The organism is Rhodoferax sp., from assembly GCF_028688795.1.
Taxonomy (GTDB): domain Bacteria; phylum Pseudomonadota; class Gammaproteobacteria; order Burkholderiales; family Burkholderiaceae_C; genus Rhodoferax.
The window spans coordinates 173,015-227,797 of sequence record NZ_JAQTXM010000003.1 but is presented as its reverse complement, the minus strand read 5'-3'; the positions used below and the strand labels follow the sequence as shown (position 1 = coordinate 227,797).

Below are 54,783 nucleotides of genomic sequence, written 5' to 3'. Positions count from 1 at the left end.
CTGTGGAATGAAGGTCAGGTTAAAACCAACAATGGTCACCCAAAAGTGCCACTTGCCAATAGACTCGTTGAGCATGTGGCCAGTCCATTTGGGTAGCCAATAGTAAACCGCGGCCATGGCACCCATCACTGCTGTGGGATAGAACGCGTAGTGAAAATGCGCCACCATGAAATAGGCATTGTGGTACTGAGGGTCAGCTGCCGCATCGGACAGTGCCAGACCAGTCACACCGCCCCAGCCAAACAACACCAACGAGCCCAAGGCAAACAACATTGGGGTTTCAAAACTCATCGAGCCCTTCCAGATGGTAGCAATCCAGCAGAAGAACAGCACCGCCAGCGGGAACGAAATGGCCATGGTGATGTACATGAAGTAAATCTGGCTTCCCAGCGACATGCCGCTGGTAAACATGTGGTGCGCCCACACCACCAGGCCCAAACCAGCAATCGCCCAGAACGAATACACCTGTGCTTTGTAGCCGTAGATGGGCTTGCGTGCAAAGGCCGAGAACACATGAGGCAGAGCACCAGCAATCGGCAACAGCAGCACATACACCTCAGGGTGACCCATAAACCAGAAAATGTGTTGCCACAACACGGGGTCGCCACCACCCGCGGCGTTAAAGAAATGGGTACCAAAGTGACGGTCCATCAGCACCATGGTCACGCCACCTGCGAACACCGGCATGATGGTGATGAGCAACACAGCCGTCATCAGAAAGCCATGGGCAAACAACGGCATCTTCATGATCGTCATGCCAGGCGCGCGCATGTTGACAATGGTCACGATCACATTGATAGAGCCCAAAATGGACGACACCCCAAGCATGTGAATGGCAAAAATGGCAAAGTCCATGCCCCAACCGCTTTGAATCGAAAGCGGCGCGTAAAGCGTCCAGCCGGTGTCAACCGCGCCCGGGCCAATACCCATCAAACCCAGGAAAAACGGCAGCGTCAGCATGATGGCAGCTGGCGGCAAAATCCAAAAGCCCCAGTTGTTCAGGCGCGGCAAGGCCATGTCGGGGGCGCCAATCATCATCGGCAACATGTAGTTGGCCAGACCGGTGGCAACCGGCATGGCAAAACCAAACACCATCACCAGACCGTGCAAGGTGATCAGCTGGTTAAACAGCTCTGGCTGGACAAACTGCAGACCCGGCTGAAACAGCTCCAGCCGTACCGTCAAGATCATGGCTCCACCCAAAAACAGCATGAGAAAGCCGAAGATCAGGTACATGATGCCAATGTCTTTGTGGTTGGTGGTTTCCAACCAGCGAACCCAACCGCCCTTGTAGTGCCCGTCATGCGAATCCGCTACCGGCAAGCCATGTGCCATATCGTGTGCCATTACCAACTCCTTCTGCTGAATTTCTGAATATCTATGCTGATTTACTGGGCAGCCTGAGCGACCACAGCCTTGGCCGGCGGCGCCGTCGCGGCCACGGGTGCCACCACCGCTGCTGCAGGCGCGGCCGCTGGCTTCTTGCTGGCCAGCCACTTGGCGAACTCTTCCTGCGTCACCACATTGACCACCACCGGCATGAAGCCATGCTCTTTACCGCAAAGCTCAGAACACTGACCGCGGTACGTGCCAGTTTTTTCAACCGTGGCCCAGAATTCGCGCAAGAAGCCAGGCACGGCATCGCGTTTGACACCAAAAGCAGGCACCCACCAGCTGTGAATCACGTCGTTGGACGTGGTGATGAACCGAACCTTTTTACCCACGGGCAACACCAGCGGGTTGTCCACTTCCAGCAAATAGTGCTCACCCTTGGCAGCACCGTTGTCGATCTGGTCGCGAGGTGTGGTCAGGCGACTGGTGAAACTCACGCCTTCAGCGGGATAGTCGTATTGCCACAACCACTGGCTACCCGTGACCTTGACCACCAACTCGGCATCAGTCTTGGTGTCTTCGTACAACACCACGGCATGGTAGGCAGGAATACCAAACACCACGTAGTCAATGAAAAACAGCAGGGCAAAAGGCGACAACACCCAAAGCCATTGCTTGCGGTTGTTGGGGCCAGTGAATTTACCAGCCTTGTAACCCGCCGCTTTATTGTGGGTAACAAAGGAATAAATCAACAAGCCAAACACCAGGAAGAACATGATCAAGATCACAACCATGACCAGGTTATGCATGTGCAGCGTTTCGCGCGCAATCGGCGTCACGGGTTCTGGAAAATTAAACGCATAACCAGCCAAGGCTGCTGCCGAGCCTAACGCCAGCAAAGCGCCCAAGCAAAACTTGTACATGCTACGCATAAATCGCTGTCCTTCTGATGGGGGAGTGGCCGCGGGAGATCCACTATTTGATATTTATCAATAGATTCTAATGGATCATCACCCAAAAACCAGCGTGAAACTACGCGGGAAAACCCCATGCCACATAGCCCACCCGGGGTGCAACCTGGGCGTCAGGGCGTCCAGAAAATACGGGCGGTAGGCCAAACCAGCAACAACACGATCACAACAGGCGCCACGGTCCAGGCAATTTCAACCGCCAGCGAGCTATGGAAATTAGCCCGCTCGGGCGTCTCGCCACGGTGGTGCCGCCAGGCAGCCCAAAGCAAGGCAGAAAAAGCCAGCACAAAAATCAGCAAGCACACCACCATCAGTGCCCAGCGAAAACCAAACTCAGTCATGCAAGTCCTCCTTCGGCAGGCTGGTTGTGCCCACCATTTTTCCGCGCCGCAAGGTCGCACGCATCTCATCAAGGGAAATTTCACTCTGGGCACTGACTGTCAAGCGTGGCGTGGGCTTGAACGCGTGCCCGTAAACCACTTCAAATGTCAGTTGCAAAGGCTGTTTGGCCGCTGCCGCCAGCAACTCGGCGTGCCAACGCCGGCCACGCATACCTTGGAAGCGCCCCACATGCAAATTGCGCCCCAGGCCCCGCAGCTCTTGAAGCAACCGCTCTGGGCTCTCAAACGTGAGCGTGATGTGTTCCACGTCCATGACCGGTTCGGCAAAACCCACCGTCGCAAGCATGTCACCCCAGTCGTGCATGTCGGTGAATTCATGGCTGGGCGCCGGCCAGCCCAAGGACTGGTACAGCGCCCTCAGTTCCTTGAGCGTGTCTGGCCCCAGACAAGAGAACATCAAGAACCCGTCTACTTTTAATGCACGGTGCCACTGCGCCATCAGTGCCTGCGGGTCAGCGGCCATGTGCAGGCACATGTTGGCCCACAGCATCTGCGCGGGCTGCGTCACCTGTGCACCCACTTGGGCTTGCGGTTGCAGCCAGCGCTGGGTGCTCCACCAGGATGGCTTCAAGGTCTGGGCAACCTGGGCTACGCGCTGCGGCGATGTTTCCAGCACGGTACAGGCGGCGTTCGGGTAGCGCCGCGCCAAACTGCCATGCGCCTGCATGCCGCCACTGAGCGGCGCCCAATGCACCCAGCTGTCGGGCTGCTGTTTGATCCAGTCAAGGCGCTCCTGCATGCGTTGTGCCACTTCTTCGTGCAGCCACGGCGACGCGCTCAGGGGCATGCCCTGCCAACGCTGCGCGGCTGTGGGGTCGATGGTGGGGGGGTGGAGGTCGGCCATGGCTTATTTTGATAAGCCGCGAGTATATTGAGCCATGCTCACCAAATTGTTCTCAGGGCTGATTACCGCGCTGCCCGGCCAATGCCGGGTCTGCCACAGCTGGCCAGCGCAGGCCGTGTGCGAGGACTGCGTCGGGCAATTCGCACAGCCTCACCAGCGCTGCCACACCTGCGCCCTGCCCTTGCCGAACGGCATGCCGCAATGCGGTGCGTGCCTGAAAAGCCCGCCACCCCTGGACCAGTGCCTGGCAGCCGTGGCCTACGCCTACCCGTGGTCGAGCCTGATTGCAGACTTCAAATTTCATGACCAATGTGGCCTGGTGCGCAACTTTGCCACCCTGCTGCAAGCCACGCCGTGGGTTGAACCGACCCTGGACAGTGCCGACCTGCTGCTGCCCATGCCGCTTTCAACTGAGCGTCTGGCAGCGCGCGGTTACAACCAGGCACTCTTGTTGGCGCGTGCGCTGAGCGCGGCCAAAACGCACACCGGCGTGCTGCTGCGCATTCAGGACACGCCGGCACAACACACCCTCAAGCGCACACAGCGGCTGACGGCGCTGGACCACGCCTTTGCCATCGACCCGCTGCTGGCACACCGTGTCAAAGCGGCGCGCATTGTGCTGGTGGATGATGTGATGACCACCGGGGCCTCACTGCATGCCGCCGCTCGCGTGTTGCGGGCGGCAGGCGCGAGCCACATTACCGGCCTGGTCTTTGCCAGGACTGAATGAGCACTGGGCGACAATTCAGCCATGTTTCATATTGTTCTGGTTGAGCCCGAGATTCCCCCCAACACCGGCAACGTCATTCGCCTGGCGGCCAACACCGGCTGCACCTTGCACCTGATCGAGCCCCTGGGTTTTTCCATGGAAGACAAACACATGCGCCGCGCCGGGCTGGATTACCACGAGTACGCCACGCTGACGCGCCACGCCAGTTGGCAAGCGTTTTTGGACACTGAGCAGCCCGCGACAGAACACTTGTTTGCCATGACCACACGGGCCAGTCAAAACGTGTTCGATGCACGTTTTACCCCAGGTGACTACCTTGTGTTTGGCTCGGAAACCAAGGGTTTGAGTGAGCTTGTGCGCCAGTCTTTTGCCCCTGGGCAAGCCATCAAATTACCCATGGTGGCCGGGCAGCGCAGCCTGAATTTGTCCAACGCCGTGGCAGTAACCGTGTTTGAAGCCTGGCGACAAAATGGTTTTGCCAACACCATGCCGCAGAATTTTTAAACACCTGATCACTTGATTTGTTTGAAGAGACTGCAAGGTTCCATTCGAATATTTTTAATGAAATAGCCTGTAGCCCTTTAAATATAAGCGCAAGAAGCTATTTTTTATATAGCAAATATTACACAGCATCCCACAGCAGCTTGATCCCGGTTAGAAACATCCCGGCGTACAAAAACCTGTAAAACAGCACCTGGCTGATGCGCCGCGCCAGCCGCACGCCCACCCACACACCAATCGGTGCAATCGGCAACAACACCAAAGACGTGGCGAAATTGCGCCAGTCCAGAAGCCCCAGCCAGGCGTAAGGCACCCACTTGGCCAGGTTGATCACAAAAAAGAAAAACGCCATGGTGGCGGTGAACCGAATGGGTGACAGCCGCATCGGGATCATGTAGGCGTTCACCGGCGGCCCACCAGCGTGGGCAATGAAGCTGGTAAAGCCGGAAGTGGCCGTCAGAATGGCGCCCAGCCAACGCGGCGGTGGCGGGCTGTCAGCCTTGGGTGGAAACAGCAGGCGCTGCGCCAGAAACAACAAAGTGAAGCCCCCCACAATGCCCGCCACCGTGTGGGCGTTGAGCAATTTAAAAAGCAGCGCACCCACCACGATACCAACCAGACCGCAGGGAATCAAAAATTTCAGCAGCTTCAGGTCAAAGTCTTTGCGAAACGCCGCCATACCCAACACGTCCATCAGCAGCAGCACCGGCATCAAAATAGCCGCGGCCTGCGGCACACTCACCGCCAGTGCCATCATCGGCACGGCCAGCGAGCCAAACCCGGCGCCAAAGCCACTTTTGCTCACCCCCAGCAGCAGCACGGCGGGGATGGTGACCACATAAAAATACGGATCGGTGATGAAGGGATAAGTTTCCGGCAAGGCCATGGCGCGACAATTAAGAGATGGAAAATTCAAGCTTGGACAGCATTCAACATTGGGGACAAACCCTTCGTCTTACCGTCGAACTGGCTGGCACAGCAGCGTTTGCATTGTCGGGGATTTTGGAAGGCGCGCAAAAGCGGCTCGATGCCGTCGGCGTCTGTGTGGTGGGCTTTCTGGCCGCCTTTGGCGGTGGCACGCTGCGCGACTTGTTGCTTGATGAGCGGCCGTTTTTCTGGGTGCGGCATGTGGAAATGTTGTGGGGTGTGCTGGCCCTTTGTTTGCTGGCCATGCTGTTCATGCGCAGTCATCACTTTAATTTGACGCGCAAAGCCATTGAATGGCCTGATGCGCTGGGCTTGGGGCTCTTCACCGCCACCGGCGTCCACCAGGCGCTGCTGAGTCAGTCGCCCGCGCTGGTGGCCGTGCTGATGGGCTTGATCACCGGCGTGTTTGGCGGCGTGCTGCGCGACATTGTCTGCAACGAAATCCCCGCCGCCTTCAGCGACCACCGCCCGTATGCGGTGTGCGCTTTTGCCGGGGGCTGGGTTTACATTGGCTTGTGGCAACTGGGCGCGCCGGGTTGGGTATCGCTGGTGGCGTGTGTGATCGTCACCGCTGGGCTGCGTGGTTTGGCCATGTGGCGTAACTGGCAATTGCCAGCCTGGCAAATCGACTGACCCAGCAGCAGCGACAATCCGCGCCACCATGTTCAACCCTTCACAAGCCGATGTCCGTCGATTTTTCTGCTCTGTTTATGCCAAAGCGCAGGCAGAACAAGCGCTTGAGGCTATTGAAACAATAGCAAGTCTGTGGATTGATGAGCACCCCGAGTACCACGCATTGTTGTCTGACGTCGACGCCGCGCTGGCGGCCATGGGGCAAGTGGAAGAAGGTAAAACCAACGGCTTCTTGCATTTGTCGATGCACTTGTCGATCAGCGAACAGTGCAGCATCGACCAGCCACGCGGCATTCGACAGGCCGTTGAATTACTCACCCACCAACGCGACTCACTGCATGAAGCGCACCACGAGGCCATGGACTGCCTCGGGCAAATGATCTGGGAGAGCCAGCGCGCCAAACGGGCGCCCGACGGCGAGGCCTATGTGGCTTGCGTGCAGCGTCACGCCACACGCGACTGAAACGCGCTTATTTCAGGCGGTCACGCTGCACCGTTTGCATCTCACTGGGCAGGCCGCCCATGTAGTCGGCCAACACCTTTAAATCCGCATTGGAAAACTGCTTGGCAATGCCGCCCATGACGGGGTTACCTCGGCCGATCAGAGGCTTGTCGTTGGTCTTGTAAGAGCGCAAGGCAACGTACAAATAGTCGCTGTGCTGGCCTGCAATCTTGGGGTAGGCCGGGTCAATGGGTTTACTCATATTGGCACCATGACAGGAGGTGCAGCCACCCTTGGTAACCAACTCTGCGGCCTTGGCAGAGCCTTCTGCGGCTGCCGCTGGCAACGTTACCCCGGTGCCGGTGCCAGCATAATAGGCGGCCAGATCGGCAATGTCCTGATCGCTCAGGCTGTTGGCCAGCGTGCGCATGGAGGGGTGCTTGCGATCGCCAGTTTTGTAAGCGTGCAGAGCCGCGCGGATGTACCCAGCGCTCTGACCTGAGATTTTCGGCACCTGATGCACTTCAGGAAAACCAATGTGGTAGCCTTTGATGCCGTGACAGCCGACACACAGCGCATTTTTCTGGGCACCCGCCCCGGCATCTCCCTTGATATCTTGTGCATACGCCGTCACAGTGGTTGCACAGGCGACAAGCAGAGACGACACGGACAACAGAATTTTGTTCATTTTGCTAAGACAATCCGTTAAAGGGCGTTGTTTGATTTGATAAATATCAAACAATTATAGGGAGCCAGCCAGCGCTCGCGTCATGGCGTAAACCCGATATTGACGTGATTGCAACCCAACCAAATGCCACCCCACGGCCCATAGACCTCACTTTCCTGACCCACACCATGAAATTCCAAGGCACCCAAAACTACGTCGCAACCGATGACCTGATGCTCTCGGTGAACGCCGCCATTACCTTGCAGCGCCCGCTGCTGGTTAAAGGCGAACCCGGCACCGGCAAAACCATGCTGGCCGAAGAAGTGGCGACCGCACTGAATTTGCCATTGCTGCAATGGCACATCAAAAGCACCACCAAGGCGCAACAGGGCTTGTATGAGTACGACGCAGTGAGCCGCCTGCGCGACTCGCAGCTGTCGAACCTGGATGGCGGCGAGCGCGTGCGCGACATCAACAACTACATCGTCAAAGGGGTGCTGTGGCAGGCGTTCACGGCCGAGCAGCCGGTGGCCCTGCTGATTGACGAGATTGACAAGGCCGACATTGAGTTTCCGAACGACTTGCTGCGTGAAATCGACCGCATGGAGTTTTATTGTTATGAGACCCGCGAATTGATTCGTGCCAAGCACCGCCCACTGGTGTTCATCACCTCCAACAACGAAAAAGAACTGCCTGACGCGTTTTTGCGCCGCTGCTTTTTTCACTACATCAAGTTTCCTGATGCAGTGACCATGAAACAGATTGTCGATGTGCACTTTCCGGGCCTGAAAGCTGAATTGCTCAGCGCTGCCATGAAGACGTTTTTTGACGTGCGCAACCTGCCCGGCCTGAAGAAGAAGCCCTCCACCAGCGAGCTGCTGGACTGGTTGAAACTGTTGATGGCGCAGGACATTCCCTTGTCCGCCTTGCAAACGCAGGACGACAAAGTGGCTGTGCCGCCGCTGGTCGGTGCCTTGCTGAAAAACGAGCAGGATGTGACACTGTTTGAAAAACTGGTGTTCATGCAGAGCCGAAATCGGTGATTCTTGTGAACATTTTGGAGAAATTGAATGGCTTTTGTTGAACCGGTCACCTTGAATACACGCGGCATCACACTGGTGCCTCTGGCGCTTGAGCACGAAGCTGGCCTGCGCGCCGCTGCGGCGGATGGTGCGCTTTGGGATATTCGTGTCACCTCGGTGCCTGAGCCCGAGAACACCCGCAAGTACATCGACGACGCCTTGGCCATGCGCGAGGCGGGCAACAGGTTTGCATTTGCTGTCGTGGAAGCCGACAGCGGCAAGGTACTAGGCTGCACCAGTTTTCACGACATCCTGCCAGCCGTCAAACGCGTTGAAATTGGTTACACATGGTATGCCAAAAGTGTGCAGCGCAGCCATGTTAATACCACCTGCAAACTGCTCATGCTGACCCACGCGTTCGAGGCTCTGGATTGCCACGTGGTCGGCTGGCGCACGGACAACTTCAACTTTGCGTCCCAAGCCGCCATTGAACGCCTGGGTGCCAAAAAAGACGGCGTGATCCGTGGCCACGCCCTGCGCCGCGATGGCACCATCCGCGACACCGTGATGTACAGCCTGCGCCAAGGTGAATGGCCGGAAGTCAAGGCGCAGTTGCTGTATTTGCTGGACAAGCCTCGCAGCTAGGCCATGCTAATTGACTTCTTCTACACCCTGCGCGCCGCCAAGCTGCCGGTGTCGGTCAAGGAATTCCTGACCCTGCTTGAAGCCTTGAAACTCGGCGTGGTCGGGCCAAAAACGGCCCAACCGGATGACGACAGCGCCGCCCCCAGTGGCTACAAGATCGACGATTTTTACTACCTGAGCCGCGCCACCCTGGTCAAGGACGAAAAGCATTACGACAAGTTCGACAAGGCTTTTTCAGCTTACTTCAAAGGCATCGAACTCATCACCGATTTCACCAAAGACATTCCTTTGGAGTGGCTCAAGAAAACACTGGAAAGCAACCTCAGCCCCGAGCAAAAAGCGGCCATCGAAAAAATGGGTTGGGACGAGTTGATGGAAACGCTCAAAAAACGCCTCGAAGAGCAAAAAGAGCGTCACGAGGGTGGCAGCAAGTGGATTGGCACCGGCGGCACCAGCCCCTTTGGCCACGGTGGCTACAACCCGCAAGGCATCCGCATCGGCGGCCCGGGCAAGAACAAAAGTGCCGTCAAGGTGTGGGAGCAGCGTGCCTACAAAGACTACGACGACACACAAGAGCTTGGCACGCGCAACATCAAGGTGGCCTTGCGCCGCCTGCGAAAGTTCGCCCGCGAAGGCCATGTGGAAGAGTTGGATCTGGACAGCACCATCCACAGCACCGCCGCCAACGCCGGCTACCTGGACATCAAGATGCGCCCCGAACGCCACAACAACGTCAAAGTGTTGTTGCTGATGGATGTAGGCGGCACCATGGACGAACACATTGCACGGGTTGAAGAGCTGTTTTCAGCCGCAAAGGCCGAGTTCAAGCACCTGGAGTTTTATTACTTTCACAACTGCGTGTATGACTTCATGTGGAAAAACAACCGGCGCCGTTACGCCGAAAAATTTGCCACCTGGGACATTCTGCGCAAGTACAACAAAGACTACAAACTGATCTTCATTGGCGACGCCACCATGAGCCCGTATGAGATCTTGCAGCCCGGTGGCAGCGTGGAATACAGCAACGAGGAAGCCGGCGTGGCATGGCTGGGGCGGCTCACCAGCACCTTTCCCAAATTCGCCTGGATCAACCCCGAACCGCAAGGCGTATGGCAATACCGCCAGAGCATCAGCATCGTGCAGCAACTCATGAGCGGGCGCATGTTTCCACTGACCCTCAAGGGGCTGGAAGACACCATGCGGCTCTTGAGCAAATGAACGCCTGGCACTTGATGGTGGTGCTCGCTGCTGCCCCGAGTCTGATCTGGGCGCAATCCCCAGCCCTGACACCCCAACTTGCGACACAGACTCCCGATTCAGGGCAGCAACCTGCGGTGCTTGCGCCAACAAGTTCCGCCTTTGTGATCAACGTCCAGGCGCCAGATGACATCAAACAACTGCTGACCCGCCATCTGGAACTGCAACGGTATCGCGAACTCACCGACCTCAATGAGGATGAGCTGGAACGCCTGATGGCGCAGGCTACGGAAGACGCCCGCAAGCTCATTGGCACGCTGGGTTATTTCTCGCCAGCCATCGTTATCGAACGCCAAAGCGCCACGGCCGGCACACCCTGGCCGGTGGTCAACATCACCGTCACGCCGGGTGAAGCCACCCGGGTGCAACAAGTTCAGATCACATTCACCGGCGCCATTGCCACGGACGCCGCAGCGGCCAGCCAGCGCGAAGACATCCAGACCAACTGGTCACTTCGCGCAGGCAGCCGTTTCACACAAACAGCCTGGGACGCAGCCAAACTGCAGGCGCTGCGTCAGCTCACCACGCAGCGCTACCCAAGCGGGCGCATCAGCAACACGCTGGCTGACATTGACCCAGATGCGCACCAGGCGCAACTGCAAGTGACGCTGGACTCGGGTGCGGCCTACCGCATGGGCGATTTGGTCATCGAAGGTCTGAATCGTTATGACGAAGACCTGGTGCGGCGACTGGCCCGCATCACCCCCGGTGCGGATTACAGCCAGACCGAACTGGTAGATGCACAGCAACGCCTGTCGGACAGCGGTTACTTTGACTCGGCGTATCTCACCCTTGACACCACGACCAATCCGGACGCCGCCCAGATCATGGTGAAGCTGCGCGAGGCCAATCTGCAAAAGCTGGTGTTGGGGATTGGCATCAGCACCGACACCGGGCCGCGACTGTCGGTGGAGCACACGCACCACAAAGTACCGGGCATTGGCTGGCGGGCTGTCAGCAAGCTGCAGCTCGACCGCGAAACCCGCGCTATTGGCTCTGAGCTGACCTCACCGCCAGATGCCGACAATTGGCGCTGGGTAACCTCTGGCCTGTTGCAAAACCAGTTGCTAGGCACGCGCGATGTCACCAGCCAGCAGTTGCGCGGTGGGCGCAAACAAAGCAACCAGCGCATTGACCGCAACCTGTATTTGCAATACGACCGGGCCGAGTCGGTGGACACTGACATCACAGAGCCGGTGATTGCGCAGTCCATCAGCGCCAACTATGCCTTCGCCGTGCGTTACTACGACACCCTGCCGTTTCCCTCAAGCGGATGGGGCTGGGGCGCTGAAGTAGGCGGCGGCAGCACGCTCGGCGCAGACCATCAGGTCTACACCCGACTGCTGACCCGATGGCAAGGTTTCTGGGGGCTTGGCGACAACAGCACTGACAGCGCCACGCAAGCCAGCGCCGGGCGCCTGGCCATGCGCGCCTCAGCTGGTGCGATCCTTGCAAAAGACAGCCTCACCCTGCCCAGCACCCAGTTGTTTCTGGCCGGTGGCGACAACAGCGTGCGCGGTTATGGCCTGCACGACATTGGCGTCACCTTAGCCGATGGCAGCGTCACCGCAGGCCGTTACCTGACCACGGCGAGCATCGAATGGCAGCGCCCGATCCGCATCAACGGCAACCTGAGCGACTGGGAAAGCACCGTGTTTGTGGACGCAGGCGCTGTGGCTAACCAAACCTCTGAACTCAGCCCCAAGGTAGGTGTGGGCATTGGCGCGCGCTGGAAGAGCCCGGTCGGGCCGCTGCAAATTGACCTGGCTTATGGCGTGGATGTGCGGCGTCTTCGCCTGCACCTGAACCTGGGCTTTACCTTCTGATGCATGCCCTCAAAATTGGCCTGAAACTGCTGGCCGCCACACTTGCCGCCGTGCTGGTACTTGCCGGCGCACTGTGGTTTTGGAGCGGCACAGGCGACTCGCTGGCCGCCCTGCTCACCCGCTTGCAACGTTTTTTGCCGGCCGACCAGACACTGGAGGCCAAAGACGTGCGCGGCTCGCTGCGCGATGGCGGCCACATTGGCTGGCTACGCTGGCAACGCGGCGAGCTCAGTGTGCAGGCGCAAGACATCCGCGTGGCCTGGACCCTTGGGGCGCTTTTGAACAAACAGTTAAGGCTGAGTGAGCTCACGGTGGCTTCACTCACCTTTGAAGATCATCGCACCAACACAGACAACACGCCACCCACGCCGCCCGCCAACCTGACGCTGCCCATCAGCATCGATGTTCCCTTCAAAGTGGCCTCGTTCAGTTGGACAGGCAGCACCACGCTGCAAGCCACAGACCTCAGTGGTCACTACATTTTTAATAGCTACTCACACAAGATAGAAGAGGGTCAGGGGCGTATTTCATCAGGTATTTACCAAATCAATGGTGAACTGCAAGCACTCGCCCCGATGGCGCTCACCTTGCAAGTCAATGGGCAGGTGGCAACCACCGTGCCCTCCCGACCAACACCTCTGACAGTAGCGGCGGCCGCCAGCCTCACCGGTGAGTTGAGCGGGCCGCAGGCGAAGCTTGCGCTGCAGGCCACCTTGACACCTGAGCTGCCCGCGGATAACGCCTCGCGCGCCGCCAAAGCCGAGGCAATGCAAGCCACACTGTCGGCCATCATCGCGCCCTGGCAGGCCCAACCACTGACCCAAGCCAAGGGCCAGTGGCGAGCGCTGGACCTGGCCGCCCTTTGGCCGCAAGCACCACAAACCCGCCTTGCCGGAGAAGCTAACGTGACGCCTGCCGGAGACGGTTGGCAAGGCCAGGTCTTGCTGACCAACGACCTGCCCGGACCCTGGAACCAGCAACACCTGCCGCTGGCCAGCTTGCGTGCCACCGTCAACTTTGTGCAGGGGCAGTGGGCGCTGCAGGCGCTGAGCGCCACCGGTGCTGGCGGCACGGTCACCGGCACGGGCCAGTTCAACGCGGGACTTTGGCAAGGCGAGGCCAGCCTGCAAGGTGTCAACCCGGCCGGTATCGACTCGCGCGTGGCCAACGCATCCATGAGTGGCAGCGTGCAAGTCCGACAAACATCCAGTGGCATCGGCTTTGCTGCCCGGATTCAATCCGATGCAGGCAAACCACGATTAGCCAAAGCAAGCCCGTCAAATTCAAGCCCAGCCAAACCAAACCAGCCCATCGATCATTTTCAGGCCATTCAGCTGCAAAGCCTGCAAGCCGACGGTCTGTGGGCAAGCCCGCTGCTCAGCCTGAACACCTTGCACATCGACGCACAAGACGCCCGCCTTGTTGGTCAAAACCTGCAATACCACACTGTCACCCAAGCCGCAAAAGGCCAGGCAACGCTCAACCTGCCTGGCTTGGACAGCACACTGGATGGCAATTTGTCCAGCGCGACAGGCCAGGGCAACCTGACAGTGAGCGTGACCGATGCTGCCCGGGCAACCCGTTGGCTCAGCCGATTCCCTGCCGTGGCCAACACCTTGCGACAAACCAGCCTGGAAGGCGCAGCCGAACTCAAGACCACCTGGCAAGGCGGTTGGCAAGCCCAGGCCATTGGCTTGAAAATCGACGCCGCGCTGCGTGCCCCCAAACTCGACTGGACCAGCCGACCGACTGCAACTTCCGCTTCAACTTCAACCCCACCCCAGTCAACAAGCTGGCACTTCAATGACCTGCAAGTCGACCTGTCCGGCACCCTGGCGGCGCTGCAATTGCGCGCCCAAGGTCATGCCAAAACGGGCACACGGCAGATCGATTGGCAGACGCAACTCAGCGCTAGCCAGCTGGACGCCAACCATTGGCAAGCGGCCTTGAACCAGCTCAAGCTCAGCACACAAGACAGTGCGCAGCCCGGTAGCTGGTCATTGCAGCTGACCCAGCCAGCAAACGCTCCTGTCGCCCTTGACTGGCGTCAAAACAACTTAACCCAAACACTTACCGTGAGCGGTAGCAGCGCACAACTCACCGGCCCCTTGCCTGGTGTGGCGAGCTTAAGCTGGCAGCCGGCGCGCTGGTCCCAACAGCGTGGTTCAGCAGGTACGCCTACACAACCCAAGGCACTTTGGCAAAGCCAGGGGCAAATCAGCCGCCTGCCGCTGGCCTGGCTGGATGCGCTCAGCAACAAAAGCATGACCGAACTAGGGCTGAGCAGCGACGTGCTCCTGGCTGGCAACTGGGATGCCAAACACACCGACACCTTACACCTGAGCGCCCTGCTGGAGCGCAGCTCGGGCGACCTGCGCCTGAGTACGGATGCCAGCCGCCAGCGGGCCTTGCCTGCCAACATGCAAGAAGCCCGGCTCAACGTCAACCTGGATGGCGGACAACTGTCTGGCAGCCTGCGCTGGGACAGCGAGCGTGCCGGCAAAGCGCTGATGGCCTTCAGCACCCGTCTTGATTTGGCCCAAGGCCTGCAATGGGCCGACGATGCACCGCTGGGCGGCAGCCTGCAAATGCAACTACCTCCCGTGGATGCCTGGTCGATGCTGGCGCCGCCGGGCTGGCGCTTGCGCGGCACACTGGACGCCAATGCCACCCTCACGGGCACGCGCAAGCAACCCCACTGGCTGGGCACGCTGCGGGCGCAAGACCTGGCGGTGCGCTCGGTGGCAGACGGCATTGATTTTCAGCAAGGCTCCCTGACCGCTCGACTGGAAGGCCAACAACTCACCATCGACGACTTCACCTTGTTTGGCGCTGGCGGTACGGCAGGCGGCACGGTCAAAGTCACCGGCACAGCGCAGTGGCTGCCTGCGGGCAAACCGGATGCCCCGCTGGCGCAGCGCGTGGCCATCTCGCTGGAAGCCAACGCCAAAGCACTGCGCCTGAGCACCCGTTCTGACCGGCGCATCACCGTCTCGGGCCGTCTGACAGCGCAACTCAAAGACACCCGCCTGGTACTACGTGGCAAGCTAAGTGCCGACCAAGCCCTGATCACCCTGCCCAGCGAAAGTGCCCCCACGCTGGGTGACGACGTGGTGGTGCGCCCCTCTGCCGCGCAAGCAGCTCAAGAGGCCTTGGCCAAGCGCAACGCGCCAGTGCTTAACCCAGCGTCCAAGCGTCCGGTGAATACCATCAGCCCCGACGTGCAAGTCACCCTTGACCTGGGCCCGGACTTCTCGATGCGTGGACGCGGCCTGGATACCCGACTGGCCGGTAATCTTGAATTGCGTGCCATTGGCAACGCCGCCCCCACGCTGACCGGCTCTGTGCGCACCGTGCGTGGCACCTACCAGGCCTACGGCCAGCGCCTGGACATTGAGCAAGGTGTGCTGCGTTTCTTCGGCCCAGTGGACAACCCGGCGCTCGACATCCTGGCGATTCGTCCCAAGTTGAGCCAACGCGTGGGGGTGCAAGTGCTGGGCACAGCCTTATCGCCAGTCGTGCGCCTGTACGCCGACCCCGAACTGCCAGAAGCTGAAAAACTGGCCTGGCTGGTGCTGGGTCGCTCAGCCAGCGGCAGTGGTGGCGAAGCCGCCTTACTGCAGCAAGCTGCACTGGCCCTGCTCGGAGGCAATGGCCAAGGGCCCAGCGCCAGCCTGACCCAGGCACTGGGTCTGGATGAGCTGAGCTTTCGCGGCAGTTCAGACAACACTGCAAGCGGGGCCACGGTGACCTTGGGCAAGCGCCTGAGCAATGATTTCTATGTGGCTTACGAGAGCGGCTTGGCCGGTACCATGGGCGTTTTCACCATTTTTTATGACCTGTCCAAACGCCTGACACTGCGCGCGCAAACCGGCGAACAGAGTGCCATCGACCTGATCTGGACATTGCGCTACGACTGATTAGGCGCTGATCTGCGACCTTTTACAATCGCTGCAATCCCGCTGTAGTTCAATGGATAGAACGAGTGCCTCCTAAGTGCTAGATACAGGTTCGATTCCTGTCAGCGGGACCATTTAACGGTTTCACACCGTCTCAAAACACCTCAAAACCCGCCCTCTTCACCGGGGAGCGGTTTTTTATTACCTCATTTAGCTTCAGGTCGGATCATGCCTTTGCTGGTACTTTTTTTGGCATTTGGTGGTACCAAGCCTTAACGTGATTTTTTGTGCACTGATGCGAAGGCATCAACAAATTCTGCCGAACCTTCGGGCAGATCCAGCCGCGTTTGCAAAGTGGTGCCAAATTCTGCAGCAGGGGCAAACAGACTGTCTTGAAAAGCCACTGAGTCTTCCCACAGGGCCCAGGCGGTGTCGTCATCGACTTCAAGCACTTCAACGGCATGCATAGGCGCAGGCGACTGTTCAAGGGCTTGATCACTTGTATGTGAAAAAGCAACTTGTATCTCGGCATCTTCAGCCTGTTCGCCCAAAGGCAAATTTGCAGGGTCTATGCGATTGAACATGTGTACTCCACAGATTTGATGTTGTTTGGCTGCTGGCTAGTTTACGGGACCGGAATGACCCACCCATGTGCTACCCGTTGAATACCGCACGGCACAAAAAAAGGGGCAGATGAATCTGCCCCTTTTTTTGCTGCGTAGCAGCCGCGTCAACAATCAGCCCACTCAAACGTAGCGTTTGGCCATCGCCTCCAAGCTGATGGGCTTGATCTTGCTGCCCATGCCAGCGCAGCCAAAGGCTTCAAAACGCGCCTTGACAATGCCGCGTGCCGCGTTTTTGGCAGCAATCAGCGCCTTGCGCGGGTCAAACTCGCTGGGTTGCTGGGCAAACAGCTGGCGCATGGCGCCGGTCATGGCCAGGCGGATGTCGGTGTCGATGTTGATCTTGCGCACACCGCTTTGAATGCCGCGCTGGATTTCTTCCACCGGCACGCCATAGGTTTCCTTGATGTCGCCACCGTATTGGCGAATGATGGCCAGCCACTCTTGTGGCACGCTGCTGGAGCCGTGCATCACCAGATGGGTGTTGGGAATTTGCGCGTGGATGGCGGCAATGCGGTCGATCGCCAGGATGTCGCCTGTGGGCTTACGGGTGAACTTGTACGCGCCGTGGCTGGTGCCAATGGCAATGGCCAAGGCATCAACACCGGTTTTTTCGACGAAGTCTTTGGCCTGCACCGGGTCGGTCAGCATCTGGTCGTGGCTGAGTTTGCCTTCGGCACCAATGCCGTCTTCTTCACCTGCATCGCCGGTTTCCAGTGATCCTAAGCAACCCAACTCACCTTCCACTGACACACCAATCGGGTGCGACATCTGGCACACCAGGCGGGTGATGTCGACGTTGTACTCGTAGCTGGAAGGCGTTTTGCCGTCGCTCATGAGCGAGCCGTCCATCATCACGCTGGTGAAGCCTGAGCGAATCGACTGCTGGCAAACGGCGGCAGATGTGCCGTGGTCCTGGTGCACCACCACCGGAATGTCGGGGTGGGATTCGACTGCGGCCAACATCATGTGGCGCAGGTAGGCCTCACCGGCGTATTTGCGGGCACCGGCAGAGGCTTGCAAAATGACCGGGCTATTGGTCTCTTGCGCGGCTTCCATGATGGCAATGATTTGCTCAAGGTTGTTGACGTTGAACGCGGGCACGCCGTAGTTGTTTTCAGCGGCGTGGTCAAGCATTTGACGAAGGGATACGAAGGCCATGTCTGTCTCCTGGTGATTTTAAGAAAAAAAGGGCTCTAGCCCACGCTAATAATGCGTGAGTAGCTATGAATAAGAGAGTGTTTAGCCTTCAGCGCGCTTTTGCAAAATCTCGAAGGCCGGCAGGGTTTTGCCTTCCAGCACTTCCAGGAACGCACCGCCACCGGTCGAGATGTAGCCAATGTCTTTTTCGATGCCGTACTTGGCGATGGCTGCCAGCGTGTCGCCACCACCGGCGATTGAGAAGGCTTGCGACTCGGCAATCGCATGCGCGATCACCTTGGTGCCGTTCTCAAACGCGGCAAACTCGAACACCCCCACCGGGCCGTTCCAGACAATGGTGCCAGCGCCTTTGAGCTGTTCGGCCAGCTTGGCAGCCGTCACTGGGCCAATGTCCAGAATCAGGTCATCGTCGGCCACGTCAGTGGCGGCCTTGACGGTCGCCACGGCGTCTGCCGCAAAGGTTTTGGCGGTGACCACGTCGGTCGGAATCGGCACTTCAGCGCCGCGTGCTTTCATGGCGGCGATCACCGCAGTGGCTTCGCCAATCAGGGTGGGTTCGGCCAGGCTCTTGCCAATATTGAGGCCCGCAGCCAGCATGAAGGTGTTGGCAATGCCGCCACCCACAATCAGGTTGTCGACGTTTTTGGCCAGGGCCTGCAGGATGCTGAGCTTGGTGCTGACTTTGCTGCCCGCCACAATGGCCACCAGTGGGCGCTTGGGGTTGGCCAGGGCCAGGTTGATGGCGTCAATTTCAGCCGCAAGCAAGGGGCCGGCGCAGGCAATCGGGGCGTACTGGGCAATGCCGTAGGTGGTGCCCTCGGCCCGGTGGGCGGTGCCAAAGGCATCGTGCACAAACACATCGCACAGGGCGGCGAGCTTTTTGGCCAACTCAGGGGCATTCTTTTTCTCACCGACATTGACGCGGCAGTTTTCCAGCATCACCAATTGGCCTGGCTTCACATCGACGCCGTCAACCCAATTGGCGATCACAGGCACGTCACGACCCAGCAACTCACCCAGGCGCTTGGCGACCGGGGCCAATGAGTCAGCAGGGGTCAAAGTGCCCTCGGTGGGGCGACCCAAATGGCTGGTGACCATGACCGCAGCGCCGGCATCAAGTGCCATCTGAATGCAAGGCACGCTGGCACGGATGCGCGTGTCTTCGGTGACATTGCCCTCTTTGTCTTGCGGCACGTTCAGGTCAGCGCGGATGAACACACGCTTGTCCTTGGCAAAACCACTGGCAATGACATCAGCAAAACGCAAAACTTTCATGATCAATTTTCCTTGTAAAGTGCAGCCACGCGGGCCATTTCCAGACATTTGTTTGAGTAACCCCATTCATTGTCGTACCAGCTCACCACCTTGACAAAGGTGCCGTCCAGCGCCAGGCCAGCTTCGGCGTCGAACACGCTGGTGCAGGGCTCACCACGGAAATCGGTGGAAACGACCTTGTGGTCGGTGTAACCCAGCACGCCTTTCATGGCGCCAACGCTCTGCGCCTTCATCTCGGCACAAATCTCGGCGTAGGTGGCTTCCGTGTTCAGCTCCACCGTCAGGTCAACCACCGACACATCGCTGGTGGGCACACGAAACGCCATGCCGGTGAGCTTTTTGTTGAGCTCAGGAATCACCACGCCCACCGCCTTGGCAGCGCCGGTGCTGGATGGGATGATGTTTTCAAGAATGCCGCGGCCGCCGCGCCAGTCTTTGTTGCTCGGGCCGTCCACGGTTTTTTGCGTCGCCGTGGCAGCGTGCACGGTGGTCATCAAACCGCGTTTGATGCCCCACTTGTCATTGAGTACCTTGGCCACCGGGGCCAGGCAGTTGGTGGTGCAAGACGCATTGCTGAGCACGGCTTGGCCGGCATAAGCGGTGTGGTTCACGCCATACACGAACATGGGCGTGTCGTCCTTGCTGGGGGCCGACAACACGACCTTGCGCGCACCGGCGTCCAGGTGTTTTTGTGCCGTGACCTTGTCCAGGAACAAACCCGTGGATTCGATCACCACGTCTGCGCCCACGTCGGTCCATTTCAGGTTGGCCGGGTCGCGCTCTTGCGTCAGGCGGATGCGTTGGCCATTGACCACCAACGTGCCACCGTCTACCGACACCTCGCCCTTGAAGCGACCATGCACACTGTCATAGGTCAGCATGTAGGCCAGGTATTCTGGCTCCAGCAGGTCGTTGATGCCGACGATTTCGATGTCCTTGAAGTTTTGCACCGCCGCGCGAAACACCATGCGGCCGATGCGGCCAAATCCGTTGATACCGAGTTTGATAGTCATGAAGTTCTCCTGATAAAAAATTTATAACAAATTGGCCTCTAGCCCTTATTCAATAAGCGCAAGCAGCTATTTATTCAATAGTGAAGAAAAGTCGGCGATCACGCGGTCTGGCGCGCAGGCCTCAATCGGTTGACCCATGTTGTAACCGTAGGGCAGCAGCCACACCGGCACACCGCCGTTGCGGGCGGTGGCGGCGTCAATGCTGGAGTCCCCGACAAACAGGGCGCGATCTGCGGTCACCCCAAACTGGGTCAGACAATGCAACACCCCAACCGGCGTGGGCTTCTTGGTGGGAAAAGTGTCGCCGCTGATCACAGCGTCAAACATCGGGCCCAGCTTGTGCACATCCATTACCACCTGGGTGTAGCGGCCTTCCTTGTTGGTGACCACCGCCAGCTTGACGCCCTGGGCACGCAAGGCCTGCAAGGTCTCGCGCACATGCGGGTAAAGATGGCTGCGGGTGCCACAACGCTGCTGATAAAAGCTGTCGTACACCGGCATGATGTTGGCCAGCAAGGCGCCGCCGCGTACGGATTCCACCGTGCCCTCTGTGACTGATGCCAGCGCCTGCACCATGAGCTCCTTGGTACCGTGGCCAATCCAGTCGTTCACCTGCTGCTGCGTCACCAGCGGCAAATCGAACTGCTTCAGGGTGTCATTCACCGCGTCCATGATCTCGGGCGCGGTCTCTACCAAGGTGCCATCCAGGTCAAACATGACCAGGTCAAAAGTGTGCATGCTGCGGGTCTCGCGGGTTCAGTTGCTCGAAGGCACCACGGTATCGGGCAAGTCGTCAGCACGGCGGTGTGCCGCACGGTGAACCAGCACCTCCACAGCCGCCACCACACGCTCAGACGTGATGCCAAAGTGCGCGTACAACTTGGGTGCCGGGGCTGATTCGCCAAACGTAGGCATGCCGATCACCACACCGGTGCGGCCAACATATTTGCGCCAGAAATCAGGGTGCGCAGCTTCAATGGCCACGGTCGGCATGCTCAGTGGCAACACCATTTCCTGATACGCCTCGGTCTGGCGGTCAAACACATTGGTGCACGGCATAGACACCACGCGGGTCGCAATGCCTTCTGCGGCCAGGGTGGCCTGCGCCTTCATGGCCAGTTCCAGCTCGGAACCCGTGGACAAAATGACCGCTTGCGCGCCTTCCATGTCTGACAAGATGTAGCCGCCCTTGCGGATTTTTTCAACTTGCGCGATGTCGCTCAGGCGCGGCAGGTTTTGGCGCGACAGACACAGCGCGCTCGGCCCATCTTTGCGCTCCACGGCACAAGCCCAGGCCACGGCAGTTTCCAGGCCATCGGCCGGGCGCCACACATCCAGCCCGGGGATGATCCGCATGCTGGGGATGTGCTCCACGCTCTGGTGCGTCGGGCCGTCTTCGCCCAGGCCAATGCTGTCATGGGTGAACACATGAATGACGCGGATTTTCATCAGTGCAGCCATGCGAATCGCGTTGCGGCTGTAATCGCTGAAGGTCAAAAAGGTGCCACCGTAAGGGATGTAGCCGCCATGCAGCGCGATGCCGTTCATGATGGCGGCCATGCCGAATTCACGCACGCCATAGCTCAGGTGGTTGCCCCAGGTGTCACGGCCAGCGCGCACGCAACCCTTGAAGTTGGTCAGGTTGGAGCCGGTCAGGTCGGCACTGCCGCCAAAGAATTCAGGCACCAGTGGAGCAATCGCGTCCAGCGCATTCTGGCTGGATTTGCGGGTCGCAAAAGCAGTGGCGTTGGCGGCAATGGTTTCCAGCACGGCAGGTAGCTTTTCGGCATAACTTGGCAGCAAGTCACCGGCCATGCGACGCTCAAACTCGGCGGCTTCCAGCGGGTACTGGCTGCGGTAGGCCTCAAACCGGGTGTTCCACTGGCTTTCAACTGCGGCACCGCGTGCCACGGCATTCCAGGCGTTGGCAATGTCCGCCGGGATCTCGAACGGTGCCGATGTCCAGCCCAGCGCTTCGCGGGTGGCAGCCACTTCAGCTGCGCCCAGGGCGGCACCGTGCACATCGTGCGTGCCGGCCTTGTTGGGTGAGCCCATGCCAATGACAGTTTTGCAGCAGATCAGGGTGGGTTTGCCATGCGGCAGTTTGGCCTGCGCTTTGGCCGCGTGTACGGCGGCGTCCAGCGCCACAGGGTCGTGCCCGTCCACGGCGGCAATCACGTTCCAGCCGTAGGCCTCAAAACGCTTGGGCGTGTCGTCAGTGAACCAGCCTTCGACGTGGCCGTCAATGCTGATGCCGTTGTCATCGTAAAAACCAATCAGCTTGGACAGGCGCAGCGTGCCGGCGAGCGAGCAGGCTTCGTGGCTGATGCCTTCCATCAGGCAACCGTCACCCATGAAGGTGTAGGTGAAGTGGTCGACGATGTGGTGGCTGACCTCTTCGTCCTCGCGGTTGAATTCTTGCGCCAGCAGCTTTTCAGCCAGCGCCATGCCGACCGCGTTGGTAATGCCCTGGCCCAGCGGGCCGGTGGTGGTTTCCACGCCGGGGGTGATGCCAAACTCAGGGTGGCCAGCGGTTTTGCTGTGCAACTGGCGGAAGTTTTTAAGCTCTTCCATCGGCAGGTCGTAGCCGGTGAGGTGCAACAACGCGTAAATCAGCATCGAGCCATGGCCGTTGCTCAGCACAAAGCGGTCACGGTTGGCCCAATGCGGGTTGGACGGGTTGTGGCTCAGGTGACGGTTCCAAAGCACTTCGGCAATATCGGCCATGCCCATGGGCGCGCCGGGGTGGCCGGATTTGGCCTTTTCAACAGCGTCAACCGCCAGCATGCGGATGGCATTGGCCATTTGTTTGGCGAATTCGGGGGTTGGGTTATTCATGGTGTGGGTTTCCAGATGGGGGTTTTTCACCGTCATTGCGAGCAAAGCGATGCAATCCATGACTTCCTGGATTGCCGCGTCGCTAACGCTCCTCGCCATGACGGACAAATATCAGCTTGCTTTCTTTTGCCGCTCCATCATCCGCCACACAAACGGTGTGAAGATGAGTTGCATGGCAAGCTCCATTTTGCCGCCTGGCACCACGATGGTGTTGGCGCGGCTCATGAAACTGTCGTCAATCATGCTGCGCAGGTACTGGAAATCAATGCCCTTGGGGTTGCTGAAGCGGATCACCACCATGCTCTCGTCGGCGCTCGGAATGTCACGGGCAATGAACGGATTGCTGGTGTCGACCATCGGCACGCGCTGAAAGTTCACATGCGTGTGCATGAACTGCGGGCAGATGTAGTTCACGTAGTCGGGCATGCGGCGCAGGATGGTGTCGGTAACGGCTTCGGTGCTGTAGCCGCGCTGCTTTTTGTCGCGGTAGAGCTTTTGGATCCATTCCAGGTTAATGACCGGCACCACACCAATCAGCAAGTCAGGGTGCTGGGCGATGTTGACCTCAGGCGTCACCACGGCGCCGTGCAGGCCTTCATAAAACAACAGGTCGGTGTTGGCAGGCACATCTTCCCAAGGCGTGAAGGTGCCAGGGTCTTGCTTGTAGGGCGCGGCTTCTTCCGGGTCGTGCAGGTACTTGCGGCGCTTGCCCACACCGGTGGCGGCGTAGTCGCGAAACAAGGCTTCCAGCTCAGGAAACAGGTTGTTTTCAGGGCCAAAGTGGCTGAAGTTCTTGTTGCCCGCAGCTTCGGCTTCGGCAGCCTTCAGCTTCATGGCCTTGCGGTCATGGCGGTGAAAACTGTCGCCCTCAATCACGGCAGCGGTGATGCTTTCACGGCGAAAAATATTCTCAAATGTGCGGGTCACCGAGGTGGTGCCGGCACCGCTGGAGCCGGTGATGGCAATGATGGGATGGCGAATAGACATGACGAAGGTCTCCTGAAGTTTAAAAATTTATAAGAAATTGGGCTCTAGCCCTTTATTTAATTGCGCAATCAGCTATTTTATTTATAGCGGAAAAGTGCGCAGAAACTTAACCTCTGAACAGGCTACGCTCAGCAAACAGCGGGTTGTCTGTTTCGACCTCCACCGGCTCGGCGTGGTAGCGCTCAATGCGCTCAACTTCATTCTTGGAACCAAACACGAAACCAATGCGCTGGTGCAGGCTGGTGGGCTGCACGCTCATCATGGGCAACTCACCGGTGGAGGCGCGGCCACCGGCCTGCTCCATGATCATGCCCACCGGGTTGGCTTCGTAAAGCAGGCGCAGGCGGCCCGGCTTGGATGGGTCTTTGGTGTCGCGCGGGTACAAAAAGACACCGCCGCGCATCAAAATGCGGTGCGCTTCGGCCACCATGCTGGCAATCCAGCGCATGTTGAAGTCTTTGCCACGGGCACCGGTTTTGCCTGCCAGGCATTCGTCTACATAACGTTTCACCGGGGCTTCCCAGAAGCGGGCGTTGGACGCATTGATGGCAAATTCATGCGTGTCTTCAGGAATCATCAGCTTGGGGTGCGTCAGCATGAACTCTCCCAGATTTGGGTCGAGCGTGAAGCCGTTGACACCATCACCCACCGTCAGCACCATCATGGTGGTCGGGCCGTAAAGGGCGTAACCGGCGGCCACTTGTTTGGCACCCGATTGGAAAAAGTCGGCGTCCACCACATCACGACCCGAGTCGATGACGTCTTGCGGCGCGCGCAAAATGCTGAAAATACTGCCCACTGACACGTTCACATCAATGTTGCTGGAGCCGTCCAAGGGGTCAAACACAATCAGGTAGTTGCCGCGCGGGTACTGCTTGGGAATTTGATACGGCGCATCCATCTCCTCGCTGGCCATGCCCGCCAGGTTGCCAGACCATTCGGTGCGTTGCATGAAGACATCGTTGGACAGCACGTCGAGCTTCTTCTGGGTCTCGCCCTGCACGTTGACCGAGCCGCCCTCGTCTGCCGCATGGTTGCCCATGACACCCGCCAATTCACCGTAAGCCACGGCCTTGGCAATGCCTTTGCAGGCCAGCGCCACATCCAGGATCAGGGCATTGAAGTCGCCGCTGGCACTGGGAAAACGGCGGCGCTCTTCAATCAGAAACTGCGTCAGCGTGGAACGGTTGGAACGAAGGGTCATGGACATGAATGTCTCCTGGTTATATGAATTTCTGGGGTGTTCAGGCCGGATGCGCAGCGCTGCGTAGCGCCTGCATCACGGTTTTGTAGCCACCGTCGGCGTCAGGCGCACTGAACACGGCACTGCCGGCCACACAGGTGTCGGCACCGGCGGCCACAATTTCAGCGATGTTGTCGGTTTTGACGCCGCCATCCACTTCCAACCAGATAGGCTGGCCACCAGCGGCCACATGCGCGTCAATTTTTGCCCGCACGATGCGCAGCTTGGCCAGCGTGCTTGGGATGAACTTTTGGCCACCAAAACCGGGGTTGACGCTCATCAGCAAAATCATGTCAAGCTTGTCCATGACGTGGTCGAGCACCGACACCGGGGTGGCGGGGTTCAGCACCAAACCAGCCTTGCAACCCAGCTCGCGAATCATCGACAGGCTACGGTCCACATGTTTGGAGGCCTCGGGGTGAAAGGTGATGATGTTGGCGCCCGCTTTGGCAAACAGCGGGATGATCGAATCCACCGGCTCCACCATCAAATGCACATCAATCGGAATGCTCACGTGCGGGCGAATTGCCTCGCACACGAGCGGGCCAATGGTCAGGTTGGGCACGTAGTGGTTGTCCATCACGTCAAAGTGCACCAGATCGCAGCCAGCGGCTTCAATGGCGCGAACTTCTTCACCCAGGCGGGAAAAGTCAGCCGACAAAATACTTGGGGCCAAACGCAAAACGGGGGAGGTAGTCATGGGGCAGCTTTCTTTAAAGTTTGAAATTCTTGAGCGTAATGCAGTTCAGCGGGCCCAAGCGGCGTGCCACTGGCGTAATTGCTGCAAATTCACCTGACTCAAATCCGGCACCACCTTGAGTGCACCCGTGAAGTCATGGTGCGCAGTGAAACTGTTGGGCGTCACGACAGTGGCAATGCCCGCCGCGGTGGCAGCGCGCAAGCCGTTGCTGGAGTCTTCGAAAGCGAGGCATTGACGGGCCGGCAACTGCATGGCGTCAAGCATCTGCAAGTACACCTGGGGGTGCGGTTTTTTGATGGGCGCGGTAGAGGCATCCCCAATGGCGCTGAAATTCAAGCGCCAATCGCTGCCAATGGCGTGGCGCATGAGCGCAGCAATGTTGACGGGCGACGTGGTGGTGGCAATGGCCAGCTGCAAGCCGGTTTTGAGCGCCTCGTCCATGATTTTCAGCACGCCGGGGCGCAAACTGACTGCGCCGCTGTTGACCGCACTTTCGTAAGCGGCCGTTTTTAGCTCATGAATGCGGCTGATTTTGTCGCCCAAAGCCTGGCCATTGATGGCTTTGATGTCAGGGTTCACCTGTTTCCAGTAATGCAGGATGCGTTCCTTGCCGCCGGAAATATCGAGCAGCTCGGTGTACAGCGCCACATCCCACACCCAGTCCAAACCCGCTTCAGCAAAGGCATGGTTAAAGGCGGCCATGTGCACGCTCTCAGTGTCGGCCAACGTGCCGTCCACATCAAAAATAAGAGCTTGAAGCGCCGCAGAGGCCATGGTTGAATTCCTTCGGGGTTTGAGAAAAGCGCCGTTTTTTCGGCATGGATTTACTTTAATCGCCCGAACTCATAAACTCTAATCACGTTTTATTGAAAAATCATCAGGACAGACTGATGAACTAGCCAGAAGGAGACTCCATGCGCCCCTACACGTTCAAACAAATCCAGACGTTCATGGAAGTGGCGCGCCAGCGCTCGGTGTCCAAAGCTGCTGAGCGGCTTTTTGTAACCCAGCCGGCCGTGTCCATGCAAATACGCCAGCTTGAAGACGCGTTTGGCCTGGCGCTGGTGGAACCCATGGGCCGCAACATTCAGCTCACCGCGGCGGGCGAGGACTTTCTGACCTACGCCACCGCCGCCATGGGGCAGTTCAAGGACCTGGAGGCGATGATGGCCGAGCACGTGGGCCTGCGCCGTGGACGCATTGACCTGGCCGTAGTCAGCACTTCAAAATACTTCATTCCCATGTTGCTGGTGCGTTTTAGCAAGTTACACAGCGGCATTGACGTCAAGCTCAAGATCGACAACCGTGAAAACGTGCTGGGCCTGCTGGCACGCAGCGAGGCCGATCTGGTGGTAATGGGACGTGCGCCAAGCCACCTCGACTGCGAGGCCATTGCCTTTGCCACCAACCCGCTGGTGATGATTGGCCCACCTGACCACCCGCTGGCGCGGCGCAAGAACCTGCCCTTCAGCGCCCTGGCCGACTATGGTTTTGTGGTGCGAGAAGAGGGCTCTGGCACGCTGGCGGCCATGCAGCATCTGTTTGATGAGCATCACACACCCCTCAAGGTGATCATGGGCTTGCCCAGCAACGAAACCATCAAACAAGCCGTGATGGCCGGCATGGGCCTGAGCTTCTTGTCCATGCGCACAATTCGCCATGAACTTGCCAGCGGCCACCTGGCCTTGCTGGATGTGCAGGGCCTGCCGCAAATCAACCACTGGTACATCACGCACCTGAGCAGCAAAAAGCTCTCGCCTGCAGCCAAGGCCTTCAAGGAATTTTTGATTGAACAGGGCGGCGCGTTGATGGACACCTGGAGTTGAGGGCGCCCTTATAAAACAAGCGCAAGCAGCTATCTAATAAGTAGCGCCTAAAAACCCACGTTCGACAGCCAGCCAGGCCAGCACCGGCACCGTGCCGGGCAACACCGGGGCCACGGTGACGGGCAACTGTTGCCAGGCAAACGACTGCGCTTCGCGCATCTGCAATTCACCCGACCAATGTAAAACCTTGCAAAAATGCAGGCGCACCAAGGCGTGCGGGTAGTCCACCAGCTCTTGCCGCCAGGGTTCAATCTGATGCGTTTGAATGCCCAGCTCTTCATGCAATTCGCGGCTCAGGGCTTGTTGCACCGTTTCACCCGGCTCAAACTTGCCACCGGGAAATTCCCAGTAACCTGCGTAAACCTTGCCGACCGGGCGGGAGGTCAGCAAAAAATCACCATCGGGGCGAATCAGAACACCCACGGCCACATCGACCACCTTGCGATCGGTACCACCTTCGCGTGGCAGTTGGGCATCGGCCATCAGTGGCGAATTTTCAGCACTTGCGATGGTTCGTTCATTGGCTGCCGCGGTCACAGCGGTGGCGTCGTCGCGGCTTTTCATCAGGCTGGTCACACCACTGTGGCATGTTGCCCAGCGTAGTCGCGCGCAAACTGGTAGGCCACGCGACCGCTGCGCGAGCCGCGCTCCAGCGCCCACACCAGCGATTGGGGTCGTGCGGCCTCAATGGCGGCTTCAGGCACGCCAAAAGAGGCCAACCACTGGGCCACGATGGTCAGGTACTCGTCTTGCGAGAACGGGTAAAAACTCACCCACAGACCGAATCTCTCCGACAGGGAGATTTTTTCTTCCACACCCTCGCCTGGGTGCACTTCGCCGTCCGCCGTATGGGTGTAGGTCAGGTTTTCCTTCATGTACTCGGGTAACAAGTGGCGGCGGTTGCTGGTGGCGTAAATCAGCACGTTGGCGGTAGTGGCAGCCACCGAGCCGTCCAAAATCGATTTCAGCGCCTTGTAGCCAGGCTCGCCGTCTTCAAAACTCAGGTCGTCACAGAACACGATGAACTTGTAGGGTCGCTCACACACCAGGTCCACGATGTCAGGCAGGTCAACCAGATCAGCCTTGTCGACCTCGATCAAGCGCAGGCCGTGCGGCGCAAATTCATTCAGGCAAGCCCGAATCAGCGACGACTTGCCGGTGCCGCGGGCACCCGTCAGCAACACGTTGTTGGCAGGCTGGCCACTGACAAACTGGCGTGTGTTGCGGTAGATTTTTTCTTTTTGCGGCTCAATTTCTTTGAGGTCAGTCAGCGACATGGCGCCTACGTGGCGCACCGGCTCCAGCGTGGCGTGGCCGGAACTGCGTTTGCGGTAGCGAAACGCGGTGGAGGCGCTCCAGTCCGGCTGGCTCGGGGGTTGCGGCAACACGGCTTCAATGCGCGTGATGAGCTGCTCGGCCCGCAGCAACAGGTGCTCAAAACTGGCATTCATGAGCGGTAGTCGGCGTTGATGGTGACGTAGTCGTGGCTCAAATCGCATGTCCACACAGTGTCTGCCGCGTCGCCCCGACCCAACACCACGCGCACCGTGATTTCGGTCTGTTTCATGACGCGCTGGCCGTCCTCTTCGCGGTAATCTGGATTGCGCCCGCCCTTGACAGCCACATGCACGTCGTCAAGGTACAGGTCAATGCCAGTCTGCTCCAGGTCGGCAATGCCGGCATAACCCACGGCGGCCAGAATGCGACCCAGATTGGGGTCACTGGCAAAAAAGGCGGTTTTCACCAAGGGTGAATGCGCAATGGCGTAGGCCACCTGACGGCATTCGGCCTGTGTTTTGCCGCCTTCAACCTTAATCGCGATGAATTTGGTAGCGCCCTCGCCGTCTCGCACAATGGCTTGGGCCAGTTTTAACGCCACACCCAGCATGGCATTTTTCAGTGCCTGGCCAGCAGCGCTGTCCAGCGAGGTGATCGGTGCGTGAGCCGCTTTGTTGGTCGCTATCACCACAAAAGAGTCGTTGGTAGAGGTGTCACCATCAACCGTGACGCGATTGAACGAGCCCTCAGCAAGCTCGGTCGCCAGTTGTTTCATCACAGCCGGGTTGACACACGCATCAGTCGCCATGAAGCCCAACATGGTGGCCATGTTCGGACGGATCATGCCGGCGCCTTTGCTGATGCCGGTGATGCTCACCTGCACACCGTCAATCAACACCTGTGCACCAAAAGCTTTGGCGATAGTGTCAGTGGTCATGATGGCCTCGGACGCGCGCAGCCAGTTGTCTGGCTTGGCATCTTGCAGGGCGGCTTGCAGCCCTGCTTCGATGCGGTCAATGGGCAGGGTTTCCATGATCACGCCGGTGGAAAACGGCAGCACTTGCGAGGCCTTCAAACTTAAGTGCCCGGCCAGGGCCTGACACGTGTGCACGGCGCGCACACGGCCGTCTTCACCGGTGCCAGCATTGGCATTGCCAGTGTTGATCAGCATGGCGCGGATGCCGTTGCCGCTGGCCAGATGCTCGCGGCAAATCTGCACTGGCGCCGCACAAAAACGGTTCTGGGTGAAGACACCAGCCACCGAGGCGCCATCGTCTATCAGCACCACGGTCAAGTCCTTGCGATTGGCTTTGCGAATGCCCGCCTCCGTGACACCGATGCGCACACCGGCAATAGAAAACAATTCAGCAGGGTTGGGAGCAATGAGGTTGACAGACATGGTTGGCTTTCAAGAATCAGAAGATGAACATGGATTTTGATCGAAAAAAATCGGGCACTTGGCCCGATTCAGCGTTACGGCCTGGTTCAAGCCAGTTTGCCGTGGCACTGCTTGTACTTCTTGCCACTGCCACATGGGCAAGGGTCATTGCGCCCAACACGTGGCACGTCAGCTTGCACGGTAGATGCATCGACCACCGTTTCGACCTCGCCGGTTTCAGTGGGCGCGCTGTAGGTGACATTGCTGATGCGCTCAGCCTTGCTTTCCAGCTCGGCGGCGGCACGCTCGGCCTCTTCGTTGGACTGTATGCGGACCGTCATGAGTATTTTGGTGACTTCGTTTTTGACGGAATCCAGCATTTGGCCAAACAACTCAAAGGCTTCGCGCTTGTACTCCTGCTTGGGCTGCTTCTGAGCGTAGCCGCGCAGGTGAATACCCTGACGCAAATAGTCCAGTGCACTCAGGTGGTCGCGCCAATTGCTGTCAATGCTCTGCAACAGCACCATGCGTTCAAACTGCGTGAAGTTCTCTGCGCCAACCAACGCCAATTTGTCATCAAACACGGTGTTGGCATGGCTGCGCACGGTGTCCAAAATGTCATGATCGGTGATGGCCGACGCCGCGCTGACCTGCTGCTGCAAGGACAGGTTGATTTGCCACTCGTCAGCCAGAACTTTCTCAAGCGCGGGCAAATTCCATTGTTCCTCTACCGACTCGGCAGGCACATATTGGCGCACCAGGTCTTCAAAGCAGCCCTCGCGCAGCGACTGGACCTGCGCCGCCAGATCGGTGGCGTCCAAAATCCCATTGCGTTGCTGGTAAATCACCTTGCGCTGGTCGTTGGACACGTCGTCGTATTCAAGCAACTGCTTGCGCATGTCAAAGTTGCGCGCTTCCACCTTACGCTGGGCGCTCTCGATGCTGCGCGTCACAATGCCGGCCTCAATCGCCTCGCCCTCGGGCATTTTGAGGCGGTCCATGATGGCTTTGACACGGTCACCAGCAAAGATGCGCATCAAGGCGTCGTCCAGGCTCAGGTAAAAGCGCGACGAACCCGGGTCACCCTGGCGGCCTGAGCGGCCACGCAACTGGTTGTCAATGCGACGTGACTCATGCCGTTCGGTGGCAATGATGCGCAAGCCGCCCAATTTGGTGACTTCTTCGTGGTCTTTGGCCCACTGGGCACGCACCGCGTCAATCTGCTGCTGCTTTTGGGCGGCATCCAGTGCTTCGTTGGCCTCGATCTCTTCAATGGCCTTGCTGATATTGCCACCGAGCACAATGTCAGTGCCTCGGCCCGCCATGTTGGTGGCAATCGTGATCATCTTGGGGCGGCCTGCCTGGGCCACGATATCGGCCTCACGGGCGTGCTGCTTGGCATTGAGCACTTGGTGTGGCAGCTTTTCCTTGTCCAGCAACTCGGCAATGATTTCCGAGTTTTCGATGGAAGTGGTGCCCACCAGCACCGGCTGACCACGCTCGTAACATTCGCGAATGTCAGCAATGGCCGCGACGTATTTTTCACGCGTGGTTTTGTAAACGCGGTCCAGCTGGTCATCACGGCGGCTGGGTCTATTGGGCGGCATCACCACCGTTTCCAGCCCGTAAATCTCTTGGAACTCATAAGCTTCGGTATCGGCTGTGCCAGTCATCCCCGCCAGCTTGCCGTACAGACGGAAGTAGTTCTGGAACGTGATCGACGCCATAGTCTGGTTTTCAGGCTGAATGGCCACGCCTTCTTTCGCCTCAACCGCCTGGTGCAGCCCTTCGCTCCAACGCCGACCGGTCATCAAACGGCCGGTGTACTCGTCCACAATCACAATTTCGCCCGCCTGCACCACATAGTGCTGGTCACGCAGGTACAGGTGTTGCGCCCGCAAGGCCGCATACAAATGGTGCATCAGCGTGATGTTGGCCGGGTCATACAGGCTGGCGCCTTCGGGGAGTAGGCCCAATTCAAACAAAATGCGCTCGGCATTTTCATGACCGCGTTCGGTCAAAAACACTTGCCGGCTTTTCTCATCCAGCGTGAAATCACCGACCTTGGTGATGCCTTCGCCAGTGTGCGGGTCAGCCTCGCCTTCCTGCTGCTCAAGTTGCGGCACGATGACCTTGATGGCCTGGTACAAATCGGTCTGGTCTTCGGCCTGACCGCTGATGATGAGTGGTGTGCGGGCTTCGTCGATCAGGATCGAGTCCACCTCGTCGACGATGGCGTAATTAAGCCCACGCTGCACCCGGTCAGCAGCCTCGTAGACCATGTTGTCGCGCAGGTAGTCAAAGCCGTATTCGTTGTTGGTGCCGTAGGTGATGTCGGCCAGGTACGCCAGTTGCTTGTCTTCGCGCTGCATGTTGGGCAAGTTAATGCCCACCGACATGCCCAAAAAGTTGTAAAGCTTGCCCATCCATTGCGCATCGCGGTTGGCCAGGTAATCGTTCACCGTCACCACGTGCACGCCTTTGCCTTCCAAAGCGTTGAGGTACACCGGCAGTGTCGCTGTCAGGGTTTTGCCTTCACCCGTACCCATTTCAGAAATTTTGCCGTTGTGCAAGGACATACCGCCGAGCATCTGCACATCAAAGTGGCGCAACTTCATGACCCGCTTGGAACCCTCGCGGACCACGGCAAAGGCCTCAGGCAACAACGCATCAAGGGTCTCGCCTTTGGCCAACCGGTCCTTGAACTCTTCTGTCTTGCCGCGCAACGCTTCGTCAGAGAGCTTTTCATAGCCCGCTTCCAACGTATTGATTTTGGTCACGGTGTGACGGTATTTTTTTAGCAGGCGGTCATTGCGACTGCCGAAAATTTTGGTGAGGAAATTGGTGGCCATGAATACAGGGCGTTGCTGACAAGCCATAACTGGCTGATCTGCAGCGCCATCCTTATTATTTACGATCTAACTGAAATGGGGGTCACATGAGAGAACACAACAACATCTGCAAAACGCAGCGCGTCATTGGTTTGTTGCGATTTTAGCTATGCCCGGTGCCCACCCCCAAAGAGGTCACTGAGCGGCTGTTTTGCGCCCTGCCTGACCTTGCGCAGCGGGCGATCTCCCGGCTGCAGCTATTTGTAAGCCTTGCGCACGTTCGCTGGCCAACAGAAACTTTTGTGGGTCCTGCGGAATACCCTGCACCAACACCTCGAAATGCAGGTGCGGGCCGGTAGATCGTCCACTGGTACCAACTTCCGCAATTTTTTGCCCCCGCTTGATCAAGTCACCTTTTTTGACCCAAATCCTGGAGGCGTGGGCATAACGCGTGACCAGGTCATTGCCGTGGTCAATCTCAATCATGTTGCCGTATTCAGGATGAAACTCTTGCGTCACCACAACCCCGCCGGCAGCGGCCAAGATAGGTGTCGACGTGGCTGCGGGGAAATCAAGACCGGTATGCAGCGCATTGCGCCCGGTGATCGGGTCGGTACGCCAACCAAACGCCGAGCCCAACTCCGCCATGGCCACAGGCTTTTCTGTGGGCACCATCAGATTTTTCATCTTGCGATCAAACAGGCGTGACTCCAGCACGGTCAGCAAATCGGTGCGCTGATGCGTCAAGCGCTCTAGGTCATCCATCGTCACCTGAAGCTCATCCAGCGTCAGCGCGTGGCCTTTGATTTCAACACCACCTTGCCCAGGCGACACTTTGACTGCCGCAGGATTCACGCCTGCCAAGCTGGAAACGCGCTCACCCAAAGACTCCAGTTGCGTTACTTTCGCCTGCATTTCCCCAAGGCGGCGCGCCATCACATCCAGGTTTTCACGCAGATAACGATCACGCTGCTCAGCTTCGTCTTTAACAACCAGTTTGACCAAGGCACCAACGACAGGCCATCCCTCACGCGCACCTTTAAGGAAAACCCAGTGGTACAAGCCAAGTGCAAGCAACATTAAAACTAATGCGCTCAATAGAAAAGCGGTAAAAAGTTGCAAACCTGAAAGGTGCAGCGCACGCGATTTGGCAAGCCAGGCATCCGTGATAATCAATTGCATCTGATATGACCCTCAACCACATGAACCGACGCCACTCTTCAGTGACCCTGCTGCAAGCCAGCAAAAGCAACCCTGGCCTCGCCAGATTAATGTCGCTTCAGCATGAATCGAGTGCTCGTTTGCAAGCCATCACCGCCTTGATACCTGACTCATTGCGAGCACAAGTCCAAGCCGGCCCGCTTGAAGACGGGGTGTGGTGTCTGCTGTTGTCTAACAACACCACGGCGGCCAAGGTAAGGCAACTGTTGCCAGCCTTTGAGTCACACCTGCGGGTGCATGACCTCGATGTGAAATCGATTCGCCTAAAAATACGTCGCCAGGAGTGACGAGAAAACTTGGTGCCGATTGTCGGATTCGAACTGACGACCTACCGCTTACAAGGCGGTTGCTCTACCAACTGAGCTAAATCGGCGAAAATCGAATTCTACACAAGTTTTTTGAAGCTTTTCCCAAAACTACTTAATTCGTGTGAGTGACGGTCGTTTACCTGGTTTCGGTACATCAACCGATTCTGGCAGGACCACTGAGGCGCCGCTGGTCACGTCGCTTTGGACTTGAGCCAAACGGGCAGGTGATGGTTTTGCAGGCCTTGCGTCAGCCGCCTGGGTTGTTTTAGCAACCGACCGATCATCACGCGGAAACGCCATACCCTGCCCATTTTCCTTGGCAAAGATCGCCACCACCTGACCAATGGGCACAAAAATATCACGAACGACGCCACCGAATCGCGCCTTGAATTCCATGAACTCATTACCCAATTGCAGGCCCGTGGTCGCATCAAACCCAATGTTGAGCACAATCTCGCCGTCTTTGACAAACTCGCGTGGCACCTGCACGGTGTTATCCACCAGCACGGTCACATAGGGCGTCAACCCATTGTCGCCACACCATTCGTGCAAGGCCCGAATGAGGTAGGGACGAGTTGACGTGGTTTGCATATCTTGTGTCATGGAAACCACCTAGGCGCCTACTTGCGCATTACCTTTTCAGAAGGTGTCAATGCCTCGATGTATGCTGGGCGGGAAAAGATACGCTCGGCATACTTCAGCAAGGGCGCAGCATTCTTGCTGAGTTCGATACCGTAATAGTCAAGACGCCACAGCAAGGGCGCAATCGCCACGTCGAGCATGGAGAACCCATCCCCCAGCATGTACTTGTTTTTCAGAAACACCGGAGCCAGTTGTGTCAGACGGTCGCGAATATGCGCACGGGCCTTCTCAAGCGCTTTTTCATTGGCCTTGGCCGAGCGCGATTCCAGTGTCGAAACGTGAACGAACAATTCTTTTTCGAAATTAAGCAAAAAAAGGCGCACACGTGCACGGTCGACCGGATCTCCGGGCATCAATTGGGGATGCGGAAAACGCTCATCAATGTATTCGTTGATGATGTTTGACTCATAAAGAATCAAATCACGCTCCACCAGAATCGGCACTTGCCCATAGGGGTTCATCACGCTGATGTCTTCAGGCTTGTTGTACAAGTCCACGTCCCGAATCTCAAAATCCATGCCTTTTTCAAACAAGACGAAACGGCAACGATGAGAATATGGGCAAGTTGTACCCGAGTAAAGCACCATCATGGTGGAGGCTCCTAAAAAAGTAAAAGAGCGGAAGGCTATTCGCCCACCACTCTGAAGAACCCGCGCAACGCGCTTGCATGCGGCGCGCGAATCAATGAATCAAAGCTTACTTGATGTCTTTCCAGTAAGCGTTGTTGAGTTTCCAGGTCAGGAAGGTCAAGCCGGCCAAGAAAATCAGCACCCATACGCCCAGGTTTTTGCGTGTGGTCTGCGCTGGCTCGGCCATCCACTGCAAGTAATTCACCAGGTCACCAATCGTCTGGTCATATTGCGCGGGGGTCATGGTGCTTTGCATTTCCCACAACACGTGAGGCATTGCGACGTTCGGAAACACATGGTTGTTCCAACCAGTCGGTTTTGTCTCATCTGCATAAAAACTGCGCATGTACGTGTAAAGGTAGTCTGTACCCGTACCACCAGCGCCGGCACGTGACCGGGCGATGACTGTTAAATCGGGTGGATTTACGCCAAACCAGGCCTTGGCCTGTTGTGGGTCAATAGCAGCCTTCATCGTGTCACCAATTTTGCTATTGGTAACCAGTAGGTTGTCTTTGATCTGCTCAGCTGTCAGGCCAATGTCTTGCAGGCGGTTGAACCGATTGAATGCCGCAGAGTGGCAGTTCAAACAGTAATTCACAAACACCTTGGCACCATTTTGCAATGCAGCTTGGTCGTTGATCTTGTCCGGCGCCTTGTCCCAGGCGGGACCGCCCACATTGGCGTGGACAGCCGAACTGATGCCCAATGCCATGACAAACCCGAGAATAATTTTTTGAGTGAAGCCCATGATTTTCATGTGTTGTTCTCCTGTTCAATGCGCCGTGAAATTGACACGACTAGGCACTTGTTTGAACGTACCCAGACGACTCCACCAAGGCATCAGGATGAAAAAGCCAAAATAAAACAAGGTGCCAAACTGGGAAATACGATTGGCAATATCAGACACTGGTTGGGTCCCCAGGTAACCAATCACGAAAAAATTAATCACGAAGGCGCCATAAAGGTACTTGTGCCAAGTTGGGCGATAGCGAATGGACTTGACCTTGCTGTTATCCAACCAGGGCAAAAAGAACAGAATCACAACACCACCACCCATGGCCACCACACCCCAGAATTTCGCGTCAATGGCCATCATCATGGCAACGACCACCACGGCCCCGCCCACGATCAAGCCTTTGAACAGCGCAGGCATCTTGATTTTGACAACCGCCAGCACAGCACCACCCACCACACAGGCCATCAAGACATACATCATCTCGGCAGTCACAGCACGCAGCAAAGTGTAGAACGGCGTGAAGTACCAGACCGGTGCAATGTGCAAAGGCGTCTGGAACGGATTGGCCGGTATGAAGTTGTTGTATTCCAGGAAATAGCCACCCATTTCAGGGGCAAAGAACACAATGGCAGAAAACACAAACAAGAACGCACTGACAGCGAAAACGTCATGCACTGAGTAGTAAGGGTGAAAGGGGATGCCGTCCAGCGGAATGCCATTGGCGTCTTTGGTTGCCTTGATCTCGATGCCATCCGGGTTGTTGGAACCCACCTCATGCAACGCAATGATGTGAGCCACCACCAAACCCAACAACACCAAGGGCACCGCAATCACGTGAAAACTGAAGAAGCGGTTCAAGGTGGCATCACCCACCACGAAGTCACCACGAATCAACAGCGCCAGGTCAGGACCGATGAAGGGGATCGCCGAGAACAAGTTGACGATCACTTGAGCGCCCCAGTAGCTCATTTGACCCCAAGGCAACAGGTAGCCCATGAAAGCTTCAGCCATCAAAGCCAAAAAGATGCCACAACCAAACAGCCAGATGAGTTCGCGTGGCTTGCGATAGCTGCCGTACATCAAACCGCGGAACATGTGCAGGTAAACCACCACAAAGAAGGCCGAAGCGCCAGTGGAGTGCATGTAGCGAATCAGCCATCCCCAAGGCACATCGCGCATGATGTATTCCACGGAAGCAAACGCCAGGGCGGCATCAGGCTTGTAATGCATCACCAGGAAAATGCCGGTGACGATTTGAATCACCAACACCAACAACGACAGCGAGCCGAAGATGTACCAGAGGTTAAAGTTTTTGGGCGCGTAGTACTCGCTCATGTGCTCTTTGAAGAGCTTTGAGAGCGGAAAACGGTTATCAACCCAGTTCAAGGCTTTTTCGCCGGCCGACGCATTGGGGGAGATTTCGTGAAAAGTAGCCATGTTATTGATCCTTAGGCTTTTTTATCGTCACCAATGAGCAGCTTGGTGTCCGAGAGGTACATGTGCGGCGGCACTTCGAGGTTGTCTGGCGCCGGCTTGTTTTTGTAGACACGGCCGGCCAAATCGAAGGTGGAGCCATGACAAGGACAGAAAAAACCACCCTGCCAATCGTCAGGCAGTGATGGCTGAGGACCCGAAGTGAACTTGTCAGACGGCGAACAGCCCAAGTGCGTGCAGATGCCCACCAGCACTGAATATTCAGGTTTGATCGAGCGCGTGGCGTTACGCGCATAAGCAGGTGCCTGATCATTTGGCTTGCGCGTTGAATTGGGGTCAACCAATTGACTGTCGAGTTTTGGCAAGGCAGCAAGCATCTCGGGCGTGCGGCGCACGATCCAGACGGGTTTGCCGCGCCACTCCACCGTCATTTTTTCGCCGGGCTTAAGCGCCGAAATATCGGCCTCCACCGCGGCGCCAGCGGCCTTGGCACGCTCGGAAGGTTGAAATGAACTGACAAACGGGACTGCCGCGGCAAGCCCACCAGCTGCACCGGCGCATCCTGATGCGATCAGCCAAGTTCGTTTACTGGAGTCGATAGAGCCGCTTTCGGCGAGAGTTTCACTCATGAGATTCCTCAATGATAAAGTCCACTACAGGTTTTAGCCTTGGATTGTAGCTGAGGCACTTTGTCACAAAAGTCATACAAACCGACGCGCGATGCCAACAATAGGCGGGCAAAGCCCACATATGACGCCATACTTACATCCTCTTAATATTTCGACTTAAAGGAGCGAACGAGCCATGAGCATGATGACTGAATTCAAGGAGTTTGCCGTCAAGGGCAATGTGATGGATCTCGCCGTAGGCGTGATCATTGGTGGCGCATTTGGCAAGATAGTTGACTCGGTGGTGAGCGACCTGATCATGCCCATTGTGGGTGCCATTTTTGGCAAGCTGGATTTTTCCAGTCTGTTTGTCGCGCTGGCTCAAGCCCCCGAAGGCACTGCCAGAACACTGGATGCCTTGAAAAAAGCCGGTGTACCTGTGTTTGCCTATGGCAACTTCATCACGGTGGCCGTTAACTTTGCCATATTGGCTTTCATCATCTTCATCATGGTCAAACAAATCAACCGCCTGAAAAAGGAAGCCCCGACACCCCCACCCGCTGCGCCAACTGCACCGGCTGAAGATGTGTTGTTACTGCGTGAAATTCGCGACAGCCTGAAAAAATAATTTCAATAGCAATGTACGCTTACTAAGTAAGGGCTAGAAGCGTATTTCACAACAAAACTTTGGCAGCACAAAGTTGCCGCGCCATGCGTATCGCGGCGACCAGACTGGACGCATCGGCGATGCCCTTGCCGGCAATGTCAAACGCAGTGCCGTGATCCGGGCTGGTGCGTGTCAAAGGCAAACCCAGCGTCACATTCACTCCTTTATCTACGCCCAGGTATTTGACAGGAATCAAGCCCTGGTCGTGGTACATCGCCAACACCACGTCAAACTCACCCGGCTGACTGCCCTTGGCTCGTGCCCGCATGAACACGGTGTCGGGCGCCAACGGGTCACTGGCCATTACGCCTTGAACTCGCGCTGCAACAACGGCTGGCAAGATCACCTCAAGCTCTTCTCGCCCAAACAAGCCACCCTCGCCTGCATGGGGATTCAAGCCAGCCACGCCGATTTTTGGCGCGCGCCCCAAAACAGCTTGCAACGCATGATGCGTGATCAGCAAGGTTTGCAACACGTTGTCGAAAGTGACGGCAGCCAACGCGTCGCGCAGAGACACATGGATACTGACAAGCACCACGCGTAACTCGTCATTGGCCAGCATCATGCGCACCGGCAGTTGCGCCACCGATGTGTGGCTGTGCGACGCTGCCAGCGCCTGCAAAAGTTCGGTATGGCCAGGAAAACTGGCCAGCCAATCGCCAGCCATTGAGAGTGCCGCCTTGTTCAAAGGGGCCGTTACCAGGGCAGCCACCTCGCCACGCAGCGCTGCGTTGGCGGCCCACACCACACAGTCACCTGCGATTTGGCCGGCGCGCGCACTCAACTGGCCAAACGGTACGGGCTCGGCGTCTGCTGGCACAACCAAGTCGATCGGCAGCAAGGGGATGCACTGCGGCGGGCAGTGCAACGCCTCTTCCGCATGGTTCAACACCGCCACCGGTAGCGGCACCCCGTGACCGGCAACCACGGCCGCGGCGCGGCGCAGCGTCGCAACGTCGCCCACCACGAAACAGCCCTTGGTGTCAGCGGGTGAGTCTCTGAACGCCTTGGCGATGATCTCCGGGCCAATGCCTGCGGCATCGCCCATGGTGATGGCAATAGGCAACGCTTGCGGGTTTGTAGATGCAGTCATGTCAGGCGGGGTTGTCAATGTCTATGAATTCGTGTGCCAGCCCGAATTGGGCGGCCACGTGGGCGGCTGCGGCTGGCGCGCCATAACGCTCACTGGCATGGTGGCCGCAGGCAATGTAGGCCACACCACATTCGCGGGCAATGTGCGCCTGCGGCTCTGATAGTTCGCCGGTGATGAAGGCGTCAGCCCCTGCGGCAATGGCAGCCTCAAAATAGGTCTGCGCACCACCACTGCACCATGCTATCTTTTTAATAGCTTTTTGCGCATTATTTACAAGGGATACAGGCCTATTTAATACAAATGCCACATGGTCAGCCAAAAGCTGCGCGCCATCAAACGCAGTCCCGTCGATGCGTTCCCCCAAGCAACCGAGGTCTTGCTCGCCAAAGCGCGATTGCACGATCAGACCCAACTGAAGCCCCAGCTGGGCGTTGTTACCCAGCTCAGGGTGGGCGTCCAACGGCAAATGGTAGGCAAACAGGTTGATGTCATGCGCCAGCAATAGGGCCAGGCGCTGCTTCATCCAGCCGGTGACTCGGCCATCTTGCCCTCGCCAGAACAGGCCGTGGTGGACAAAAATGGCGCCGGCGTTGGCCGCAATTGCTGCCTCAATCAAGGCGCGGCTGGCGGTGACGCCGGAGACAATCTTTTGCACCGTGGCACAGCCCTCCACTTGCAAGCCATTGGGGCCGAAATCTCGAAAACGCTCGGGCTGCAGCAATGTGTCAAACGCAGCCAGCAGGTCAGTTCTTTGGGTCATCAGGGGGCTCTCAAGTGGCGTCAGTCAATGCTAAGAGGGATCAAGGGGATAGCGGGTCACGCCCCGAAAGCTTGGGAGTCAGGCGCACGCTCAGGTCTTGACACATCACAATCACAACCCACACCGGCAGCCACCCAGCGCCGCGCCAATCGCGCCAGCAGCCAAGCCAGCGCTGGCACGGCTCCATGCAATAAAACCGGCATACGCGCACGTAACACCTCTGGCGCAGAAGTAATGGCGCCACAACGGTACTGCCGGCTGTCAGCCTGCCAGCGCAAGGCCAGGCAGGCCCCGCTGCGCCGCCCAGAGAGCAGCACACCCAAGGGACAAGGCTCCATCAAACAGCACACGCCGCAGCCATTACACGGCGCACCCAAGGGGGGTTTGAGGGGCGCTTCACGCTCAACATGAAGGGTGACTGTGAACTTGGGCATTGATTTATTGATCAGAGACCTACAATTTAACGCTCAACGCGCAGTTTCTTCCACCTAAATAGGCCAATTTTTGGCATTGTCCATGAAACGTTTCTGGTTGTTGTTTTCTCAGTCGGTCACTGTCTTGTTGGCAGCGTATTTTGTTGTCGGCACGCTCAAACCTGGCTGGCTGGACATGAAGGTCGTCCGCTCTGGCATGGTGGCGGTAATTGAAGCACCCGCTGCCACACCGGGTATGGTGCCACCCGGCAGCTTCAGGCTGGCGGCGCAAAAGTCATCACTGGCGGTGGTCAGCATCAACACCAGCAAAAACGCCCGGCAAGGCCCGCACGGGGATGATCCCTGGTTCAAGTTCTTTTTTGGCGAACAGCAAAACCAACCCCAGGTGGGCTTGGGCAGTGGCGTGATTGTCAGCCCTGACGGTTACATCCTGACCAACAACCATGTGGTGGAAAACGCCGATGAAATCGAGGTGATCCTCAATGACAGCCGCCATGCCCGTGCCAAGGTCATAGGCACCGACCCGGATGCGGACTTGGCCGTGCTGAAGATTGAGTTGGATCGCTTGCCCGTCATCGTGCTGGGCAACTCCGACAGCCTGCAAGTGGGCGACCAGGTGCTGGCCATTGGCAACCCATTTGGCGTGGGCCAAACCGTGACCAGCGGCATCGTGAGTGCCCTGGGGCGCAACCAGCTGGGCATCAACACCTTTGAGAACTTCATCCAGACCGATGCCGCCATCAACCCGGGCAACTCGGGTGGCGCATTGGTTGACACCAACGGCAATCTGCTGGGCATCAACACCGCCATTTATTCTCGCTCGGGTGGCAGCATGGGCATTGGCTTTGCCATCCCGGTGTCCACCGCAAAACTGGTGCTGGAAGGCATTGTGAAAGATGGTCGCGTCACGCGTGGCTGGATCGGGGTGGAGCCGAGCGAACTCACACCTGAGCTGGCGCAAACCTTTGGCGTAGCCGCAGAACAGGGCGTGATCATCACCGGTGTCTTACAAAACGGCCCGGCCGCGCTAGCAGGCATGAAACCGGGCGATGTGGTCACCGGCGTGGCAGGCCATGATGTCCACAACGTGGCCGAGTTGCTGACCCAAGTGGCATCGCTCAAGCCTGGCACAGTCACACCGTTTGACGTGCAGCGGGCAGATGGCAAAACCAAACTGCAGGTGACACCGGGTGTGCGGCCAAAACCACGTCAACCGGCCCAGTAATTCTATTGTTTGTTATTTTGATAGCGCCCCGCGCTTGCTTCACGGGGGCTACAGGCTGATTTAGCTTGAACTTTCGCTGGTTTCAGCGGTATCTTCCGGTGCCTTAGTGTGCTTGATGAATATCTGTGCCGCCCAGATACCGACCTCATACAAAGCAACCATGGGAATCGCCAGCGCAAGCTGCGACACCACGTCAGGCGGCGTCACGATGGCGGCAATGATGAAGGCCAGCACCACAAAATAACCACGGAATTCCTTGAGCTTTTCGATGCTGAAAATGTTCATTCGGGCCAACACCACCACCACGACCGGCACCTCAAAGGCCATGCCAAAGGCCAAAAACATCGACAGCACAAAACCCAGATAGGCCTCGATGTCAGGCGACGCGGTGATGCTCTTGGGGGCAAAGCTCTGGATGAAGGCAAACACCCGCCCAAAAACAAAGAAATAACAAAAGGCAACGCCGGTGAAAAATAGCACCGTGCTCGACACCACCAGTGGCATCACGAGCTTTTTCTCATGCGAATACAGCCCGGGCGCCACAAACGCCCACAACTGGTAAAGCACCACGGGCAAGGCGATCATGAAGGACGCCATCAACAACACTTTGAGCGGCACCATGAAGGGCGAAATCACCGAAGTGGCGATCAACGTCGCGCCGGCGGGCAAATGCGCCACCAGTGGCGCGGCCATCAAATCGTACAACGCTCCTGGCCCCGGATAAATGCCCAGCCCAATGGCCACCACGGCGATGGCCAGCACCGCCTTGACCAGGCGGTCGCGCAATTCAACAAGGTGGGCCACAAACGGCTGCTCGGTACCGGCCAGCTCGTCGTCTTTTTTGGGGGAATCTGACATCAATTGAATTTGGTTGGCCGAAAGCGCGCCACGCGGGCAGCACCTGACAAGGCCCTGGTGCGCACACCTGCCCGGGCTTTGTACCAGTTGGGCGTGGCACCTTGTTTAAGGCGCCAGTTTTTCTTCGGGTGACGGTATTCTGGGGCCGCGTCAGACGATGACGGACGGTAGTCCGAAATGCCTTCAGAGGCCGTGCTGGTGGCTTCTGCCCATGATTTCTCGAAATCTGCGGAAGTGGTCTGAATCGACTGGCTCACGTCTTTGGCGGCGCTCTCGACCGAGTCTTTCATCTTCTTGAGCTCATCGAGCGCCATCGAACGATTGACTTCAGCCTTGACGTCAGACACATAGCGTTGCGCCTTGCCTATCAGGGTGCCGACCGTGCGTGCCACGCGCGGCAATTTTTCCGGGCCAATGACGATCAGCGCGACAGCACCAATCATGGCCAGCTTGGAGATGCCCAGATCAATCATGCAACACCTGCAACAACAGCCACCCTGAGCAACCGCCCGTCATCAGGACTTTTGCTTGGCTTCCACGTCGATCGTGGTTTTGTCGGCCGTAGCGGCGTTGGCCACCTGCGAAGCTGCTTCGGGTTTGTCTTCAGGCGTTGTGCCGCCTTCTTTCATGCCTTCTTTAAAGCCCTTGACCGCACCGCCGAGATCACCACCAAGGTTTTTGAGCTTTTTGGTGCCAAACACCATGATGACGATCAACAGAACGATCAACCAGTGCCAAATTGAAAATGAACCCATTTATGTTCTCCTAACGAATAAGTTGAATTTTATGCGGCAGACAGGCCTGTGCCGCCGCCCAAGCGAGAATTAACCCCGCAGCCAGGGACGCGGTCCACCCATCACATGCAAATGCAAATGGTGTACCTCTTGCCCACCTTCAACCCCAGTGTTGCACAAGGTGCGAAAACCGCCCTCTGGGTAAGGATTGCAGCCCTCCTGCAGGGCCAGCTTGGGGATCATCACCATCATGCGCCCCATCAACCCCGCGTGCTCATCTGTCAGCAGCGCCATAGAAGGAATGTGCAGCTTGGGAATGATCAAAAAATGCACCGGCGCCCACGGGTGAATGTCATGAAACGCATACAACTCGTCGTCTTGATAGACCAGCTTCGACGGGATTTTTCCGGCAATGATCTTGCAAAACAGGCAATCCGGATCGCTTTCAACAATGTGCTCAATCATGCGGCCATCTCCATCGGCAAACCTTTGTTCATGCGCACCATGCCAGACACGATGCGGTACAAAAACCAGACTGAAATCGCCAGCCAGGCGAACCAGCCGGGCAACAAAAATAACAGCCACAAAGGCGCGGTCACCGCATAAAGCAGCGCCGCGATGAGGACGGTGCGAATGCGCCACTTGAAATGTGACGCGTGCCAAGTACCAACCGCCTCGTCGCGTTTCACCAAGTCAATCACCAGCGCAATGACCAGCAGCAGCGGGCCAAACTGGCCACCCGGAATCAACGCCCCTACTGCCACGATCAAATGCAAGATGTAACTGACGGTGCCCCAGGCGTTCAAGCCGTTGAGGGTTTGAATGTCTAGCTCACGCGGGGCCTCAGTCGCATGGCCTTCGCCCGGTGCTTTAGGGCCGGTGGTGAAATCTTGGGTCATGCCGACTCCCCTTCAGATGGACTTGGATCGGCGCCCTGTTTGCGCTGCGCTTTTTCCTGCAAGCCACTGGTGCCCTCGCGGCGCTCCAGTTCGGCCAACACGTCTGCCGGGCTCAGTCCGTAATGCGCCAGCGCAATCATGCTGTGAAACCACAGGTCAGCGACTTCATAAACGATCTTTTTCGGGTCACCACCGTGGTCCGCGTCTTTGGCGGCCATCACCACTTCGGTGGCCTCTTCGCCAATTTTTTTCAGAAAGGCGTCAGGGCCTTTGTGCAGCAGGCGCGCCACGTAGCTGGCCTCGGGGTCACCACCGCGGGCAGGCAAGCGGGACGCAATCACCGCCGCCAGAGCAGCCAGGGAATCAGCAGAATTTTTTTCAGAGGGCATCAGGTTTTGTAAATGGTTTGCGGGTCTTTCAGGACCGGGTCAACAACTTTCCATGTGCCATTGTCATACACACTGTAAAAACAGCTGTGCCGACCGGTGTGACAAGCCAGTCCCGGCGTGTGGCCGGTTTGCGTGACCTTGAGCAAAATCACGTCCTGGTCGCAGTCCACACGAATTTCGTGCACGGTTTGCACGTGGCCGGATTCTTCACCCTTGAACCAAAGCTTGTTGCGTGAGCGGCTGAAATACACAGCCCGACCCAACTCGGCCGTTTTTTGCAGCGCCTCACGGTTCATCCACGCCATCATGAGGACGTCGTTTGAGCCCTGCTCTTGCGCAATCGCCGGAATCAGGCCTTGCGCGTCCCATTTAAGGGTGTCTAACCAGTTCATTGGCAAATATGCGTTCATGTTGGTTACTATAAATAATGTAGCTTCTAGCGCTTTATCCATAAGGGCTAGAGGCTTAAAAAGCAATATAGATACGAACCCCAGAGCCAGCACCCGACTGGTCGCCGTGGCCCTTGGGGTCGCTTTTTTAGATTCTCACCGGAACGCCGCGTTCAGCCATGCGCGCCTTGGCCTGCGCCACGGTGAATTCGCCATAGTGGAAGATGCTGGCGGCCAGCACGGCATCGGCATGGCCCAGCTGAATGCCGTCGACCAGATGGTCCAGGGTGCCTACGCCGCCGGAGGCAATCACCGGAACACTCACGGCGTCGCTCACGGCTCGGGTGAGTTCCAGATCGAACCCGGCCTTGGTGCCGTCACGGTCCATGCTGGTGAGTAGAATCTCGCCAGCGCCAAAGTCAGCCATCTGGCAGGCCCAGGCCAGCGCGTCCAAACCGGTGTTTTTGCGCCCGCCATGGCTGTATACATCCCAGCCCTCCCCCACCGTTTGGCCATGGGCATCCAGACGCAAGGTGTCTGCAGCACTGCGCCGTTTGGCATCAATCGCCACCACGATGCACTGAGCGCCATATTTACCCGACACCTCTCGAATCACCTGCGGGTTGGCCAATGCCGCCGAGTTGAAACTGGTTTTATCCGCCCCGGCATTGAGCAGGCGTCGCACGTCATCCACCGTGCGCACACCACCGCCCACAGTGAGCGGAATGAACACCTGAGAAGCCACGGCCTCGATGATGTGCAGAATCAGATCGCGCCCATCGCTGGTGGCGGTGATGTCCAAAAAAGTGAGCTCGTCGGCGCCCTGCTCGTTGTAGCGCGCGGCAATTTCCACCGGGTCACCGGCATCGCGCAACTCAACAAAGTTGACGCCTTTGACGACACGGCCACCGGTGACGTCAAGGCAGGGGATGATGCGTTTGGCGAGCATCAGCCGTTCAACTCATCAGCCCGCGCCTGCGCAGCTTCAAAATCGAGGTCGCCGCTGTAGATGGCACGGCCGCAGATGACGCCTTGAACGCCTTCCATTTCCACGGCGCACAGCGCTTCGATGTCGGCCATGTTGGACAGGCCACCGGAGGCAATCACGGGAATGGTCAGGGCTTGCGCCAGGCGCACAGTGGCTTCGACGTTGATGCCGCTGAGCATGCCGTCGCGGCCAATGTCGGTGTAGATGATGGATTCCACGCCATAGTCTTCAAACTTTTTGCCCAGGTCAACCACGTCATGGCGGGTCAGCTTGCTCCAGCCATCGGTGGCCACCTTGCCGTCTTTGGCGTCCAGGCCAACGATGATGTGGCCGCCAAATGCGGTGCAGGCATCTTGCAAAAAGCCGGGGTTTTTGACAGCTGCGGTGCCAATGATGACGTAACGCAAGCCGGCGTCCAGGTAACGCTCGATGGTGTCGAGGTCACGAATGCCACCACCCAACTGCACATCCACCTCGCTGCCAATGCTCTTGAGAATTTTGCGGATGGCCGCCTCGTTTTTTGGCTGGCCGGCAAAGGCGCCGTTCAAATCCACCAGGTGCACGCGCCGCGCGCCTTTGTCTACCCAACTGCGCGCCATCACGGAGGGCTCTTCGCTGAAGGTGGTGGAAAGGGTCATGTCACCTTGTTGCAGGCGCACGCAATGGCCGTCTTTAAGATCGATTGCAGGAATTAAAAGCATGATGCTCAGGGCTGGAGGTAATAAAACCGGGAAGGAAAATAGTCACAAACAAACGACACAGCCCACTCGGCAACAGGCGAGCGGTGTTTGCAAAAAAGGCGATGGAGCGACGGCGGTGCACATCGGGAAGAACAGCAGAGTCAGGGATTCCAGTGGAGGAAGTTGCGGTAAAGGCTCAGACCGTGGTCAGAACTTTTTTCTGGGTGGAATTGCGTGGCAAAAATATTATCACGTGCAATGGCACTTGAGAAGCGCTGGCCGTAATCGGTTTCCCCCACGCTGTGGCGCGCATCCGACGGTTTGGCATAGAAGCTGTGCACAAAGTAGAAGTAGCTGCCATCGGGCACGTCACCCCAAACCGGGTGAGGTGGGCCACCATGGTTGGCGCGCCAAACTTGGTTCCAGCCCATTTGCGGCACCTTGAAGCGGCTGCCGTCTTCTTGCAAGCGGCCGGCCAACTCAAACTTGATGACCTCGCCGTGGATCAGCCCCAGGCCAGCGGTGTTGCCCTCGGCGCTGTGGTCCAGCAGCATTTGCATGCCCACGCACACACCGAACAGCGGCTTTCTGGCTGCGGCTTCGAGCACCGAGGCTTGCAGGCCAGACTCGCGCAACTCGCGCATGCAGTCGGGCATGGCGCCTTGGCCGGGCAGCACAACGCGCTCAGAAGCACGCACCACCTCGGGGTCTTGGGTGATGACCACCTCAAAGCCGGTGCCTGCTGCAGCTGCCTGCACCGCTTGCGACACCGAACGCAGGTTGCCCATGCCGTAATCGACCACCGCCACGGTCTTGGGTCGACCGACATTTATTATTAAATTCATAGCTACTTACGCTTGATATATAAGGGCTAGAGGCCAATTTCTCATATAAAACTACAAAGAACCCTTGGTGGACGGAATTTGCCCCAGGGCGCGCGGGTCAAGCTCAAGCGCGGCGCGCAGGGCGCGGGCAAAAGCCTTGAACACGGTCTCGGCCTGGTGGTGGGCGTTGACGCCCTTGAGGTTGTCGATGTGCAGGGTGACCAGCGCATGGTTGACAAACCCCTGAAAAAATTCGTGCATCAGCTGGGTGTCAAAGGTGCCGATCATGCCGCTGGTAAACGGCACGTCCATCACCAAACCGGGGCGACCAGAAAAGTCAATCACGACCCTGCTCAGGGCTTCGTCCAGCGGCACGTAAGCGTGGCCGTAACGGCGAATGCCTTTTTTGTCACCCACCGCTTTGTAAACAGCCTGACCCAGCGTGATGCCAACGTCTTCCACGGTGTGGTGACCGTCAATGTGCAGGTCGCCCTCGGCATCAATGTCGAGGTCGATCAGGCCATGGCGGGCAATTTGATCCAACATGTGGTCAAAAAAACCAATGCCGGTGTGCAGGCGCGAGATGCCGGTGCCGTCCAGGTTGATGCGCACGGTGATGTTGGTCTCGGCCGTGTTGCGCTCCACCTCGGCGGTGCGGGCCGCACGCGTGGCGTGGCTGTCGGGCAATTCGGTCAAGGCAAAGTTGGTCATAACGAGGCTTCCAAGGCGGTCAACATCAGGTGGTTTTCAGTGGCGGTGCCTACGGTGAGGCGCAGGCACTGGTGAAGGCGTGGGTGCATTTTAGAAACGTTCTTGACCAGCACGCCGCGTGCAGCCATGCCGTCAAACGTTTTTTGCGCGTCGGGTACACGCACCAACAGCATGTTGGCCTGACTAGGGAAAGCGTGGACTTGGGGCAGCTTGGCCAAAGCTTCAAAAATCAGAGCACGCTGCGCACATACATCAAGCGCTTGAGCCTGAAACACCTCTTGATGTTCAAGCGCAAACAACGCCGCTTCGCAGTTCAGCACACTCACGTTGTAGGGTGGGCGCACCTTGTCAATTTCTGCCACCAGCACACTGGGGCCAATCAAATACCCAAGCCTGACACCGGCCAGACCAAACTTGCTCAAGGTGCGCAGCAGCAGCACATGGCGATGTCGGGTCAGGCGGTTCTGGTAGCTGTACGAAGCAAAGGGTTGGTAGGCCTCGTCCATCACCACCAAGCCACCCTGCTCACCTGCGGCCAGAATGATGTGCTCAATCGCCTCGTCGTTCCACAAATTAGCGGTCGGGTTGTTCGGATACGCCAGGTAGGTAATGGTGGGCTGGTGTTCAGCGATGGCGGCGAGCATGGCTGATGCGTCGAGCTCAAAGTCAGCCGTCAACGGCACACCGACAAAATCCAAACCTTGCAGCTGCGCGCTCATGGCGTACATCACAAAGCCCGGCACGGGGGCCAACACCACGGCTTTTTTGAAACCATTGGCTTCGCTGGGTGGCACGGCACAGGCCAGCGCCAGCATGCTTATGAGTTCGTCAGAGCCGTTGCCCAGCGTCAACGCAAAGCCTGCCGGCATCTGCGCGTAGCTGGCCAGCGCGTCGCGCAGGTCATTGACGCGACCCGCCGGGTAGCGGTTCAGCGCCAAAGCGCCCAGACGTTGGCCCAACTCGGCCTGCAGCGCGGGCGGCAAGCTGTGCGGGTTTTCCATGGCATCAAGCTTGACCATGCCGTGGGCGTCTTGCACCACATAAGCGTGCATGGCGCGCACGTCGGGGCGGATGCGGGAGATCACTGGCGCTTGCGATTCATTCAATGGATTGACCAATCAAAGGGTTCAGGTTCAACAGACGGGTCTTGCGCCATTGCTGCTTTTTGACAAGGCAACAAGGCAAGCGAAAAAACAGCAAATAGTCAGCCCTTTAGCCGCATCTCGGCAGCCCGGGCGTGTGCCTGCAGGCCTTCGCCATGCGCCAGCACCGAGGCGATCTGCCCCAGTATTTGTGCACCGGCTTCGCTGACTTCGATCAGGCTGCTGCGTTTTTGGAAATCGTAAACACCCAGGGGGGACGAAAAGCGTGCCGTGCCGCTGGTGGGCAACACATGGTTTGGGCCAGCGCAGTAGTCGCCCAGGGATTCGCTGGTGTAGGCACCCAGAAAGATGGCACCAGCATGCCGCAAAAGTGGCTCCCAGCGGTGCGGGTCACGGCTGCTCACCTCCAGATGTTCGGGTGCAATGCGGTTGCTGATCTCACAGGCCTCTTCCATGTTGCGCGTCAAAATTAAGGCGCCGCGACCATTGAGTGACTTGGCGATGATCTCGCGGCGCGGCATCTCCGGCAGCAGGCGATTGATGCTGGCCTGCACCTGGTCGATATAAGCGGCGTCGGGGCACAGCAAAATGCTTTGCGCCAGCTCGTCGTGCTCGGCCTGGCTGAACAAATCCATCGCCACCCAGTCGGGCGGAGTTGACGCATCAGCCAGCACCAGAATCTCGCTTGGGCCCGCAATCATGTCAATGCCGACGACACCAAACACGCGTTTTTTGGCGCTTGCCACATAGGCGTTGCCAGGGCCGGTGATTTTGTCAACCTTCGGCACCGTGGCAGTGCCATAGGCCAGCGCCGCCACGGCTTGCGCGCCACCAATGGTGAAGGCACGCGTCACGCCAGCCACGTAAGCAGCCGCCAGAACCAGCGCATTTTTTTCACCCTTGGGGGTTGGCACCACCATGATGATCTCGCCCACACCGGCCACGTGCGCGGGAATGGCGTTCATCAGAACGCTGCTGGGATAAGCCGCTTTGCCGCCGGGCACGTAAATGCCGACGCGGTCCAGTGGCGTGACTTTTTGACCGAGCAGCGTACCGTCTTCGTCGCGGTAGCTCCAGCTCTCGCCACTGGCTTTGCGCTGGGCCTCGTGGTAGCTGCGCACCCGGGCGGCGGCCGCTTGCAAGGCGTCGCGCTGCGCCGCAGGCAAGCCGTCAAAGGCCACCTTGAGCTCAACCTGGGTCAGTTCCAGTTCGACCATGCTGGACGCTTGCAGCCCGTCAAAACGCGCGGTGTAGTCCAGCACGGCGGCATCACCGCGATGTTGCACATCCGCCAGGATGTCGGCCACACGCTGTTCAATGTCAGCGTCGGTCTCGGCAGACCAATGCAAGCGCGCTTTGAAATCAGCATCAAATGTGCTGCTATCGGTTGACAAACGAGCGGGGGTAGCTACCAAATTCATAGTGTTTGTGATCCGATTTATTGGCCCACCGCCGACTCAAACGCGTCAATGATGCGGCGAATGGGGGCTTGCTTGAGCTTGAGCGCGGCCTGGTTCACCACCAGCCGTGAGCTGATGTCCATGATGTGCTCGACCTCGACTAGATGGTTGGCCTTGAGGGTGTTGCCGGTGGACACCAGATCAACGATCGCATCGGCCATGCCCACCAAGGGGGCAAGTTCCATGCTGCCGTAGAGCTTGATCAAATCAACGTGCACACCTTTGCTGGCAAAAAACTCTCTTGCGATCGCCACGTATTTGGTGGCCACGGTCAGGCGCGAGCCTTTTTTGACGGCATTGGCGTAGTCAAAGTCCGAGCGCACCGCCACGCTGATGCGGCACTTGGCAATTTGCAAATCCAGCGGCTGGTACAAACCATCGCTGCCGTGCTCCAGCAAGGTGTCTTTGCCGGTGATGCCCATGTCGGCGCCGCCATATTGCACATAGGTGGGCACGTCGGTGGCGCGCACCACCAGCACGCGCACGTCGGGCTGATTGGTGGTCAAAATCAATTTGCGCGAGGTTTCCGGGTCTTCCAGCACCTCAATGCCGGCAGCTTTGAGCAATGGCAGGGTTTCCTCGAAAATACGTCCCTTGGACAATGCAATAGTGATCATTTTGGCCTCTAGCCCTTATAGAATATGCGCAAGTAGCTATTATTTATATAGTATCCACAGCTTATTGAACGTGACCCAGGACTGGGGACGCAGGCGCAACAAGGCTGTAGTGTGACGAAAAAATCACTTCACCCGTTCGATATTGGCGCCCAAACCACGCAGCTTGGCTTCCATCTGGTCGTAACCCCGGTCCAGGTGGTAAATGCGGTCCACCAGGGTCTCGCCATCAGCCACCAAACCGGCAATGACCAGGCTGGCCGACGCGCGCAGGTCAGTGGCCATCACGGTGGCGCCCGACAGTTGCGGCACACCTTCCACCATCGACACCTTGCCGTCAATCAGGATGTTGGCGCCCAGGCGCACCAGCTCGTTGACGTGCATGAAGCGGTTCTCAAAAATGGTCTCGGTGACCATGGCCGTGCCTTTTGCAACGGTGTTGAGCGCCATGAACTGCGCCTGCATGTCGGTCGGAAACCCCGGGTATTCGGTGGTGCGAAAGCTTTGCGCCTTGAGCTGCGCAGCGCCAGCTGACTGCACCCGAATGCCGTCGGTAACCTTGGTGATGGTCACGCCAGCATCGCGCAATTTCTCAACCACAGCCTCTAGATGGTCAATGCGGCCATGCTGGGCCGTCACGTCGCCACCGGTGGCGGCCACGGCACACAAAAATGTGCCCGCTTCGATGCGGTCGGCTACCACCTGATGATCGCAGCCATGCAAGGATTCAACCCCTTGGATGCGGATGCGGCTGGTGCCATGGCCTTCTATGCGTGCGCCCATCTTGATCAGCATCTCGGCCAGGTCGGCAATCTCGGGTTCCTGGGCGGCGTTTTCCAGAATGGTTTCGCCCTCGGCCAGTGCGGCTGCCATCAAAAAATTTTCGGTACCGGTCACAGTGACCATGTCGGTGGCAATGCGTGCACCATGCAGGCGGGTGCGCCCGGCGGTCAGCTTGGCCACCATGTAGCCGTGTTCGACCGAAATTTCTGCCCCCATGGCGGTCAGGCCCTTGATGTGCTGGTCCACCGGACGCGAGCCAATGGCGCAGCCACCCGGCAGCGACACTTTGGCGTGGCCAAAACGCGCCAGCAAGGGGCCCAGCGCCAGGACCGACGCACGCATGGTTTTCACCAGCTCATAAGGGGCTTCAGGGTTGGTCAAGGTACCCGCGTTCAGCTGCACCGTGCCGTCATCGCCGCGCTCGGCGGTCACGCCCATGTTGCGAATCAGCTTGAACATGGTGGACACGTCTTGCAGGCGCGGCACATTGCGCAAGGTCACTGGCTCGGCGGTGAGCAAGGCGGCACACAGCTCTGGAAGGGCCGCATTCTTGGCGCCAGAAATCATCACCGTGCCATTCAGGGGCTGCCCCCCGCGTATCAAAAGTTTGTCCATGGACTTAATTGGTTTCGTTGGCCCACTCGGCGGGCGTGAAGGTTTTCATGGACAGGGCATGAACCTCGTCGGTTTTCATCTTGTTGCCCAGCGTGGCATACACGCGCTGGTGTCGTGCAATGGCGCGTTTGCCCTCGAATTCACTTGACACGATGGTGGCGTACCAATGGCGGCCATCACCTTCCACGGTCAGTTCGTCGCAGGCCAGCCCGGCAGCGATCATTTTTTTCAGTTCTTCAGCAGTCATCTTGTTTCTTTCTTGTGGGACAAACCTTCAGAGTTGCCCCCAACCATTTGAAAATCAGGAGCGAACCTTGTAACCGGATCGCAACAGCCACAGCGCCCACAGGCTCACCGCCAGCGTGGCCGAAGCCACAACGCTCAGACTGAGCCAGGGCGACACATCACTGGCACCAAAAAAGCCGTAGCGAAAGCCGTCAATCATGTAGAAAAACGGGTTGAAATGGCTCACCGTTTGCCAAAACGGCGGCAGCGAGTGGATCGAGTAAAACACGCCGCTCAAAAACGTCATGGGCATCACCACAAAGTTCTGGAACGCTGCGAGTTGGTCGAATTTTTCGGCCCACAGGCCGGCGATCAGGCCCAGCGCGCCCATCAATGCAGCACCCAGCATCGCAAACGCCAGAATCCACAGCGGCGCGACATAACTCAAATCAGTGAAGAAAGCCGACACCAGCAACACGCCGATGCCCACCACCAGGCCACGAA

59 protein-coding genes and 2 tRNA genes (2 of these 61 only partly in view) are annotated in these 54,783 nt (G+C 57.9%); 14 read left to right on the top strand and 47 right to left on the bottom strand.

Features of this window, described 5'->3' with window-relative positions:
- From PHQ58_RS04035 to PHQ58_RS04020, 4 genes are all read right to left on the bottom strand, one after another.
- Positions 1-1,347 carry the 5' portion of a cytochrome c oxidase subunit 1 gene (locus PHQ58_RS04035; protein ID WP_300107236.1) on the bottom strand. It extends 258 nt beyond the left edge of the window, so 1,347 of the gene's 1,605 nt are visible here — the first part of the coding sequence; it begins with the start codon at positions 1,345-1,347; the stop codon falls past the left edge of the window.
- Positions 1,348-1,388: 41 nt separating this feature from the next.
- Positions 1,389-2,264: a cytochrome c oxidase subunit II gene (coxB, locus tag PHQ58_RS04030; protein ID WP_300107234.1), complete on the bottom strand. Its 876-nt coding sequence runs from the start codon at positions 2,262-2,264 to the stop codon at positions 1,389-1,391.
- A gap of 152 nt (positions 2,265-2,416) precedes the next feature.
- On the bottom strand, positions 2,417-2,644 hold the full coding sequence (locus PHQ58_RS04025; RefSeq protein WP_300107230.1) for a cytochrome c oxidase subunit II transmembrane domain-containing protein: 228 nt from the start codon (positions 2,642-2,644) through the stop codon (positions 2,417-2,419).
- Positions 2,637-3,548, bottom strand: coding sequence for a biotin synthase (locus tag PHQ58_RS04020; protein WP_300107227.1), 912 nt, complete (start codon positions 3,546-3,548; stop codon positions 2,637-2,639). Before PHQ58_RS04020 ends, PHQ58_RS04025 begins: the two co-directional genes overlap by 8 nt.
- Before the next feature lie 34 nt (positions 3,549-3,582).
- Between PHQ58_RS04020 and PHQ58_RS04015 the strand changes: the two genes are divergently transcribed.
- Together PHQ58_RS04015 and trmL are read left to right on the top strand one after the other, a co-directional pair.
- The gene (locus PHQ58_RS04015; RefSeq protein WP_300107224.1) at positions 3,583-4,278 is read left to right on the top strand and encodes a phosphoribosyltransferase family protein; all 696 of its coding nucleotides are present in this window, start codon (positions 3,583-3,585) and stop codon (positions 4,276-4,278) included.
- 21 nt (positions 4,279-4,299) lie between these two features.
- Entirely contained in the window at positions 4,300-4,782 is a 483-nt protein-coding gene (trmL, locus tag PHQ58_RS04010) for a tRNA (uridine(34)/cytosine(34)/5-carboxymethylaminomethyluridine(34)-2'-O)-methyltransferase TrmL (RefSeq protein WP_300107221.1), read from the top strand.
- Between the two features lie 118 nt (positions 4,783-4,900).
- On the opposite strand, the gene PHQ58_RS04005 is transcribed toward trmL, so the two are convergent.
- Positions 4,901-5,665, bottom strand: a complete 765-nt coding sequence (locus PHQ58_RS04005; protein WP_300107219.1) for a sulfite exporter TauE/SafE family protein — start codon at positions 5,663-5,665, stop codon at positions 4,901-4,903.
- A gap of 17 nt (positions 5,666-5,682) precedes the next feature.
- Between PHQ58_RS04005 and PHQ58_RS04000 the strand changes: the two genes are divergently transcribed.
- Entirely contained in the window at positions 5,683-6,339 is a 657-nt protein-coding gene (locus tag PHQ58_RS04000) for a trimeric intracellular cation channel family protein (protein WP_300107216.1), read from the top strand.
- A 28-nt stretch (positions 6,340-6,367) separates the two neighbouring features.
- Positions 6,368-6,802: a DUF1841 family protein gene (locus PHQ58_RS03995; protein ID WP_300107214.1), complete on the top strand. Its 435-nt coding sequence runs from the start codon at positions 6,368-6,370 to the stop codon at positions 6,800-6,802.
- A 7-nt stretch (positions 6,803-6,809) separates the two neighbouring features.
- On the opposite strand, the gene PHQ58_RS03990 is transcribed toward PHQ58_RS03995, so the two are convergent.
- Positions 6,810-7,469, bottom strand: coding sequence for a c-type cytochrome (locus tag PHQ58_RS03990; RefSeq protein ID WP_300107211.1), 660 nt, complete (start codon positions 7,467-7,469; stop codon positions 6,810-6,812).
- A gap of 53 nt (positions 7,470-7,522) precedes the next feature.
- Here PHQ58_RS03990 and PHQ58_RS03985 point away from each other — a divergent pair, with 53 nt between their 5' ends.
- The 6 genes from PHQ58_RS03985 (at position 7,523) to PHQ58_RS03960 (ending at position 16,231) form a co-directional block, all read left to right on the top strand.
- Positions 7,523-8,491 carry an AAA family ATPase gene (locus PHQ58_RS03985; protein WP_367187270.1) on the top strand — a complete coding sequence of 323 codons (969 nt, stop codon included), beginning with the start codon at positions 7,523-7,525 and terminating at the stop codon, positions 8,489-8,491.
- Positions 8,492-8,518: 27 nt separating this feature from the next.
- Complete coding sequence (locus PHQ58_RS03980; RefSeq protein WP_300107205.1) at positions 8,519-9,115, top strand: GNAT family protein; 597 nt, start codon at positions 8,519-8,521, stop codon at positions 9,113-9,115.
- A 3-nt stretch (positions 9,116-9,118) separates the two neighbouring features.
- Complete coding sequence (locus PHQ58_RS03975; protein ID WP_300107201.1) at positions 9,119-10,333, top strand: VWA domain-containing protein; 1,215 nt, start codon at positions 9,119-9,121, stop codon at positions 10,331-10,333.
- Entirely contained in the window at positions 10,330-12,198 is a 1,869-nt protein-coding gene (locus PHQ58_RS03970; RefSeq protein WP_300107198.1) for an autotransporter assembly complex family protein, read from the top strand. Before PHQ58_RS03975 ends, PHQ58_RS03970 begins: the two co-directional genes overlap by 4 nt.
- On the top strand, positions 12,198-16,118 hold the full coding sequence (locus PHQ58_RS03965; RefSeq protein ID WP_300107195.1) for a translocation/assembly module TamB domain-containing protein: 3,921 nt from the start codon (positions 12,198-12,200) through the stop codon (positions 16,116-16,118). Before PHQ58_RS03970 ends, PHQ58_RS03965 begins: the two co-directional genes overlap by 1 nt.
- Positions 16,119-16,156: 38 nt before the next feature.
- Positions 16,157-16,231, top strand: a tRNA-Arg gene (locus PHQ58_RS03960).
- A 138-nt stretch (positions 16,232-16,369) separates the two neighbouring features.
- Here PHQ58_RS03960 and PHQ58_RS03955 read toward each other — a convergent pair.
- From PHQ58_RS03955 to PHQ58_RS03910, 10 genes are all read right to left on the bottom strand, one after another.
- The gene (locus PHQ58_RS03955) at positions 16,370-16,681 is read right to left on the bottom strand and encodes a hypothetical protein (RefSeq protein WP_300107192.1); all 312 of its coding nucleotides are present in this window, start codon (positions 16,679-16,681) and stop codon (positions 16,370-16,372) included.
- Positions 16,682-16,843: 162 nt separating this feature from the next.
- Positions 16,844-17,881, bottom strand: a complete 1,038-nt coding sequence (gene fba, locus PHQ58_RS03950; protein WP_300107189.1) for a class II fructose-bisphosphate aldolase — start codon at positions 17,879-17,881, stop codon at positions 16,844-16,846.
- Between the two features lie 81 nt (positions 17,882-17,962).
- The gene (locus PHQ58_RS03945) at positions 17,963-19,156 is read right to left on the bottom strand and encodes a phosphoglycerate kinase (protein WP_300107186.1); all 1,194 of its coding nucleotides are present in this window, start codon (positions 19,154-19,156) and stop codon (positions 17,963-17,965) included.
- A 2-nt stretch (positions 19,157-19,158) separates the two neighbouring features.
- Positions 19,159-20,169 carry a type I glyceraldehyde-3-phosphate dehydrogenase gene (gap, locus tag PHQ58_RS03940; protein ID WP_300107184.1) on the bottom strand — a complete coding sequence of 337 codons (1,011 nt, stop codon included), beginning with the start codon at positions 20,167-20,169 and terminating at the stop codon, positions 19,159-19,161.
- A gap of 66 nt (positions 20,170-20,235) precedes the next feature.
- Complete coding sequence (locus tag PHQ58_RS03935; RefSeq protein WP_300107182.1) at positions 20,236-20,907, bottom strand: HAD-IA family hydrolase; 672 nt, start codon at positions 20,905-20,907, stop codon at positions 20,236-20,238.
- A gap of 18 nt (positions 20,908-20,925) precedes the next feature.
- The gene (gene tkt / locus PHQ58_RS03930) at positions 20,926-23,007 is read right to left on the bottom strand and encodes a transketolase (RefSeq protein ID WP_300107179.1); all 2,082 of its coding nucleotides are present in this window, start codon (positions 23,005-23,007) and stop codon (positions 20,926-20,928) included.
- 111 nt (positions 23,008-23,118) lie between these two features.
- Positions 23,119-23,994, bottom strand: coding sequence for a phosphoribulokinase (locus PHQ58_RS03925; protein ID WP_300107177.1), 876 nt, complete (start codon positions 23,992-23,994; stop codon positions 23,119-23,121).
- A 106-nt stretch (positions 23,995-24,100) separates the two neighbouring features.
- Positions 24,101-25,198: a class 1 fructose-bisphosphatase gene (locus tag PHQ58_RS03920; RefSeq protein ID WP_300107297.1), complete on the bottom strand. Its 1,098-nt coding sequence runs from the start codon at positions 25,196-25,198 to the stop codon at positions 24,101-24,103.
- 40 nt (positions 25,199-25,238) lie between these two features.
- On the bottom strand, positions 25,239-25,937 hold the full coding sequence (gene rpe / locus PHQ58_RS03915) for a ribulose-phosphate 3-epimerase (RefSeq protein ID WP_300107174.1): 699 nt from the start codon (positions 25,935-25,937) through the stop codon (positions 25,239-25,241).
- A 45-nt stretch (positions 25,938-25,982) separates the two neighbouring features.
- The gene (locus PHQ58_RS03910; RefSeq protein WP_300107172.1) at positions 25,983-26,711 is read right to left on the bottom strand and encodes an HAD-IA family hydrolase; all 729 of its coding nucleotides are present in this window, start codon (positions 26,709-26,711) and stop codon (positions 25,983-25,985) included.
- Positions 26,712-26,851: 140 nt separating this feature from the next.
- Here PHQ58_RS03910 and PHQ58_RS03905 point away from each other — a divergent pair, with 140 nt between their 5' ends.
- Complete coding sequence (locus tag PHQ58_RS03905; protein ID WP_300107169.1) at positions 26,852-27,763, top strand: LysR family transcriptional regulator; 912 nt, start codon at positions 26,852-26,854, stop codon at positions 27,761-27,763.
- A gap of 33 nt (positions 27,764-27,796) precedes the next feature.
- Here the strand turns inward: PHQ58_RS03905 and PHQ58_RS03900 are convergent, their stop codons facing one another.
- From PHQ58_RS03900 to PHQ58_RS03880, 5 genes are all read right to left on the bottom strand, one after another.
- Entirely contained in the window at positions 27,797-28,246 is a 450-nt protein-coding gene (locus tag PHQ58_RS03900) for an NUDIX domain-containing protein (protein WP_300107295.1), read from the bottom strand.
- Positions 28,247-28,335: 89 nt separating this feature from the next.
- Positions 28,336-29,214 (bottom strand): ATP-binding protein, encoded by an 879-nt coding sequence (locus PHQ58_RS03895; protein ID WP_300107166.1) that lies wholly within the window; start codon positions 29,212-29,214, stop codon positions 28,336-28,338.
- Positions 29,211-30,440, bottom strand: coding sequence for a bifunctional glutamate N-acetyltransferase/amino-acid acetyltransferase ArgJ (argJ, locus tag PHQ58_RS03890; RefSeq protein ID WP_300107163.1), 1,230 nt, complete (start codon positions 30,438-30,440; stop codon positions 29,211-29,213). Before argJ ends, PHQ58_RS03895 begins: the two co-directional genes overlap by 4 nt.
- An 86-nt stretch (positions 30,441-30,526) precedes the next feature.
- Complete coding sequence (secA, locus tag PHQ58_RS03885; protein ID WP_300107160.1) at positions 30,527-33,271, bottom strand: preprotein translocase subunit SecA; 2,745 nt, start codon at positions 33,269-33,271, stop codon at positions 30,527-30,529.
- A gap of 174 nt (positions 33,272-33,445) precedes the next feature.
- Entirely contained in the window at positions 33,446-34,432 is a 987-nt protein-coding gene (locus PHQ58_RS03880; protein WP_300107158.1) for a M23 family metallopeptidase, read from the bottom strand.
- A gap of 20 nt (positions 34,433-34,452) precedes the next feature.
- Between PHQ58_RS03880 and PHQ58_RS03875 the strand changes: the two genes are divergently transcribed.
- Complete coding sequence (locus PHQ58_RS03875; RefSeq protein ID WP_300107156.1) at positions 34,453-34,758, top strand: hypothetical protein; 306 nt, start codon at positions 34,453-34,455, stop codon at positions 34,756-34,758.
- 10 nt (positions 34,759-34,768) lie between these two features.
- On the opposite strand, the gene PHQ58_RS03870 is transcribed toward PHQ58_RS03875, so the two are convergent.
- From PHQ58_RS03870 to petA, 6 genes are all read right to left on the bottom strand, one after another.
- Positions 34,769-34,844 (bottom strand) — tRNA-Thr (locus tag PHQ58_RS03870).
- Positions 34,845-34,887: 43 nt separating this feature from the next.
- Positions 34,888-35,382 (bottom strand): ClpXP protease specificity-enhancing factor, encoded by a 495-nt coding sequence (locus tag PHQ58_RS03865; protein WP_300107153.1) that lies wholly within the window; start codon positions 35,380-35,382, stop codon positions 34,888-34,890.
- A gap of 17 nt (positions 35,383-35,399) precedes the next feature.
- On the bottom strand, positions 35,400-36,011 hold the full coding sequence (locus PHQ58_RS03860) for a glutathione S-transferase N-terminal domain-containing protein (protein WP_300107151.1): 612 nt from the start codon (positions 36,009-36,011) through the stop codon (positions 35,400-35,402).
- 106 nt (positions 36,012-36,117) lie between these two features.
- Positions 36,118-36,807 carry a cytochrome c1 gene (locus PHQ58_RS03855; protein WP_300107148.1) on the bottom strand — a complete coding sequence of 230 codons (690 nt, stop codon included), beginning with the start codon at positions 36,805-36,807 and terminating at the stop codon, positions 36,118-36,120.
- A gap of 15 nt (positions 36,808-36,822) precedes the next feature.
- Positions 36,823-38,223, bottom strand: coding sequence for a cytochrome bc complex cytochrome b subunit (locus PHQ58_RS03850; protein WP_300107145.1), 1,401 nt, complete (start codon positions 38,221-38,223; stop codon positions 36,823-36,825).
- A gap of 11 nt (positions 38,224-38,234) precedes the next feature.
- Positions 38,235-38,849, bottom strand: coding sequence for a ubiquinol-cytochrome c reductase iron-sulfur subunit (petA, locus tag PHQ58_RS03845; RefSeq protein WP_300107142.1), 615 nt, complete (start codon positions 38,847-38,849; stop codon positions 38,235-38,237).
- Between the two features lie 175 nt (positions 38,850-39,024).
- Here petA and mscL point away from each other — a divergent pair, with 175 nt between their 5' ends.
- A complete protein-coding gene (mscL, locus tag PHQ58_RS03840) occupies positions 39,025-39,456 on the top strand; it encodes a large conductance mechanosensitive channel protein MscL (protein ID WP_300107139.1) in 432 nt (143 codons plus the stop codon).
- Positions 39,457-39,502: 46 nt separating this feature from the next.
- Here mscL and pdxA read toward each other — a convergent pair whose 3' ends face one another.
- Genes pdxA through PHQ58_RS03825 form a run of 3 tightly spaced genes read right to left on the bottom strand, consistent with a single transcriptional unit; the run spans position 39,503 to position 41,782 of the window.
- Complete coding sequence (gene pdxA, locus PHQ58_RS03835) at positions 39,503-40,588, bottom strand: 4-hydroxythreonine-4-phosphate dehydrogenase PdxA (RefSeq protein WP_300107137.1); 1,086 nt, start codon at positions 40,586-40,588, stop codon at positions 39,503-39,505.
- A 1-nt stretch (position 40,589) separates the two neighbouring features.
- Positions 40,590-41,351 (bottom strand): Nif3-like dinuclear metal center hexameric protein, encoded by a 762-nt coding sequence (locus tag PHQ58_RS03830; RefSeq protein ID WP_300107292.1) that lies wholly within the window; start codon positions 41,349-41,351, stop codon positions 40,590-40,592.
- A 53-nt stretch (positions 41,352-41,404) separates the two neighbouring features.
- Positions 41,405-41,782 (bottom strand): hypothetical protein, encoded by a 378-nt coding sequence (locus tag PHQ58_RS03825; RefSeq protein WP_300107134.1) that lies wholly within the window; start codon positions 41,780-41,782, stop codon positions 41,405-41,407.
- A gap of 82 nt (positions 41,783-41,864) precedes the next feature.
- On the opposite strand from PHQ58_RS03825, the gene PHQ58_RS03820 reads away from it, so the two are divergent.
- Complete coding sequence (locus PHQ58_RS03820) at positions 41,865-43,007, top strand: trypsin-like peptidase domain-containing protein (protein WP_300107131.1); 1,143 nt, start codon at positions 41,865-41,867, stop codon at positions 43,005-43,007.
- A gap of 60 nt (positions 43,008-43,067) precedes the next feature.
- On the opposite strand, the gene tatC is transcribed toward PHQ58_RS03820, so the two are convergent.
- The 17 genes from tatC to PHQ58_RS03735 all read right to left on the bottom strand — a co-directional run.
- Positions 43,068-43,865, bottom strand: a complete 798-nt coding sequence (gene tatC / locus PHQ58_RS03815; RefSeq protein ID WP_300107129.1) for a twin-arginine translocase subunit TatC — start codon at positions 43,863-43,865, stop codon at positions 43,068-43,070.
- Positions 43,865-44,338, bottom strand: a complete 474-nt coding sequence (tatB, locus tag PHQ58_RS03810; protein WP_300107126.1) for a Sec-independent protein translocase protein TatB — start codon at positions 44,336-44,338, stop codon at positions 43,865-43,867. Before tatB ends, tatC begins: the two co-directional genes overlap by 1 nt.
- Before the next feature lie 42 nt (positions 44,339-44,380).
- Positions 44,381-44,620: a Sec-independent protein translocase subunit TatA gene (tatA, locus tag PHQ58_RS03805; protein WP_300107123.1), complete on the bottom strand. Its 240-nt coding sequence runs from the start codon at positions 44,618-44,620 to the stop codon at positions 44,381-44,383.
- A gap of 69 nt (positions 44,621-44,689) precedes the next feature.
- Positions 44,690-45,064 carry a histidine triad nucleotide-binding protein gene (locus PHQ58_RS03800; protein WP_300107120.1) on the bottom strand — a complete coding sequence of 125 codons (375 nt, stop codon included), beginning with the start codon at positions 45,062-45,064 and terminating at the stop codon, positions 44,690-44,692.
- Positions 45,061-45,498 (bottom strand): hypothetical protein, encoded by a 438-nt coding sequence (locus tag PHQ58_RS03795; RefSeq protein WP_300107117.1) that lies wholly within the window; start codon positions 45,496-45,498, stop codon positions 45,061-45,063. The genes PHQ58_RS03800 and PHQ58_RS03795 overlap by 4 nt, the downstream gene beginning before the upstream one ends.
- Entirely contained in the window at positions 45,495-45,887 is a 393-nt protein-coding gene (locus PHQ58_RS03790) for a phosphoribosyl-ATP diphosphatase (protein WP_300107114.1), read from the bottom strand. The genes PHQ58_RS03795 and PHQ58_RS03790 overlap by 4 nt, the downstream gene beginning before the upstream one ends.
- Entirely contained in the window at positions 45,887-46,279 is a 393-nt protein-coding gene (hisI, locus tag PHQ58_RS03785; RefSeq protein WP_300107289.1) for a phosphoribosyl-AMP cyclohydrolase, read from the bottom strand. Before hisI ends, PHQ58_RS03790 begins: the two co-directional genes overlap by 1 nt.
- 145 nt (positions 46,280-46,424) lie before the next feature.
- Positions 46,425-47,225 carry an imidazole glycerol phosphate synthase subunit HisF gene (gene hisF, locus PHQ58_RS03780; RefSeq protein ID WP_300107112.1) on the bottom strand — a complete coding sequence of 267 codons (801 nt, stop codon included), beginning with the start codon at positions 47,223-47,225 and terminating at the stop codon, positions 46,425-46,427.
- Positions 47,225-47,965, bottom strand: coding sequence for a 1-(5-phosphoribosyl)-5-[(5-phosphoribosylamino)methylideneamino]imidazole-4-carboxamide isomerase (hisA, locus tag PHQ58_RS03775; RefSeq protein ID WP_300107109.1), 741 nt, complete (start codon positions 47,963-47,965; stop codon positions 47,225-47,227). Before hisA ends, hisF begins: the two co-directional genes overlap by 1 nt.
- Positions 47,966-48,105: 140 nt before the next feature.
- Positions 48,106-48,789: an imidazole glycerol phosphate synthase subunit HisH gene (gene hisH, locus PHQ58_RS03770; protein WP_300107106.1), complete on the bottom strand. Its 684-nt coding sequence runs from the start codon at positions 48,787-48,789 to the stop codon at positions 48,106-48,108.
- Positions 48,790-48,840: 51 nt separating this feature from the next.
- Entirely contained in the window at positions 48,841-49,479 is a 639-nt protein-coding gene (gene hisB / locus PHQ58_RS03765; RefSeq protein ID WP_300107103.1) for an imidazoleglycerol-phosphate dehydratase HisB, read from the bottom strand.
- Entirely contained in the window at positions 49,476-50,585 is a 1,110-nt protein-coding gene (gene hisC / locus PHQ58_RS03760; RefSeq protein WP_300107100.1) for a histidinol-phosphate transaminase, read from the bottom strand. Before hisC ends, hisB begins: the two co-directional genes overlap by 4 nt.
- A gap of 98 nt (positions 50,586-50,683) precedes the next feature.
- A complete protein-coding gene (hisD, locus tag PHQ58_RS03755) occupies positions 50,684-52,003 on the bottom strand; it encodes a histidinol dehydrogenase (RefSeq protein WP_300107097.1) in 1,320 nt (439 codons plus the stop codon).
- 17 nt (positions 52,004-52,020) lie between these two features.
- Positions 52,021-52,659, bottom strand: coding sequence for an ATP phosphoribosyltransferase (gene hisG, locus PHQ58_RS03750; protein WP_300107094.1), 639 nt, complete (start codon positions 52,657-52,659; stop codon positions 52,021-52,023).
- 123 nt (positions 52,660-52,782) lie between these two features.
- Positions 52,783-54,054 carry a UDP-N-acetylglucosamine 1-carboxyvinyltransferase gene (gene murA, locus PHQ58_RS03745; protein ID WP_300107093.1) on the bottom strand — a complete coding sequence of 424 codons (1,272 nt, stop codon included), beginning with the start codon at positions 54,052-54,054 and terminating at the stop codon, positions 52,783-52,785.
- A gap of 4 nt (positions 54,055-54,058) precedes the next feature.
- A complete protein-coding gene (locus tag PHQ58_RS03740; protein WP_300107091.1) occupies positions 54,059-54,301 on the bottom strand; it encodes a BolA family protein in 243 nt (80 codons plus the stop codon).
- Between the two features lie 54 nt (positions 54,302-54,355).
- Positions 54,356-54,783: the 3' portion of an ABC transporter permease gene (locus PHQ58_RS03735; protein WP_300107088.1), read on the bottom strand. It continues 328 nt past the right edge of the window; the window shows 428 of its 756 coding nt (coding positions 329-756); its start codon lies off the right edge, out of view; the stop codon is at positions 54,356-54,358.

What these genes read in the sequence shown, in the direction of transcription:
- PHQ58_RS03995 (WP_300107214.1), top strand. Translation starts at nt 6,368, where the DNA reads ATGTTCAACCCTTCACAAGCCGATGTCCGTCGATTTTTCTGCTCTGTT.
- hisH (WP_300107106.1), bottom strand. Translation starts at nt 48,789, where the DNA reads ATGAATTTAATAATAAATGTCGGTCGACCCAAGACCGTGGCGGTGGTC.
- PHQ58_RS03975 (WP_300107201.1), top strand. Translation starts at nt 9,119, where the DNA reads ATGCTAATTGACTTCTTCTACACCCTGCGCGCCGCCAAGCTGCCGGTG.
- PHQ58_RS03970 (WP_300107198.1), top strand. Translation starts at nt 10,330, where the DNA reads ATGAACGCCTGGCACTTGATGGTGGTGCTCGCTGCTGCCCCGAGTCTG.
- petA (WP_300107142.1), bottom strand. Translation starts at nt 38,849, where the DNA reads ATGAGTGAAACTCTCGCCGAAAGCGGCTCTATCGACTCCAGTAAACGA.
- PHQ58_RS03850 (WP_300107145.1), bottom strand. Translation starts at nt 38,223, where the DNA reads ATGGCTACTTTTCACGAAATCTCCCCCAATGCGTCGGCCGGCGAAAAA.
- tkt (WP_300107179.1), bottom strand. Translation starts at nt 23,007, where the DNA reads ATGAATAACCCAACCCCCGAATTCGCCAAACAAATGGCCAATGCCATC.
- PHQ58_RS03740 (WP_300107091.1), bottom strand. Translation starts at nt 54,301, where the DNA reads ATGACTGCTGAAGAACTGAAAAAAATGATCGCTGCCGGGCTGGCCTGC.
- PHQ58_RS03820 (WP_300107131.1), top strand. Translation starts at nt 41,865, where the DNA reads ATGAAACGTTTCTGGTTGTTGTTTTCTCAGTCGGTCACTGTCTTGTTG.
- hisF (WP_300107112.1), bottom strand. Translation starts at nt 47,225, where the DNA reads ATGCTCGCCAAACGCATCATCCCCTGCCTTGACGTCACCGGTGGCCGT.
- PHQ58_RS03955 (WP_300107192.1), bottom strand. Translation starts at nt 16,681, where the DNA reads ATGTTCAATCGCATAGACCCTGCAAATTTGCCTTTGGGCGAACAGGCT.
- gap (WP_300107184.1), bottom strand. Translation starts at nt 20,169, where the DNA reads ATGACTATCAAACTCGGTATCAACGGATTTGGCCGCATCGGCCGCATG.
- hisB (WP_300107103.1), bottom strand. Translation starts at nt 49,479, where the DNA reads ATGACCAACTTTGCCTTGACCGAATTGCCCGACAGCCACGCCACGCGT.
- coxB (WP_300107234.1), bottom strand. Translation starts at nt 2,264, where the DNA reads ATGCGTAGCATGTACAAGTTTTGCTTGGGCGCTTTGCTGGCGTTAGGC.
- PHQ58_RS03860 (WP_300107151.1), bottom strand. Translation starts at nt 36,011, where the DNA reads ATGATGGTGCTTTACTCGGGTACAACTTGCCCATATTCTCATCGTTGC.
- PHQ58_RS03965 (WP_300107195.1), top strand. Translation starts at nt 12,198, where the DNA reads ATGCATGCCCTCAAAATTGGCCTGAAACTGCTGGCCGCCACACTTGCC.
- fba (WP_300107189.1), bottom strand. Translation starts at nt 17,881, where the DNA reads ATGGCCTTCGTATCCCTTCGTCAAATGCTTGACCACGCCGCTGAAAAC.
- PHQ58_RS03895 (WP_300107166.1), bottom strand. Translation starts at nt 29,214, where the DNA reads ATGAATGCCAGTTTTGAGCACCTGTTGCTGCGGGCCGAGCAGCTCATC.
- PHQ58_RS03945 (WP_300107186.1), bottom strand. Translation starts at nt 19,156, where the DNA reads ATGAAAGTTTTGCGTTTTGCTGATGTCATTGCCAGTGGTTTTGCCAAG.
- PHQ58_RS03910 (WP_300107172.1), bottom strand. Translation starts at nt 26,711, where the DNA reads ATGGCCTCTGCGGCGCTTCAAGCTCTTATTTTTGATGTGGACGGCACG.
- tatC (WP_300107129.1), bottom strand. Translation starts at nt 43,865, where the DNA reads ATGTCAGATTCCCCCAAAAAAGACGACGAGCTGGCCGGTACCGAGCAG.
- PHQ58_RS04025 (WP_300107230.1), bottom strand. Translation starts at nt 2,644, where the DNA reads ATGACTGAGTTTGGTTTTCGCTGGGCACTGATGGTGGTGTGCTTGCTG.
- PHQ58_RS03980 (WP_300107205.1), top strand. Translation starts at nt 8,519, where the DNA reads ATGGCTTTTGTTGAACCGGTCACCTTGAATACACGCGGCATCACACTG.
- hisI (WP_300107289.1), bottom strand. Translation starts at nt 46,279, where the DNA reads ATGAACTGGTTAGACACCCTTAAATGGGACGCGCAAGGCCTGATTCCG.
- hisD (WP_300107097.1), bottom strand. Translation starts at nt 52,003, where the DNA reads ATGAATTTGGTAGCTACCCCCGCTCGTTTGTCAACCGATAGCAGCACA.
- hisG (WP_300107094.1), bottom strand. Translation starts at nt 52,659, where the DNA reads ATGATCACTATTGCATTGTCCAAGGGACGTATTTTCGAGGAAACCCTG.
- PHQ58_RS04000 (WP_300107216.1), top strand. Translation starts at nt 5,683, where the DNA reads ATGGAAAATTCAAGCTTGGACAGCATTCAACATTGGGGACAAACCCTT.
- PHQ58_RS03920 (WP_300107297.1), bottom strand. Translation starts at nt 25,198, where the DNA reads ATGACCCTTCGTTCCAACCGTTCCACGCTGACGCAGTTTCTGATTGAA.
- PHQ58_RS03795 (WP_300107117.1), bottom strand. Translation starts at nt 45,498, where the DNA reads ATGACCCAAGATTTCACCACCGGCCCTAAAGCACCGGGCGAAGGCCAT.
- PHQ58_RS03825 (WP_300107134.1), bottom strand. Translation starts at nt 41,782, where the DNA reads ATGCCCAAGTTCACAGTCACCCTTCATGTTGAGCGTGAAGCGCCCCTC.
- mscL (WP_300107139.1), top strand. Translation starts at nt 39,025, where the DNA reads ATGAGCATGATGACTGAATTCAAGGAGTTTGCCGTCAAGGGCAATGTG.
- hisA (WP_300107109.1), bottom strand. Translation starts at nt 47,965, where the DNA reads ATGCTTTTAATTCCTGCAATCGATCTTAAAGACGGCCATTGCGTGCGC.
- PHQ58_RS03900 (WP_300107295.1), bottom strand. Translation starts at nt 28,246, where the DNA reads ATGGCCGATGCCCAACTGCCACGCGAAGGTGGTACCGATCGCAAGGTG.
- PHQ58_RS03990 (WP_300107211.1), bottom strand. Translation starts at nt 7,469, where the DNA reads ATGAACAAAATTCTGTTGTCCGTGTCGTCTCTGCTTGTCGCCTGTGCA.
- trmL (WP_300107221.1), top strand. Translation starts at nt 4,300, where the DNA reads ATGTTTCATATTGTTCTGGTTGAGCCCGAGATTCCCCCCAACACCGGC.
- PHQ58_RS04015 (WP_300107224.1), top strand. Translation starts at nt 3,583, where the DNA reads ATGCTCACCAAATTGTTCTCAGGGCTGATTACCGCGCTGCCCGGCCAA.
- PHQ58_RS04005 (WP_300107219.1), bottom strand. Translation starts at nt 5,665, where the DNA reads ATGGCCTTGCCGGAAACTTATCCCTTCATCACCGATCCGTATTTTTAT.
- PHQ58_RS03905 (WP_300107169.1), top strand. Translation starts at nt 26,852, where the DNA reads ATGCGCCCCTACACGTTCAAACAAATCCAGACGTTCATGGAAGTGGCG.
- PHQ58_RS03790 (WP_300107114.1), bottom strand. Translation starts at nt 45,887, where the DNA reads ATGCCCTCTGAAAAAAATTCTGCTGATTCCCTGGCTGCTCTGGCGGCG.
- PHQ58_RS03855 (WP_300107148.1), bottom strand. Translation starts at nt 36,807, where the DNA reads ATGAAAATCATGGGCTTCACTCAAAAAATTATTCTCGGGTTTGTCATG.
- pdxA (WP_300107137.1), bottom strand. Translation starts at nt 40,588, where the DNA reads ATGACTGCATCTACAAACCCGCAAGCGTTGCCTATTGCCATCACCATG.
- secA (WP_300107160.1), bottom strand. Translation starts at nt 33,271, where the DNA reads ATGGCCACCAATTTCCTCACCAAAATTTTCGGCAGTCGCAATGACCGC.
- argJ (WP_300107163.1), bottom strand. Translation starts at nt 30,440, where the DNA reads ATGTCTGTCAACCTCATTGCTCCCAACCCTGCTGAATTGTTTTCTATT.
- murA (WP_300107093.1), bottom strand. Translation starts at nt 54,054, where the DNA reads ATGGACAAACTTTTGATACGCGGGGGGCAGCCCCTGAATGGCACGGTG.
- PHQ58_RS03800 (WP_300107120.1), bottom strand. Translation starts at nt 45,064, where the DNA reads ATGATTGAGCACATTGTTGAAAGCGATCCGGATTGCCTGTTTTGCAAG.
- PHQ58_RS04020 (WP_300107227.1), bottom strand. Translation starts at nt 3,548, where the DNA reads ATGGCCGACCTCCACCCCCCCACCATCGACCCCACAGCCGCGCAGCGT.
- PHQ58_RS03925 (WP_300107177.1), bottom strand. Translation starts at nt 23,994, where the DNA reads ATGTCTATTCGCCATCCCATCATTGCCATCACCGGCTCCAGCGGTGCC.
- PHQ58_RS03935 (WP_300107182.1), bottom strand. Translation starts at nt 20,907, where the DNA reads ATGCACACTTTTGACCTGGTCATGTTTGACCTGGATGGCACCTTGGTA.
- PHQ58_RS03875 (WP_300107156.1), top strand. Translation starts at nt 34,453, where the DNA reads ATGAACCGACGCCACTCTTCAGTGACCCTGCTGCAAGCCAGCAAAAGC.
- rpe (WP_300107174.1), bottom strand. Translation starts at nt 25,937, where the DNA reads ATGACTACCTCCCCCGTTTTGCGTTTGGCCCCAAGTATTTTGTCGGCT.
- PHQ58_RS03865 (WP_300107153.1), bottom strand. Translation starts at nt 35,382, where the DNA reads ATGACACAAGATATGCAAACCACGTCAACTCGTCCCTACCTCATTCGG.
- tatA (WP_300107123.1), bottom strand. Translation starts at nt 44,620, where the DNA reads ATGGGTTCATTTTCAATTTGGCACTGGTTGATCGTTCTGTTGATCGTC.
- tatB (WP_300107126.1), bottom strand. Translation starts at nt 44,338, where the DNA reads ATGATTGATCTGGGCATCTCCAAGCTGGCCATGATTGGTGCTGTCGCG.
- PHQ58_RS03880 (WP_300107158.1), bottom strand. Translation starts at nt 34,432, where the DNA reads ATGCAATTGATTATCACGGATGCCTGGCTTGCCAAATCGCGTGCGCTG.